46 protein-coding genes, 1 tRNA gene and 1 pseudogene (1 of these 48 running past the window's edge) are annotated in these 57,671 nt (G+C 66.4%); 29 read left to right on the top strand and 19 right to left on the bottom strand.

The genetic code is table 11. The features are described from left to right. Both astD and ACFE77_RS03975 read right to left on the bottom strand, forming a co-directional pair. Positions 1 to 803, bottom strand: the 5' portion of a protein-coding gene (gene astD / locus ACFE77_RS03980; protein ID WP_375420376.1) for a succinylglutamate-semialdehyde dehydrogenase. 622 nt of this gene lie to the left of the window's left edge; 803 of the gene's 1,425 nt are visible here — the first part of the coding sequence; its start codon is at positions 801 to 803; its stop codon lies beyond the left edge, outside the window. A 30-nt stretch (positions 804 to 833) separates the two neighbouring features. Further along, positions 834 to 2,192 carry a protein adenylyltransferase SelO family protein gene (locus ACFE77_RS03975; RefSeq protein ID WP_375420330.1) on the bottom strand — a complete coding sequence of 453 codons (1,359 nt, stop codon included), beginning with the start codon at positions 2,190 to 2,192 and terminating at the stop codon, positions 834 to 836. Between the two features lie 37 nt (positions 2,193 to 2,229). Between ACFE77_RS03975 and ACFE77_RS03970 the strand changes: the two genes are divergently transcribed. From ACFE77_RS03970 to ACFE77_RS03960, 3 genes are all read left to right on the top strand, one after another. Continuing rightward, positions 2,230 to 3,096, top strand: coding sequence for an alpha/beta fold hydrolase (locus ACFE77_RS03970; protein WP_375420329.1), 867 nt, complete (start codon positions 2,230 to 2,232; stop codon positions 3,094 to 3,096). Further along, entirely contained in the window at positions 3,093 to 4,226 is a 1,134-nt protein-coding gene (locus ACFE77_RS03965) for a glycosyltransferase (RefSeq protein ID WP_375420328.1), read from the top strand. Before ACFE77_RS03970 ends, ACFE77_RS03965 begins: the two co-directional genes overlap by 4 nt. Before the next feature lie 75 nt (positions 4,227 to 4,301). Further along, positions 4,302 to 5,705, top strand: coding sequence for an NAD(P)H-dependent flavin oxidoreductase (locus tag ACFE77_RS03960; protein ID WP_375420327.1), 1,404 nt, complete (start codon positions 4,302 to 4,304; stop codon positions 5,703 to 5,705). 342 nt (positions 5,706 to 6,047) lie between these two features. Here the strand turns inward: ACFE77_RS03960 and ACFE77_RS03955 are convergent, their stop codons facing one another. Then, positions 6,048 to 7,076 (bottom strand): 2-hydroxyacid dehydrogenase, encoded by a 1,029-nt coding sequence (locus ACFE77_RS03955; protein WP_375420326.1) that lies wholly within the window; start codon positions 7,074 to 7,076, stop codon positions 6,048 to 6,050. 96 nt (positions 7,077 to 7,172) lie between these two features. Between ACFE77_RS03955 and ACFE77_RS03950 the strand changes: the two genes are divergently transcribed. Next, entirely contained in the window at positions 7,173 to 7,658 is a 486-nt protein-coding gene (locus ACFE77_RS03950) for an SH3 domain-containing protein (RefSeq protein WP_375420325.1), read from the top strand. A 260-nt stretch (positions 7,659 to 7,918) separates the two neighbouring features. Here ACFE77_RS03950 and ACFE77_RS03945 read toward each other — a convergent pair whose 3' ends face one another. Continuing rightward, a complete protein-coding gene (locus tag ACFE77_RS03945; protein ID WP_375420324.1) occupies positions 7,919 to 9,106 on the bottom strand; it encodes a thiolase family protein in 1,188 nt (395 codons plus the stop codon). Positions 9,107 to 9,354: 248 nt separating this feature from the next. Here ACFE77_RS03945 and ACFE77_RS03940 point away from each other — a divergent pair, with 248 nt between their 5' ends. The 9 genes from ACFE77_RS03940 to ACFE77_RS03900 all read left to right on the top strand — a co-directional run bounded on the left by ACFE77_RS03940 (position 9,355) and on the right by ACFE77_RS03900 (position 24,802). Then, positions 9,355 to 10,110, top strand: coding sequence for a prepilin peptidase (locus tag ACFE77_RS03940; RefSeq protein ID WP_375420323.1), 756 nt, complete (start codon positions 9,355 to 9,357; stop codon positions 10,108 to 10,110). Between the two features lie 2 nt (positions 10,111 to 10,112). After that, complete coding sequence (locus tag ACFE77_RS03935) at positions 10,113 to 10,526, top strand: hypothetical protein (RefSeq protein ID WP_375420322.1); 414 nt, start codon at positions 10,113 to 10,115, stop codon at positions 10,524 to 10,526. Next, positions 10,523 to 11,941 carry a coniferyl aldehyde dehydrogenase gene (locus ACFE77_RS03930; protein WP_375420321.1) on the top strand — a complete coding sequence of 473 codons (1,419 nt, stop codon included), beginning with the start codon at positions 10,523 to 10,525 and terminating at the stop codon, positions 11,939 to 11,941. Before ACFE77_RS03935 ends, ACFE77_RS03930 begins: the two co-directional genes overlap by 4 nt. A 170-nt stretch (positions 11,942 to 12,111) precedes the next feature. Next, on the top strand, positions 12,112 to 14,304 hold the full coding sequence (locus ACFE77_RS03925) for a BamA/TamA family outer membrane protein (RefSeq protein WP_375420320.1): 2,193 nt from the start codon (positions 12,112 to 12,114) through the stop codon (positions 14,302 to 14,304). Further along, on the top strand, positions 14,304 to 18,548 hold the full coding sequence (locus ACFE77_RS03920; protein ID WP_375420319.1) for a translocation/assembly module TamB domain-containing protein: 4,245 nt from the start codon (positions 14,304 to 14,306) through the stop codon (positions 18,546 to 18,548). The genes ACFE77_RS03925 and ACFE77_RS03920 overlap by 1 nt, the downstream gene beginning before the upstream one ends. A gap of 106 nt (positions 18,549 to 18,654) precedes the next feature. Continuing rightward, positions 18,655 to 20,127 (top strand): flavin-containing monooxygenase, encoded by a 1,473-nt coding sequence (locus ACFE77_RS03915; protein ID WP_375420318.1) that lies wholly within the window; start codon positions 18,655 to 18,657, stop codon positions 20,125 to 20,127. Positions 20,128 to 20,554: 427 nt separating this feature from the next. Beyond that, a complete protein-coding gene (locus ACFE77_RS03910) occupies positions 20,555 to 21,880 on the top strand; it encodes an EAL domain-containing protein (RefSeq protein ID WP_375420317.1) in 1,326 nt (441 codons plus the stop codon). Between the two features lie 137 nt (positions 21,881 to 22,017). After that, a complete protein-coding gene (locus ACFE77_RS03905) occupies positions 22,018 to 24,351 on the top strand; it encodes an ATP-binding protein (protein ID WP_375420316.1) in 2,334 nt (777 codons plus the stop codon). Between the two features lie 61 nt (positions 24,352 to 24,412). Continuing rightward, positions 24,413 to 24,802, top strand: a complete 390-nt coding sequence (locus tag ACFE77_RS03900) for a response regulator (protein ID WP_375420315.1) — start codon at positions 24,413 to 24,415, stop codon at positions 24,800 to 24,802. A 45-nt stretch (positions 24,803 to 24,847) separates the two neighbouring features. Here ACFE77_RS03900 and ACFE77_RS03895 read toward each other — a convergent pair whose 3' ends face one another. Together ACFE77_RS03895 and ACFE77_RS03890 are read right to left on the bottom strand one after the other, a co-directional pair. Beyond that, positions 24,848 to 25,699, bottom strand: a complete 852-nt coding sequence (locus ACFE77_RS03895; RefSeq protein ID WP_375420314.1) for a DUF4394 domain-containing protein — start codon at positions 25,697 to 25,699, stop codon at positions 24,848 to 24,850. A gap of 203 nt (positions 25,700 to 25,902) precedes the next feature. Further along, positions 25,903 to 26,790, bottom strand: a complete 888-nt coding sequence (locus ACFE77_RS03890; protein WP_375420313.1) for a class I SAM-dependent methyltransferase — start codon at positions 26,788 to 26,790, stop codon at positions 25,903 to 25,905. A 3-nt stretch (positions 26,791 to 26,793) separates the two neighbouring features. On the opposite strand from ACFE77_RS03890, the gene ACFE77_RS03885 reads away from it, so the two are divergent. The 5 genes from ACFE77_RS03885 to ACFE77_RS03865 all read left to right on the top strand — a co-directional run bounded on the left by ACFE77_RS03885 (position 26,794) and on the right by ACFE77_RS03865 (position 29,447). Continuing rightward, positions 26,794 to 27,531, top strand: coding sequence for a double zinc ribbon domain-containing protein (locus tag ACFE77_RS03885; RefSeq protein ID WP_375420312.1), 738 nt, complete (start codon positions 26,794 to 26,796; stop codon positions 27,529 to 27,531). 31 nt (positions 27,532 to 27,562) lie between these two features. Beyond that, complete coding sequence (grxC, locus tag ACFE77_RS03880; protein WP_375420311.1) at positions 27,563 to 27,820, top strand: glutaredoxin 3; 258 nt, start codon at positions 27,563 to 27,565, stop codon at positions 27,818 to 27,820. Continuing rightward, positions 27,817 to 28,641, top strand: a complete 825-nt coding sequence (locus tag ACFE77_RS03875) for a carbon-nitrogen hydrolase family protein (protein ID WP_375420310.1) — start codon at positions 27,817 to 27,819, stop codon at positions 28,639 to 28,641. Before grxC ends, ACFE77_RS03875 begins: the two co-directional genes overlap by 4 nt. Continuing rightward, entirely contained in the window at positions 28,638 to 29,069 is a 432-nt protein-coding gene (locus ACFE77_RS03870) for a DUF1178 family protein (RefSeq protein WP_375420309.1), read from the top strand. The genes ACFE77_RS03875 and ACFE77_RS03870 overlap by 4 nt, the downstream gene beginning before the upstream one ends. 301 nt (positions 29,070 to 29,370) lie before the next feature. Continuing rightward, positions 29,371 to 29,447, top strand: a tRNA-Arg gene (locus ACFE77_RS03865). Between the two features lie 56 nt (positions 29,448 to 29,503). Here the strand turns inward: ACFE77_RS03865 and ACFE77_RS03860 are convergent. Beyond that, a pseudogene (locus ACFE77_RS03860) lies at positions 29,504 to 29,743 on the bottom strand (SWIB/MDM2 domain-containing protein); the annotation flags it as partial. Between the two features lie 182 nt (positions 29,744 to 29,925). Here ACFE77_RS03860 and ACFE77_RS03855 point away from each other — a divergent pair. Next, entirely contained in the window at positions 29,926 to 31,032 is a 1,107-nt protein-coding gene (locus ACFE77_RS03855; protein ID WP_375420308.1) for an S-(hydroxymethyl)glutathione dehydrogenase/class III alcohol dehydrogenase, read from the top strand. Continuing rightward, positions 31,032 to 31,862: an S-formylglutathione hydrolase gene (gene fghA, locus ACFE77_RS03850; RefSeq protein WP_375420307.1), complete on the top strand. Its 831-nt coding sequence runs from the start codon at positions 31,032 to 31,034 to the stop codon at positions 31,860 to 31,862. Before ACFE77_RS03855 ends, fghA begins: the two co-directional genes overlap by 1 nt. A 33-nt stretch (positions 31,863 to 31,895) precedes the next feature. On the opposite strand, the gene ACFE77_RS03845 is transcribed toward fghA, so the two are convergent. Continuing rightward, positions 31,896 to 34,949: a TonB-dependent receptor gene (locus tag ACFE77_RS03845; protein ID WP_375420306.1), complete on the bottom strand. Its 3,054-nt coding sequence runs from the start codon at positions 34,947 to 34,949 to the stop codon at positions 31,896 to 31,898. Between the two features lie 220 nt (positions 34,950 to 35,169). On the opposite strand from ACFE77_RS03845, the gene folE reads away from it, so the two are divergent. Genes folE through ACFE77_RS03830 form a run of 3 tightly spaced genes read left to right on the top strand, consistent with a single transcriptional unit; the run spans position 35,170 to position 36,882 of the window. After that, complete coding sequence (gene folE, locus ACFE77_RS03840; protein ID WP_375420305.1) at positions 35,170 to 35,796, top strand: GTP cyclohydrolase I FolE; 627 nt, start codon at positions 35,170 to 35,172, stop codon at positions 35,794 to 35,796. Next, a complete protein-coding gene (locus ACFE77_RS03835; protein WP_375420304.1) occupies positions 35,793 to 36,539 on the top strand; it encodes an SDR family NAD(P)-dependent oxidoreductase in 747 nt (248 codons plus the stop codon). The genes folE and ACFE77_RS03835 overlap by 4 nt, the downstream gene beginning before the upstream one ends. Then, positions 36,532 to 36,882, top strand: coding sequence for a dihydroneopterin aldolase (locus tag ACFE77_RS03830; RefSeq protein WP_375420303.1), 351 nt, complete (start codon positions 36,532 to 36,534; stop codon positions 36,880 to 36,882). Before ACFE77_RS03835 ends, ACFE77_RS03830 begins: the two co-directional genes overlap by 8 nt. 50 nt (positions 36,883 to 36,932) lie before the next feature. Here the strand turns inward: ACFE77_RS03830 and leuA are convergent, their stop codons facing one another. The 6 genes from leuA to miaA all read right to left on the bottom strand — a co-directional run bounded on the left by leuA (position 36,933) and on the right by miaA (position 44,085). Next, positions 36,933 to 38,591, bottom strand: coding sequence for a 2-isopropylmalate synthase (leuA, locus tag ACFE77_RS03825; protein WP_375420302.1), 1,659 nt, complete (start codon positions 38,589 to 38,591; stop codon positions 36,933 to 36,935). Between the two features lie 200 nt (positions 38,592 to 38,791). Continuing rightward, positions 38,792 to 39,421, bottom strand: a complete 630-nt coding sequence (locus ACFE77_RS03820; protein WP_375420301.1) for a YceI family protein — start codon at positions 39,419 to 39,421, stop codon at positions 38,792 to 38,794. Positions 39,422 to 39,666: 245 nt separating this feature from the next. Then, positions 39,667 to 40,686, bottom strand: a complete 1,020-nt coding sequence (ilvC, locus tag ACFE77_RS03815) for a ketol-acid reductoisomerase (protein ID WP_375420300.1) — start codon at positions 40,684 to 40,686, stop codon at positions 39,667 to 39,669. Positions 40,687 to 40,799: 113 nt separating this feature from the next. Further along, positions 40,800 to 41,315 (bottom strand): acetolactate synthase small subunit, encoded by a 516-nt coding sequence (gene ilvN / locus ACFE77_RS03810; protein ID WP_375420299.1) that lies wholly within the window; start codon positions 41,313 to 41,315, stop codon positions 40,800 to 40,802. Further along, complete coding sequence (locus tag ACFE77_RS03805) at positions 41,315 to 43,075, bottom strand: acetolactate synthase 3 large subunit (RefSeq protein WP_375420298.1); 1,761 nt, start codon at positions 43,073 to 43,075, stop codon at positions 41,315 to 41,317. The genes ilvN and ACFE77_RS03805 overlap by 1 nt, the downstream gene beginning before the upstream one ends. Before the next feature lie 71 nt (positions 43,076 to 43,146). Next, positions 43,147 to 44,085: a tRNA (adenosine(37)-N6)-dimethylallyltransferase MiaA gene (gene miaA, locus ACFE77_RS03800; protein ID WP_375420297.1), complete on the bottom strand. Its 939-nt coding sequence runs from the start codon at positions 44,083 to 44,085 to the stop codon at positions 43,147 to 43,149. Between miaA and serB the strand changes: the two genes are divergently transcribed. Next, on the top strand, positions 44,066 to 44,944 hold the full coding sequence (gene serB / locus ACFE77_RS03795) for a phosphoserine phosphatase SerB (RefSeq protein ID WP_375420296.1): 879 nt from the start codon (positions 44,066 to 44,068) through the stop codon (positions 44,942 to 44,944). The two genes, miaA and serB, sit on opposite strands and share 20 nt — an antisense overlap. Positions 44,945 to 45,198: 254 nt before the next feature. Here serB and ACFE77_RS03790 read toward each other — a convergent pair whose 3' ends face one another. Then, on the bottom strand, positions 45,199 to 46,437 hold the full coding sequence (locus ACFE77_RS03790) for a TetR/AcrR family transcriptional regulator (protein ID WP_375420295.1): 1,239 nt from the start codon (positions 46,435 to 46,437) through the stop codon (positions 45,199 to 45,201). A gap of 160 nt (positions 46,438 to 46,597) precedes the next feature. Here ACFE77_RS03790 and ACFE77_RS03785 point away from each other — a divergent pair, with 160 nt between their 5' ends. The 5 genes from ACFE77_RS03785 to ACFE77_RS03765 all read left to right on the top strand — a co-directional run bounded on the left by ACFE77_RS03785 (position 46,598) and on the right by ACFE77_RS03765 (position 52,034). After that, positions 46,598 to 47,881 carry an acyl-CoA dehydrogenase family protein gene (locus ACFE77_RS03785; RefSeq protein WP_375420294.1) on the top strand — a complete coding sequence of 428 codons (1,284 nt, stop codon included), beginning with the start codon at positions 46,598 to 46,600 and terminating at the stop codon, positions 47,879 to 47,881. A 145-nt stretch (positions 47,882 to 48,026) separates the two neighbouring features. Continuing rightward, on the top strand, positions 48,027 to 49,109 hold the full coding sequence (locus tag ACFE77_RS03780; protein WP_375420293.1) for a Zn-dependent alcohol dehydrogenase: 1,083 nt from the start codon (positions 48,027 to 48,029) through the stop codon (positions 49,107 to 49,109). Positions 49,110 to 49,146: 37 nt separating this feature from the next. Continuing rightward, positions 49,147 to 50,190, top strand: a complete 1,044-nt coding sequence (locus ACFE77_RS03775; RefSeq protein ID WP_375420375.1) for a phosphotransferase family protein — start codon at positions 49,147 to 49,149, stop codon at positions 50,188 to 50,190. A gap of 133 nt (positions 50,191 to 50,323) precedes the next feature. Further along, the gene (locus tag ACFE77_RS03770; RefSeq protein ID WP_375420292.1) at positions 50,324 to 51,088 is read left to right on the top strand and encodes an SDR family oxidoreductase; all 765 of its coding nucleotides are present in this window, start codon (positions 50,324 to 50,326) and stop codon (positions 51,086 to 51,088) included. Positions 51,089 to 51,236: 148 nt separating this feature from the next. Further along, entirely contained in the window at positions 51,237 to 52,034 is a 798-nt protein-coding gene (locus ACFE77_RS03765; protein WP_375420291.1) for an SDR family NAD(P)-dependent oxidoreductase, read from the top strand. A 327-nt stretch (positions 52,035 to 52,361) separates the two neighbouring features. On the opposite strand, the gene ACFE77_RS03760 is transcribed toward ACFE77_RS03765, so the two are convergent. From ACFE77_RS03760 to ACFE77_RS03745, 4 genes are all read right to left on the bottom strand, one after another. Beyond that, positions 52,362 to 53,267, bottom strand: coding sequence for an acyl-CoA thioesterase (locus tag ACFE77_RS03760; RefSeq protein ID WP_375420290.1), 906 nt, complete (start codon positions 53,265 to 53,267; stop codon positions 52,362 to 52,364). Then, on the bottom strand, positions 53,267 to 54,394 hold the full coding sequence (locus ACFE77_RS03755) for an acyl-CoA dehydrogenase family protein (protein ID WP_375420289.1): 1,128 nt from the start codon (positions 54,392 to 54,394) through the stop codon (positions 53,267 to 53,269). The genes ACFE77_RS03760 and ACFE77_RS03755 overlap by 1 nt, the downstream gene beginning before the upstream one ends. Before the next feature lie 102 nt (positions 54,395 to 54,496). Continuing rightward, on the bottom strand, positions 54,497 to 55,678 hold the full coding sequence (locus ACFE77_RS03750) for an acyl-CoA dehydrogenase family protein (protein ID WP_375420374.1): 1,182 nt from the start codon (positions 55,676 to 55,678) through the stop codon (positions 54,497 to 54,499). Between the two features lie 119 nt (positions 55,679 to 55,797). Continuing rightward, a partial coding sequence (locus tag ACFE77_RS03745) for a 3-hydroxyacyl-CoA dehydrogenase NAD-binding domain-containing protein (RefSeq protein ID WP_375420288.1) occupies positions 55,798 to 57,671 on the bottom strand: 1,874 nt, incomplete at its 5' end.

The raw sequence follows: 57,671 nt of genomic DNA, 5'->3' as shown, positions 1-57,671 counted from the left end.
GTGCAGCGCTGGCCCGCGGTGGTGAAGGCAGACTGGATCACCAGCACCGCGGCGGTGTGCAGATCGGGCGTGTCCCAGACGATGATCGGGTTGTTGCCGCCCATCTCCAGCGCCAAGATCTTTTCGGGCTTGGCGGCAAACGCGCGATTGAGGGCCAGCCCGGTGCGTGCCGAGCCGGTGAACAGCAGCCCGTCGATATCGTCGTGGTCGGCGAGCGCCTTGCCCTCCGCAGGTCCGCCGATCAGCAGCCGGATGCAGGTGTCGGGCACGCCCGCGGCGCGGTAGCAATCGACCATGAAGGCGCCGACCGCGGGGGTCTTCTCGGACGGCTTGAACACTACCGCATTCCCGGCGAGCAGCGCCGGCACGATATGGCCGTTCGGCAGATGCGCGGGAAAATTATACGGCCCCAGCACCGCGAGCACGCCGTGCGGCTTGTGACGCAGCGCCATGCGGCTGCCCATCGGCGCATCGAGCCGCCGCTGGCTGGTACGTTCGGCATAGGCGGCGACTGAGATGTCGACCTTGGCGATGACGCTTTCGACCTCGGTGCGGGCTTCCCACAGCGGCTTGCCGGTTTCGCGCGCGAGCAGGTCCGCGAATGCATCCGCGCGTTGGCGGACGACGTTGCCGAACCGCCGCAGCGTCTCGATCCGGACCGTCAGCGGCAGCGCCGCCCAACTCGCCCATCCCGACCGCGCCGCCGCGACCTCGGCATCCGCATCGCCAACGTCGCCGCTCCACAGCAGGGTGCCCGTCGCGGGTTCGTAGGAATGGAGCTGGTCAGCCATGCGCGCCTCTATCCACGCTCGATCGGTCCGCCGCAAGGCGGGTCACGCGAGCGCGTCGCCCATCGCGCGGATCGCCGCCACCTTTGCATCGAGCGCGGACCAATCGTCGTCCTGGTCGATGCGCGCCCAGATCGCCTCGACCTCGTCGATCAGCATCGAGCAAGGGGCGCCGGACCAATAGGGATGAACCCGCTCACCCCGCGCGGTGCGGCCGGCCAGCGCGTCGCGAACCTCGGTCCAGCCGGTGCCGTAAGCATCGGGCAGTCGGCCGCCGAACGCGTCGAAGAAGAAGCGGTCGATCGGCACTTCGGTGTCGCGCAGCGCGCGTTCGACGGCTTGGACGAGCGACCGATCGGCATCGGGATCACCCGGCATCACGCCAAGCCGCCAGAGGATCGCCTGCGTCACCGCCTCGCCGTACAGCGGCGCGAAGCGATCGAGCGCGGCGATCAGCGGCTCGGTATCCACCAGCAGCCGCAGCGATACCGCAAGCTGCATGACATCCCAGTGGATCGCCTCTGGCTGGCGGCCGAACGCGTAGAGACCCTGATAGTCGAAATAGGCGGCGGTGAATGCGGGATCCCAGGTCGGCGCGAACCGCCATGGGCCATAATCGAAGCTTTCGCCGGTCACGTTGATGTTGTCGGAGTTGAGCACGCCGTGGACGAACCCCGCCGCCATGTACCGCGCCGCCAACGTCGCGGTGCGTGCGACCACGAGGTCGAGCAGGCGGATCGGATCGTCGCCGTCCTCGCCATAGAGGTTGTGCAGGACATAGCCGATCAGCCGCCGCATCGCGGACTCGTCCTGTTCGTAGGCGAGGCGCTGGAAGGTGCCGATCCGCACATGGCTATGGCTGAGCCGCACCAGCACCGCGGAGCGGGTGGGGGAGGGCTCGTCGCCGCGCGCCAGCGCCTCGCCGGACTCGATCAGCGACAGCGTACGCGAGGTCGGAACGTTGAGCGCCTGGAGCATCTCGGTCGCGAGGATCTCGCGCACGCCGCCCTTCAGCGTCAGCCGGCCGTCGCCCGACCGGCTGTACGGCGTCGTGCCCGATCCCTTGGTGCCGAGGTCCATCAGCCGCCCGCTCGCGTCGTGCAGCTGCGCAAAGGTGAAGCCGCGACCGTCGCCGATGTCGGGATTGTACGACCTGAACTGATGACCGTGATAGCGCAGCGCCAGCGGGGCCGGCAGCGTATCGGGCAGCGGATCGAACCGGCCGAAATGGCGGATCCACTCCTCGTCCGTCAGCGGATCGACGCCGATCTCGGCAGCGGCGCGCTGGTTGCGGAAGCGGAGATGCGTTTCCGGGAAATCGGCGGGCGCGACGGGGTCGAAGAAGCCCTCGCCGAGCGTCAGGAGGGCGGTGGCGGGCCGATAAGCTTGCGGGTCGGTAGGCATCCGGCGATATGAGGGTCGCCAACCCGAGGACGCAACCATGCCCGCGTATGAAAATCGCTACTGGTGGTCCAAGGATGGGCTGCGGCTCCACTATCGCGACTATGCCGGCCCCGCCGATCGCCCGCCGATCCTGTGCCTGCCCGGCCTGACCCGCAACGCGCGCGACTTCGAAGGGCTGGCGGCGCGACTTGCCGGGCAGTGGCGCGTGATCGCGGTAGATTTCCGCGGTCGGGGCGAGAGCGCCTATGCCAAGGACCCGATGTCCTACGTCCCGCTGACCTATGTGCAGGATATCGAGGCGTTGCTCGGCGAACTCGCGATCGATCGCTACGTCGCGGTCGGGACCTCGCTCGGCGGGATCGTGACGATGCTGCTGGCGGGGACCGCGCGGGCGCGGCTGGCGGCGGCGCTGCTCAACGACATCGGGCCGGACATCGACCCGCGCGGGCTGTCGCGGATCCGCGGCTATGTCGGCAAAGCCGGTTCCTTCCCGACCTGGATGCATGCGGCGCGTGCGGTCGCGGAGGTCAATGCCGCGACCCATTCGGATTGCGCGATCGAGGACTGGCTGGCGATGGCCAAGCGGCTCTACCGGCTGAACAGCGCGGGGCGCATCGTGCTCGATTACGACATGAAGATCGCCGAGCCGTTCCGCGTGCCCGGCAACGAAGCGGGACCCGACATGTGGCGGGCATTGTCCAGCCTGAACGATGTCCCGACACTCGTCGTGCGCGGCGAGCGATCCGACGTGCTGACCGCGGCGACCGCGGATCGCATGGTCGCCGCGCTCGACGACGCCACGCTCGTCACCGTGCCGGGGGTTGGGCACGCGCCGCTGCTGACCGAGCCGGCGCTGGGCGAACCGATCGACGCGCTGCTCGCGCGGGCGATGACGGTCGCATGAACCCCGTCAACATCCTGCACCTGCATTCGAGCTTCGATCTCGGCGGCAAGGAAGCGCGCGCGGTGCGGCTGATGAACGCGTTCGGCGACAAGGCGCGGCACACGATCGTCTCGGGCGTGCCCGACGCGCTGTCGGCGCGGCAATCGATCGCCAAGGGCATCAAATACGAGATCGCGCAGGATCCGCCGCCGCTGACGGGTCGTCCATCGGTGGCGCGGTACGAAGCGATCGCACGTTTCATGCGCCGCTTCGATCTGGTGCTCACCTATAATTGGGGCGCGATCGACGGGGTGATGGCGAAGCGGGTGTTCCCCAAGGGCGCACCGCCGCTGGTTCACCACGAGGACGGCTTCAACGCCGACGAAGCCGCCGGGCTGAAGATCGAGCGCAACGTCTATCGCCGCATCGCGCTCGGCGCCGCACACGCGCTGGTGGTGCCGTCCGAACTGCTCGAATGGATCGCGCGCAATCGCTGGAAGCAGCCTTCGACGCGCATCCACCGCATCGCCAACGGCATCGACACCGCGCGCTACGCCGCCAGGCCCGATCCCCGCGCGATCCCCGGCTTCGTTCGCAACGAGAAGGAGGTGGTGATCGGCGCACTCGCGGGCTTGCGCGAGGTGAAGGACCTGCCGATGCTGGTCCGTGCGGCGGGCGGGCTCGCGGGTCGGTTCAGGCTGGTGATTGTCGGCGAGGGGTCGGAGCGCGAGGCGATATTGCGCGCGGCATCGGCGATGGGGATCTCCGACCGGGTGGCGATGCCGGGCTTTCTGACGCGACCCGACCGGTTCGTCGGCCTGTTCGACATCGTCGCGCTGTCGTCGAAGAGCGAGCAATTCCCGATCTGCGTGGTCGAGGCGATGGCCGCTGGCCTGCCGATCGCGAGCATGCCGGTCGGCGACGTGGCCAAGATGGTCGCGTCCGAAAACGCGCCGTACATCGCGGCGCATCAGGGCGAGATCTGGCTGCGCGATGCCATCCAGCCGTTGCTGGCGAATGCCGAACTGCGCCGCACGGTCGGCGCCGCCAACCAGGCCCGCGCCCGCGCGGCGTTCGACGAGGCGACGATGATCACCAGCTATCGTATGGTGTACGAGACCGCGATGTCGCGACCCGGCACCTTGACCTAAGATGGTATTTCGCTCGCAACCCGGCATCCAGGCGCTATAGCAAAGCGTGTTTTCGCCAAAGGGGTATGCGACGCCGTGTTCAAGGGCCTGAAGCCGATCCTGTACAATGGCCACGAGGTCTGGCCGCTCGTCGAAGGCGGCAAGGGCGTCGCTGCGACCAACCATGCGTCCGCGGGCGCCTGGGCGGCGGCGGGGGGCATCGGCACCGTGTCCGCGGTCAACGCCGACAGCTACGATCCCGAAGGCAAGATCATCCCGCAGGTATATCGTGCGCTCACCCGTCGCGAACGCCACGAGGAACTGGTCGAATATGCGATCGAGGGCGCGGTCCAGCAGGTCAAGCGTGCGTTCGACATCTCGGGTGGCCGCGGCGCGATCAACATCAACGTATTGTGGGAAATGGGCGGAGCGCAGCGCGTGCTGCACGGCGTGCTCGAACGCACCCGCGGGATGGTCGCGGGGGTCACCTGCGGCGCCGGCATGCCGTACAAGCTGAGCGAGATCGCGGCGTCGTACAACGTCCATTACCTGCCGATCATCAGCTCGGGCCGCGCGTTTCGCGCGCTGTGGAAGCGCGCCTATTCGAAGGCCGCGGAATGGCTGGCGGCGGTGGTCTATGAGGACCCCTGGCTCGCGGGCGGGCACAACGGCCTGTCCAATGCCGAGGACCCGTTGAAGCCGCAGGACCCGTATCCGCGCGTGAAGGAACTGCGCGAGGTGATGCGCGAGGGCGGCATCTCCGACGACGTGCCGATCGTGATGGCGGGCGGCGTCTGGTATCTGCGCGACTGGAACGACTGGATCGACAATCCCGAACTCGGGTCGATCATGTTCCAGTACGGCACCCGCCCGCTGCTGACGCGCGAAAGCCCGATCCCCGACGCGTTGAAGAACAAGCTGACTCACATCGAGGAAGGCGAGGTGTTGCTTCACCGCTTCTCACCCACCGGCTTCTATTCGAGCGCGGTGCGCAATCCGTTCCTGCGCAGCCTCGAGGCCCGCTCGATCCGCCAGATCGCGTTCTCGACGCAAGAGGCGGGGGATCATGTCTTCCAGCTCGACGTCGGGGTGAAGGGCAAGAACTTCTGGGTGACCCGCAACGACCTGCTGCTGGCGCGGCAATGGTTCGGCGAGGGACACACCGACGCACTCAAGACGCCCGACAACACGCTGGTGTTCGTCAGCCCGCAGGAAAAGGGCATGATCCGAAAGGATCAGGCCGACTGCATGGGCTGCCTGTCGCAATGCTCCTTCTCGAGCTGGGCGGATACCGAGACCAACTCGACCGGACGGCTCGCCGACCCGCGGTCCTTCTGCATCCAGAAGACGCTGCAGGACATCGCGCATGGCGGCGACATCGACCAGAACCTGATGTTCGCGGGGCACGCGGCGTACAACTTCAAGCGCGATCCGTTTTATTCCAATGGGTTCGTGCCGACTGTGAAGCAGCTGGTGGATCGGATCCTGACGGGGGATTGATCGCGTCGGCAAGGTGATCGAACGCGCGGAAGGAAGCGTGCGCGAACGATCAGGATCGACACCGCTGTCTCGGTGCGGACGTAAGGGTTTGGGCGCAAGTGTCGACCGTTCGCCGAGGAGCCGTGATCGCGAGAGCGGATGGCTTCGCCTCGACCCATTCCGTCATCCCCGCGCAGGCGGGGATCCAGACCGGCAACCGTCGCGGCTTGAACACTGAAGCTAGCCAGTATGGATCCCCGCCTGCGCGGGGATGACGGGGGAGGAGCCCGCAGCCGAAGCCCAAGGCGAACTCTCCCTGTTGGCCTCTCTGCGTGAACGCACCTTTTCGCGCGCCTGACGAAACTAAACCCACCCCTCCAACACCTGATCCGGGGGGCGGTGGCCGTCGGCCCACATGCGGATGTTGAGGATCACCTTCTCGCCCGATGCCACGCGGCCCTCATAGGTGGCGGAGCCCATGTGCGGGGTCATCACCACGTTGGGCAACGCGAGCAGGCGGGGGTCGATCTGCGGCTCATGCGTCCAGACGTCGAGCCCGGCGCCGGCCAGCCGTCCGGCTTCGAGCGCGTCGACCAGCGCCTCCTCGTCGACGATCCCGCCACGGCTGGCGTTGATCAGGTAGACATGGGGTCGCAGCAGCGCGATGCGGCGGCGATCGATCAGGTTCTCGCTGTCGGCGTTGCGCGGTGTGTGGATGGTCAGGATATCGACGGCCGCCAGCATCTCGTCGAGCGACGGGTGCCACGTCGCCGCGAGCTGCGCCTCGAGCACCGCGGGCAGCCGGTTGCGATTGTGGTAGTGGATCGACAGCCCGAACGCGCGCGCGCGAAGCGCCACCGCCTGGCCGATCCGCCCCATGCCGACGATGCCGAGCGCCTTGCCGCCGATGCGGTGGCCCAGCATCCCGCCGGGGCTCCAGCCCTTCCACTGCCCCGACCGAACCAGCTGCTCGCCCGCCGCCAATCGCCGCGGCACCGAAACGATCAGCGCCATCGTCATGTCCGCGGTATCTTCGGTGAGGACGCCGGGCGTGTTGGTGACGATGATGCCGCGGGCCCGTGCGGCGCGCAGATCGATATGGTTCACGCCCGCGCCGAAATTCGCGATGAGCTTCAACCGCGGCCCGGCGCCTTCGAGCAGCGCGGCGTCGATCGTATCGGTCACGGTCGGCACCAGCACGTCGCAGTCCGCGACCGCCGCAACGAGCTGGTCGCGGGTCATCGCCTCGTCGGTGCGGTTGGTGACGCTGTCGAACAGCGTGTCGAAGCGATCCATGACGATATCGGGCAGCTCGCGAGTCACGATCACGCGCGGCTCGGGCACCCGCGGATGGGGTGCTCTGGTCGTGGCGGAGCGGCTGGCGTCGGACATCGCACATTGGATTGGCGAAGCGCGTCAGGCGCGTCAACGGTGGTTGATGCGCGTCGCTGCTTCGCTACAGGTGCGCTATCGTAAAGGACCGGAACCATGCGCCACTTCGCCATCATGCTCGCCGGCGTCGCGACGCTCGCGCCTGATGTGGCGGCGGCGGCCGATGCGAAGAAGACCGTCCCCTATTACGCGTCGATTTCGGCCGGACGCGCACGGATGCGCACCGGGCCCGCGCGGACCTATCCCGCAAGCTGGCTTTATCAGCGCGCCGATCTGCCGGTGAAAGTGATCGCGATCTTCAAGGAATGGCGCCGGGTCGAGGACCCCGATGGCACGCAAGGATGGATGCAGGCGAACCTGCTGAGCGAGAACCGCACCGCGATCGTCCGCGGACCGCAACCCCTCGAAATGCGTGAAAAGCCCGAAACAGGCGCGCGACTGCAGTGGCGCGCGGCGCCTGGCGTCGTCGGGCGCCTCAGCCGCTGCGCCGCCGGGTGGTGCCGGTTCGACGTAAAGGGGCAGGCGGGCTTCGTCGAGATTGCCGGCCTGTGGGGCGTCGATGGTGGCGAGACGCTGCCCTAAGCTGGGTGCGTGTGACCGAGTTTTGCAGGGAAAGCCAACCCAGGTCTACTCAGATCAAACAGCTTGCCTTGAGGCATAGGCGCGCTGAATTGGACCAACTGCGGGTGTTAAAACGCCAACCAACCTCACTCCACCACCCCGGCGAAGGCCGGGGCCCAGTTGGGAGACGTTCATGGCGACAGAGGCGCTCCGTTATTAAACCCTTTCGACCTGGGCCCCGGCCGTCGCCGGGGTGGTCGGTCAGGGATTGCGGCGAAGCCTCAGTTCATCAGCTCCACCGCCATCGCGGTCGCCTCGCCGCCGCCGATGCAGAGCGATGCTAGGCCGCGGCGTTGGCCGTTGGTCTCCAAGGCCGACAGCAAGGTCGCCAGGATCCGCGCGCCGCTGGCGCCGATCGGGTGGCCCAGTGCGCAGGCGCCGCCGTTGACGTTGACCCGCGCATGATCGAGCGCGAGATCGCGCATCGCGATCATCGCCACCGCCGCGAAGGCTTCGTTGACTTCGAACAGGTCGACATCGTCCTTGCTCCAGCCGGCGCGCTCCAGGGCCTTCTTCATCGCGAACACCGGCGCGGTGGTGAACAACGCGGGCGCGTGGGCGTGGGCGGCGTGGCTGATGATGCGCGCGATCGGCGTCAGCCCGAGGCGCTCGGCGACGCTGGCGCGGGTCAGCACCAGCGCCGCGGCGCCGTCCGATATCGACGAGGCGTTCGCCGCGGTGATCGTGCCTTCCTTTGAGAAAGCGGGCTTCAGCGTCGGGATCTTGGCGATGTCGCCCTTGGCGGGCTGTTCGTCGAGCGCGATGGTGTCGGTGCCCTTGCGGGTCTTCACCTCGACCGCGACGATCTCGCGATCAAACGCGCCCGACCTTTGCGCGCGCTGGGCGCGGGTGAGCGATTCGATCGCGTAGTCGTCCATCGCCTGGCGGGTAAACTGATAATCGAGCGCGGTATCCTCCGCGAAATTGCCCATCAGCCGGCCGGGTTCATAGGCGTCTTCCAACCCGTCGAGATACATGTGGTCGTACATCGTGTCGTGACCGATCCGCGCGCCACCGCGGTGCTTGCGCGACAGATAGGGCGCGTTGGTCATGCTTTCCATGCCGCCTGCGACCAGCAGGTCGATCGATCCCGCCGCGAGCGCGTCGGCGCCGAGGATCGCAGCCTGCATCCCCGATCCGCACATCTTGTTGACCGTGGTCGCCTCGACATGATCGCCGAGCCCCGCGCCGATCGCGGCCTGCCGCGCGGGCGCCTGGCCAAGGCCCGCGGACAGGACGCAGCCCATGTAGATCCGCTCGACATCGGCGGCCGACACCCCCGCACGCTCGACCGCGCCACGCACCGCCGCCGCGCCCAGCTCGGTCGCGCCGGCGCCCGCGAGGCTGCCCTGGAACGATCCCATCGGGGTGCGCGCATAGGACAGGATGACGATCGGATCGGTGGTCATGGAATGCTCCGGGGGTGACGATGCAGTCGATTTGGGGTGTTCCGGGTTGGATTGCAAAGGCTCCTATTGTCTCCACCCCGGCGGAGGCCGGGGCCCAGTATGGAAGGTAGCGGTAATGAAGCGATGTTCGTCGTCACGGACGTCTCCCAACTGGGCCCCGGCCTTCGCCGGGGTGGTACAAGGGCGCGGTGGTGTTTCGCTTGTTTCCATCTTCACCACCGCTAGTCGTGCGACATGCAGGTGAGATCATGACAGCGGCAATCGCCTGGCCGATCGCCCTCGGCGTGCTCGGCGCGATCGTCGGCAGCTTCATCGCGGCACTGGTGATCCGGTGGCCGCAGGATCGGTCGGTGGCGCGCGGCCGTTCCGCGTGCGACGCCTGCGGGCGAACGTTGGCCGCGGGCGATCTGGTGCCGCTCCTCAGCGCGCTGGTGCTGCGGGGTCGGTGCAGGACGTGTCGCGCGCCGATCGATCCGCTGCATTGGCGGATTGAAGCGACCGCCGCGCTGGTCGGGGTGCTTGCCGGGGTCGCGACGGCCTCCTCGCTCGCGGTGGTCGGCGCGGTCTTCGGGTGGCTGTTGCTGGCGCTCGCGGCGCTGGATGCGACCGTGCTCTGGCTGCCCGACCGGCTGACGATCACGCTGGCGATTGCGGGAGTCGGGACGGGGCTGAGCGGCGCCTTCCCACCGATTGGCGACCGGCTGATCGGGGGCGGCGTCGGCTTCCTCGCGCTCTGGGGAATCGCTGCGGGGTATAAGCGGCTGCGCGAGCGCGACGGGATGGGCGGCGGCGATCCCAAGCTGTTCGGCGCGATCGGACTGTGGCTCGGTTGGCGGATGCTGCCCGCTGTGCTGCTACTGGCGAGTTTGATCGGGCTTGCGCTGGTGCTGGTCGCGGCGGTGCGCGGCCGGCCGATGGCGCGCGACACCGCGCTGCCGTTCGGCGCGCTGCTCGCGGCGGCGGCTTACCCGGCATGGATCGCCATGATAGTGTCCGCATCGTGATCATGACCCTGCTTCTAGCCGCGCAGGCGGCGAGCGCCGCTCCGGCTCCCGTGCTGTCGCTCGGCGCGATCGGGCAGCAGAAGATGCCCGACAAGGGCTGCGCCGCGTTCGTGTGGAGCATCGCCGACCGCAAGCTGGTGGCGATGGCGACCGCGGATCCGGCGCAGATCCGGCTGTCGATCGACGGCCGCACGATCGATCTCGCGCGGGTCGCCGAACAAGGCGAGGGTGGGCTGGGGTTCGGTGCCAGCACCGATTACGCAGGGGGAGACGTGACCGTGAACTTTGAGATGAAGATCGTCGCGAGGCGCGACCTCACCAAGGGTGCGCAGGTGACCGACGCGGTGTTGCGGGTCGAGCGCCGGGGCGGGGACGCCCTGGTGGTGCCGGTCGCCGGCCTGATCGGTTGCGCATGACCGCGTTGCGCGACACGCTCGCGGTACAGCGCTCGGCGTTCACCGCCGAACTGCCGGTGCCGATCGCGACCCGCAAGGACCGGCTGAAGCGCGCCGCCGCGATGATCCGCGACCATGCCGACCGGTTCTGCGACGCCCTGTCCGAGGATTTCGGACACCGCAGCCGCGACCAGTCGATGCTGACCGATATCGGCGGATCGATCGCGCCGATCGCGCATGCGCTGAAGCAGGTCGATCGCTGGGCGAAGCGAGAGAAGCGCGCGGTGCAGTTTCCGCTCGGGCTGCTCGGCGCGCGGGCCTGGGTCGAATATCAGCCCAAGGGCGTGGTCGGGGTGATCGCGCCGTGGAACTTCCCGGTCAATCTGGTGATGTCGCCGCTCGCCGGGATCTTCGCGGCGGGCAACCGCGCGATGGTCAAGACCAGCGAGTTCACGCCGGTGACCGCGGCGTTGTTCGAGGAAGTCTGCGGGCGTTATTTCGACGCGGCCGAACTTGCCTTCGTGGGCGGCGGGCCGGAGGTCGGGAAGGCGTTCGCCGAGCTGCCGTTCGATCATCTGATCTTCACCGGGGCGACCGGGATCGGGCGGCACATCCTGCATGCGGCGGCGGACAATCTGACCCCAGTGACGCTCGAACTCGGCGGCAAATCGCCGGTGATCGTCGGCAAGGGCGCCGACATCGCCCGCACCACCGAGCGGATCGCGATCGGCAAGATGCTCAACGCAGGGCAGATCTGCCTCGCCCCCGATTACCTGCTGGTCGAGGCCGCGGACGAGGCGCGGGTGGTTGACGGGCTGAAGACCGTCGCCAGCGCGATGTACCCGACGCTGCTCGCCAACCCGGATTACACCTCGATCATCAACGACCGGCATCACCAGCGGCTCGCCGACTGGCTCGACGATGCGCGCGCGAAGGGCGCGACGGTCGAGACAGTCAACCCGGCGGGCGAGGAATTCGCGGCGTCGAACAGCCGCAAGATGCCGCTGCACATCGTCCGCGACGTCACCGACGACATGACCCTGATGCAGGAGGAGATCTTCGGCCCGATCCTGCCGATCGTGCGCTATGCCGGGATCGACGACGCGATCGCGCAGGTCAATCGGCGCGACCGGCCGCTGGGGCTCTATTACTTCGGCCCGGACGAGGGCGAGCGCCGGCGGGTGCTCGACCGGACGATATCGGGCGGAGTGACGATCGACGACGTGGTGATGCACGTGTCGATGGAGGACCTGCCGTTCGGCGGGATCGGCCCGTCGGGCATGGGATCGTATCACGGGCATGACGGCTTCAAGACCTTCAGCCACGCCAAGGCGGTGCTGAAGCAGGCACGGATCGACGTCGCCAAGCTCGCGGGGCTGAAGCCGCCCTATGGCAAGGCGCTGCGGCGATCGGTGGCGCAGCAGATGAAGATGTGATTGTGGCACCACCCCGGCCTCCGCCGGGGTGGTAAAAGAGCCGCAACCATCGAACGATCGCGCCATTACAAACCCAGTTTACCCACGAAACCAATTGGAAAACGGCGCGTTGCGGGTAAGGAGGGGGTGGGTCGAAAACGATCGTCCCGCTGAAAGGGAATTGTTTTCGCGTGGCAGCCTCGACCGGTCGACACTATTGGCTTGCCGTCGCGCTCGTCGCCGCATCTCCAGCTTTCGGCCAGCTCAACAAGCCGGGCACCGCGCCGGCCCGCGGCCCCGACGCGCCCAAGGCGGAGGCTGAAAAGCCGCCGATCGACACCAGCGAGACCGACCTGCAGGGCAATGCGCCGATCGTGCCCGAAAGCGAGTTCAACGCCGCGCTACCGCCGCTCTCGGGTAATATCAACGCGCCGCTGGAGCCAATGCCCGGTGTCGGTTCGACGCCCGCGCAGCCGACCAATTCGGCGGAGGCAGCCGCCGCCGCGCCGATCGGGGACACACTGCCGCCGCCCGCGGCCGAGGATCCGCAACTCGCGCAGCCGCTGGCGCCGCTCGGCAGCTTCGACACCGCGCCGCTGGTGACCGCCGCCGACATCAAGGACAAAGACGCGCCGGAGATCCGGTACGAGACGGTGCTGCGCGGGCTCGAGAAGCTGGAACTGAACGACGAGTTCGAGGCGCTCTCCGCCCTTGAAAAGGGCGACGGCAAGGCCGCGAACGCGACCCAGGTCTCGGCGCGCGGCAAGGAAGACGAAGCGCTCGCGGTGCGGCTTGCCCGGTCGATCGGTTATTACGACGCGACCGCGATCTCGACGATCGAGACGCCCGCCGCGGAACCCGGAACCAACAAGCCCGCCCGTTTGCGCGCGATCGTCAGCGTGTCGCCCGGTCGGCTGTACAAGCTGTCGTCGGTGACGGTGAACGCCGCGGCGGTGACCCCGCCGGACCTGATCACCCGCAACCTGCCGCTAAAGGTCGGCGATCCGATCGAGGCGGCGCGGATCCAGGGCGCGGAGGCCAACGTCAGCCTGGTGCTGCCGCAGCAAGGCTATCCGTTCGTTGCGGTGGGGGATCGCGACATCCTGCTCGACGATCAGGCCGCGGAGGCGACCGGTGCCTATACGCTGCCGGTCGATCCGGGTCCGCGCTCGAGCTTCGGGCAACTCACCACCACCGGCGATCCGGTGTTCGATCTCGATCATCTCAACGTCTTCCCGCGTTTTCGCCAGGGCGAACTCTACGATCAGCGCAAGCGCGACGATCTGCGCGATGCGCTCGTCGCCACCGGGCTGTTCTCGACCGCGTCGGTGGAGCCGGTGCGCACCGGCCGCCCCGGCCCCGACGGCACCGAGCAGGTCGACCTGCTGATCCGCCAGACCGCGGGCCCGGCGCGATCGCTCGCTGGCAATCTCGGCTATTCGACGGGGCAGGGGTTCCGCGCCGAGGGATCCTGGACTCACCGCAACCTGTTCCCGCCCGAAGGCGCGCTGATCGCTTCGGCGATCGCGGGCACGCAGGAACAGGCGCTGTCGGGCACGTTCCGGCGTGCGAACGCGGGCAAGCGCGACCGGACCTTCGCCGTGCTCGCGGCGGCGGCGCATTCCAATTACGACGCCTTCGACGCGTTCACCGGCACGTTGTCGGCCAGGTGGAGCTACGATTCGACGCCGATCTGGCAGAAGCGGATCACCTACTACTACGGCGGCGAGCTCGTCGGCACCAACGAGTCGGTCTATGACTTCGCGGCCGGAGAGCGCCGCCGCCGGACCTACGGCATCGCGGCGTTGCCGGGGCAGGTGCAGTGGGACGCGTCCGACGATCTGCTCAACCCGACCCGCGGCTACCGCGTCCGCCTCACGGTGAGCCCCGAGACGTCGGTTAGCGGCGGCATCCGCCCCTATGTCCGGACGATGGTCGAGGGCACCTTCTATTACCCCGCCAGCCAGAGCCTGGTAGTCGCCGGGCGTGCGCGCGCCGGGTCGATCCAGGGCATCGCGCGCGACGATCTCGCGCCGTCGCGCCGCTATTATGGCGGCGGCGGCGGATCGGTGCGCGGCTATGGCTATCAGCGGCTGGGGCCGTTCGACCCCAATGGCGATCCCGTCGGCGGTCGCAGCGTCAACGAATTCTCGATCGAGGCGCGCTATCGGTTCGGCGATTTCGGGATCGTGCCGTTCGTCGATGCGGGCAACAGCTACGCAAGCAGCCTGCCGAAGGCCAGCGACCTGCGCTTCGGTGCGGGCATCGGCGGGCGTTTCTACACCAATTTTGGCCCCATGCGGATCGATGTCGCGACGCCGCTGAACCGGCGGCCGGGTGACGGCCGCATCGCGCTCTACATCTCGATCGGGCAGGCATATTGATGGCCGACGAGCTGCCACAGGAAGACCGCGCGGCGGATCATGACGCGGTCGCCGCCAAGCGGCCGTTGTGGCAGCGGATCCTGAAATGGATCGCGCTGACGCTGCTCGGGCTGGTGGTGCTCGTCGGCGTCGTGCTGCTCGGGATCAACACCGATCCCGGGCGGCGGTTCGTGGCCGATCAGATCGGCGGCTATTCGACGGCGTCGGGGCTGAACATCAAGGTCGGCCGGATCGACGGGTCGCTTTACGGCAAGATGGTGCTGAGCGACGTCCGCGTCGCCGATCCCAAGGGCGTGTTTCTGACCAGCCCGCGGCTCGCGGTCGACTGGCGGCCGTTCGCCTTCGCCAACAACCATGTCGACGTGCGCTCGCTGTCGACCGATCTGGTGACGCTGGCGCGCCGGCCCGAACTCAAGCCGACGCCGAGCGACCCCAACGCGCCGCTACTGCCCGATCTGGATATCGACATCGCCCGGCTGCACATCGGTCGGCTGGTGCTCGCCAAGCCGATCACGGGGCAGGCGCACGCGATCCGGATCGACGGCAAGGTGCATGTCGCCGATCGTCGCGCGCAGATCGTCACCAATGCCGCCGCCCTGCGCGGACCCGGCTTCGCGGGTGGCGACACGCTGGCGCTGCGGCTGGACGCGGTCCCCGACGAGAATAAGCTCGACGTCGATGCCCGCGTCTTCGCGCCGGTCGGGGGCGTGGTCGGCACGATGGGCGCGCTGAAGGCGCCGCTTACCGCCACCGTCGGCGGCAAGGGCAGCTGGGCATCGTGGCAGGGCCGCGCCCGCGCGACGCTCGGCACCGGCCAACTCGCCGATCTCGCGCTCACCGCCAAGTCGGGGCATATCGAGGTTCGCGGCTTCGCCAAGCCCGGCCTGTACCTCGAAGGTCCGGTCGAACGGCTGACCGCGCCGCAGCTCGACATCGCGATCGACACCACGCTCGCCGAACGTCGCGCCGATACCCGCATGAAGCTGCGGTCCGATGCGCTGACGGTCGACGCGGGCGGCATTCTCGATCTTGCCAACAGCCGCTTCGGCAACTTCGCGGTCGACGCCAAGCTGCTCACCCCCGGTGCGATCGCGCCCAATCTGCGCGGCCGCGACGTGCTCGCGCGCGTGGTGCTCGACGGCGCGTTCGCGACGCCGACGGTCGACTACAAGATCCGCGCCGCGTCGATCGGGTTCGGCACGACCAACGTCGAGAATGTCTACGCCGAAGGGCTCGCGCGGGTGAACGCCGACCGCATCTTGGTGCCGATTAAGGCGAAGGCGCGCCGCGTGACCGGGCTCAACGCCGCAGTAGGCGGGCTCGCCAACAACGTATCGATCGATGGCGATTTCGCGATCTCGATGCCGAACATCCTGTCCGACAATCTGCGGATCCGATCCGACAACATCGATGCCACCGCGATCGTCGTCGCGAACACCGCGACCGGGCGCTACACCGGCGCGCTGAAGGGCCGCATCGACAATTACCGCGTCGAGAGCATCGGCATCATCAATCTGCAGACCGACGCCAAGCTGGTGCCCGGCGCGAATGGTGGCTTCGGTATCACCGGGCGTGTCGTCGCGCAGACCAAGCAGCTGTTCAACGACGGCGCCCGCAGCTTCCTCGGCGGCAACGCGGTCGTCCGTGCCGATGTCGGCTATAGCGCGGAGGGCATCGCGACCTTCCGCAACCTGCGCCTCAACGCGCCGCTGTTCCGCGTCACCCGCGGCGAGGGTCGCTTCGACCCCGCCACCGGCAGCGTGCTGGTCAACGCCGATGCCGTATCGTCGCAATATGGGCCGCTTTCCGCCCGAGTGACCGGCAGCGCGACCGCGCCCGTGGTGGTGCTCCGCGCCGCACGGCCCGGGGTGGGGATCGGGCTCGTCAACCTCAACGCCCGGGTCGTCGGCCGTGGCGGCGCCTATGCGGTTAACGCGACCGGTGGCACCAACTACGGACCGTTCACCGCAGACGTGCTGGTCAGGCCCGGCGCGCAGCTGACCGTCGATGTCCGCCGCGTGCTCTTCGCCGGCATCACCACGACCGGGCGTGTCGTACAGACCGCCGCGGGCCCGTTCGCCGGCGCGCTCCGTTTCGCCGGCCGCGGTATCGCCGGCGGCGTCCAGCTTGCCAATCAGGGCGGCAACCAGCGCGCCGACGTCAAGGCGCGCGCCTACAACGCCACCGTCCCCGGCACCGCCGACTTCACGATCGGCCGTGCGATCCTCGACGCGAGCGTGGTGATGCTGCCGCGCGCGCCGCAGGTCATCGCCGACGTCCAGATCGCGGACATGCGCTACAATGCGGTGGTGATCCAGGCGGCACGCGCCAAGGTGAATTATGTCGGCGGCCGCGGCACCGCGCAGGCGCTGCTGACCGGATCGAGCGGCGTGCCGTTCCGCGTCGCGCTCAACGCCAAGCTGTCGCCGAACGACTATCTCGTCGCGCTACAGGGTGTCGCCAACAACATCGCGTTCCGCACCGCCAACCCGGCGCGGATCACCGCGGCGCGCGGATCGTATCGCCTGCTGCCGACGCGGGTCGATTTCGGTGGCGCGACCGGCGGATCGGCGCGGCTCGCCGGGTCGTTCGGCGGGGGCGTCACAGCGGCACAGGCGCGGCTCGACCGGCTCGACCTGTCGGTGCTGTCGGCGTTCATGCCGAGCCTCGGGATCTCGGGGCAAGCGACCGGTAGTCTTGATTATCGGCAAGCAGGGTCCGCGATCCCGCAGGCCGATATGCGTCTCAACATCGTCAACTTTCAGCGCACCGGCCTCGCCGCGGTGTCCGACCCCGTCGACCTGCAGATGGTCGGCCGATTGGTCGCGAACGGCGGCGAAGCGCGGGCGATCGTCAAGCGCGGGCCGACCACCGTGGGTCGCCTGGTCGCGACGCTGCGACCGTTGCCGCCCGGCGCCGGTTCGTGGACGACGAGGCTGATGCAGGCACCGCTGTCCGGCGGGATACGCTATAACGGGCCGTCCGCGGTGCTGTTCAGCCTCGCGGCGCTGCCAAACCAGCAACTGTCCGGGCCGATCGCGGTCGCGGCGGACTTCTCCGGTCGGGTATCCGCGCCGCGACTGACCGGGCTGATCCGCGGCGACAGCCTGACCTATGACAACGAGACCTATGGCACGCGGCTGTCGCAGATGCGGATCGCGGCACGCTTCAACAACGATCGCCTCGATCTCACGACGCTGACCGCGAAGGCCGGCGACGGTACGGTGCAGGCGCAAGGATCGGTCGGGCTCGCCGCCGACAGCGGCTTCCCGATCGATCTGCGCGCGACCTTGAACGAAGCGCAGCTCGCGAAGAGCGATGCCTTGTCGGCGACCACCACAGGCACGATCCACCTCACCAACGGTCGAAACGGCGGGCTGATCGAGGGCGACTTGCGAATTCCGTCGGCGCGCTACGAAATCATCCGCCAAGGTCAGGCAGAGGTGCCCGAACTCACCGGCGTCCGCCGCAAGAGCGAGATCACCGTCGCTCGGCCGACCGACCGGCCCAAGCCCGCGCCGATCGGCCTGTTCAAGCTCGCGCTGCGGGTGCGCGCGCAGAACCAGTTGTTCGTGTCCGGGATGGGGCTCGATTCGGAATGGTCGATGGACCTGCGGATCGGCGGCACCTCGGCGGCGCCGGTGATCACCGGCGGGCTCGACGTGGTGAAGGGCGCCTATTCCTTCGCGAGCAAGCGGTTCGAGATCTCGCGCGGCACGATCCGCTTCCGCGGCGGCGCGCTGACCGATCCGGACATCAACATCCTGGCGACGACCACTACCAACGGCATCACCGCGAACATCGCGATCACCGGGACGGGCACTCGCCCGCAGATCGCCTTCACCTCGACCCCGACGCTGCCGCAGGACGAGGTGCTGAGCCGGTTGCTGTTCGGCACGAGCCCGGCGAACCTGTCGGCGATCGAGGGCATCCAGCTCGCCGCTGCGCTCAATTCGCTGCGCGGGTCGGGCGGGGGCGGGCTCAACCCGCTCGGCAAGCTGCGCTCCGCGACCGGGTTCGATCGCCTGCGGGTGGTCGGCGCGGACGAGGCGACCGGGCGGGGCACCTCGCTGTCGGCGGGCAAGTATCTGACCAGCAACATCTACATCGAGATCATCACCGATGCCCGTGGTATGACCGCGACCCAGCTGGAGATCGCGCTTACCAAGTCGCTGAGCCTATTGTCCTCGGCCGGATCGTTCGGCGGCACCAATGCCAGTCTCAGATACTCGCGCGATTATTGACGGTCCGTGGCGGCGGTACGGCGTCGCCACGAAATCGGAAGACTATCGCCACGCGGTGCGATAGGTTCCTCTTAGCAACCGATCATAACGGTTGAGGAGGATGACTGTGGTTGAACATCTCGATGTCGTCATCGTGGGTGCGGGTATTTCCGGCATTGGGCAGGGCTACCATCTCCAGACCCGCTGTCCCGATCGCAGCTACGTGATCCTCGAAGGCCGCGAGGCGATCGGCGGCACCTGGGACCTGTTCCGCTACCCCGGCATCCGGTCCGATTCGGACATGCACACGCTGGGCTTCTCCTTCCACCCTTGGACCGACGCCAAGTCGATCGCCGACGGACCCTCGATCCGCGCCTATGTCGAGGAGACCGCAAAGGCGTACGGCATCGACCGGCACATCCGCTTCGGCCACCACGTCAAATCCGCCGCCTGGTCTACCGAGGAAGCGCGCTGGCATGTCGAGGGGACGGGCGCGGACGGCGCGCCGGTCGCTTTCACGTGCAACTTCCTGTGCATGTGCTCGGGCTATTACAATTACGCCAAGGGACATTCGCCCGACTTCACCGGCAGCGACACCTTCGCCGGCACGATCGTGCACCCGCAATTCTGGCCCGCGGACCTTGACTATGCGGACAAGCGCGTCGTCGTGATCGGCAGCGGCGCGACCGCGGTGACGCTGGTGCCCGAGATGGCCAAGCAGGCGGCGCACGTGACGATGCTCCAGCGATCGCCGACCTACGTCGTCTCGCGGCCTGGCGAGGATAAGATCGCCAACTGGCTACGCACCAAGCTGCCGAGCAAGGCGGCCTACGGCGTCACGCGGTGGAAGAACGTGCTGTTCGGGATGTTCTTCTACCGCACCGCGCGACGCAAACCTGAACAAACCAAGCAGCGGCTGCTGGGCATGGTGCGCGAGCATCTCGGCCCCGACTACGACATCGCGACCCACTTCACCCCGCGCTACAATCCGTGGGACCAGCGGATGTGCCTGGTGCCTGACGCGGACCTGTTCCAAGCAATCAAGACCAAGCGCGCCGGTGTCGCGACCGGCACGATCGAGCGCTTCACGCCGTGCGGCATCCTGCTGACGTCCGGCGAGGAGATCGCGGCTGACGTGATCGTCACCGCCACCGGGCTGGAGATGCAGTTGATGAGCGACGTCCGCTTCAGCATCGACGGCGCGCCGGTCGATCTGTCCAAGGCGCTGCAATATAAGGGCATGATGTATTCGGACGTACCGAACCTCGCCTACACCTTCGGCTACACCAATGCGTCATGGACGTTGAAAGCGGATCTCGTCGCCAAATATGTCGCGCGATTGCTCAACACGATGAAGAAGCGCGGTATGCGGCAGGTCACGCCGAGGATCGGCGACGCCGCCATGGAGCCGGAGCCGTTCGTCGACTTCAGTTCGGGCTACATCCAGCGCGCGGCGCACATCCTGCCCAAGCAGGGATCGCGAAAGCCGTGGAAGCTCAACCAGAATTACGCGCTCGATGTGGTGTCGCTGAAGTTCGGCTCGGTCGACGACGACATGGTGTTCAGCAGCCCGGCTCCCCGCGGCAGCATGGCTGCATGATTCAATTCGTTAGGGCAGGGAACCTACCCGGTCGTCGTGCGTCTTCGGTTTACGATCAAGTTGGAGTGGGTAGATCCTCGAGAGGATCATCTGCGGATCGCACCGGAGCGGATCGACGCATCCCCCGGATCGCTGGGTCATGAAGTATCGGCTCGGGAGCCGACCGATATCCGCCTAGGCAGATGTCGGTGTAGATCCCGAGCCGATCGAACGGCTTACCAGGGACGAATGTCGGTCCCGTAGATCAGCGCCAAAATCAACTTCAGCATGGTTTCACTCCCTTATTTGGCATCTCGAGGATGCCGGACCTGCTTAACGCAAAGTTAACGTGGTCACAATGGGCTTACGTGTTTCATGCGTGCCGATGAGGGCCGGTAAAAACCAAGCTTAAGGATATCTTTAGCGATGCAACCTAGTCGTTCGCATCATGATCGAGGCTGCCCGCATCGCCAGTCGGACCGGAGGCACCGGGCAAGACGACAAAGTCTTCCCGGAGCGGAAGTTGATTCAGGACAGCCGGGCTTTCCTATTTCACCTGCTTATCGAGATCGCCAATTTCACGGCGCTGCGACGCCATATCGGTTTGCCGCGTGCAGAAATGCTCCCGTTAGACCTTGCGCAGCGAGCAACGGCCGCATTGCCCGGCGTCGATATAGCGCCAGTCGGTAGGGCTTCCCTCGGCCTTTGGTTCTACGGCAGTGAGCGACGCGACCTCGAGCGCGTTGAACGATCAGTGCGCGCCCTGTTCGCGGCCCCGATCGACTTGGACGGCGAACAGCATCGCGTCGAGTTGATCGTCGGTGGCGCCTTCGCGTCGTCTCACGGGGCCGATGAGGTGCGGATCGCGGAAGATGCCGAAGCCGCGTTGTCCAACGCACGCGATGCGCATAACGGCGCTGCGGCGGGCGTGAGATCATGCGAGGCAACCGATGCTCGCGCGTTGGCTCGTGAGCTGGATCGGGCGATCGGCAATGACGAATTGCTGCTGATGTATCAGCCAAAGATCCATGTCCGTCGTCAAGAAATCGGCAGCGCCGAAGGGCTGATGCGGTGGCGGCATCCAACCCGTGGACTAATTCTGCCTGGCGACTTCATCCCGGTCGCCGAAGAGTCGCAGCTTATCGGGCGAATGACCCTATGGGCGATCCGTCGCGCGATTGCGGACCAGCGCACATTGGCGGCTCGCTCGCACGATCTGCGGCTGTTCATCAACATCTCGGGTCAATTGCTCGCGGACACGGCGTTCGTGCGCGAAGCTTGCGACCTCGTTGCTAACAGCGACACAAAGCTTGGCTTCGAGATCACGGAAACTTCGGTGATCCGTGATCCCGAGAGCGCCATCGCCAATCTACAGATATTCGCCGACTACGGCATCATCATCGCGATCGACGATTACGGTGCAGGGTTGTCCTCGCTGGCCTATTTGAAACAGCTGCCGGCGCGCGAACTGAAGATCGACAAGCTGTTCATCACCAAGTTGACGAGTTCCAACCGAGACCCGTTGATCGTGCGATCGACGATCGATCTTGCCCACGCGTTGGAAATGGAGGTTGTGGCAGAGGGTGTCGAGACTCATGCGGCGCTGGCCCTGCTGACGGTGATGGGCTGCGACATGGTACAAGGTTTTCTGATCAGCCGACCGATCGCGCTAGATGCGTTGATCTCCTATCTCGATGAAGGTCGGCACCAGGCGGCGCCGATCGATGCGCGACCGTCGCTGACGGAACTTGCGCGCAACTGGAAGCGTGGCTGACCGTGCAGCGCGCGTCGCGGGCTGGTGGCTTTTGCGTGCTGCTCGCGATAGCCTCGCCTTTGCTCGCAGTGGCGCCAATCACCCAAACCGCGGCCGCCGAACGCGTCGATGATCTGATCGCAACAGCAACCGCTGCAATGCTCCCAGATCCGGGGGCGGCGGTCGATCGGGCGCTCGAGGCGGAGCGGCTTGCGCAGACGCTGCCACGATCGAACAAGCGCGACGTCTTGGAGGCGACCGCGCAGTGGTTGCGCGGCGAAGCGAACATCCGTCTCGATCGGCTCGCGGCAGCACGGCCGGTGATCACGCGCGCGCTCGCGACCGCAGCACGCATCGCGCCCCGCACGAGACTTCATGCCGACTTGCTGTTGTCGAGCGGCGGCATCAACACTGTTTCGGGCGATGTCGGCCAGGCCTTGGCGGATTATCAAGCCGCTCACAGCATCTACGTGCAATTGGGTGAAGTGCGCAGTCAGTCCAAGGCACTGCAATTCATCGGCTCGTTGTATGGCAGCGGCAACGACTATGCCAACGCGCTGAAATATTATGATCAGGCGCTCGCGGCCTATCGCGGCGATCCGAACCTGCTCCTGTCGCTCTACAACAACCGTGGCAATGCTTATAAGGAACTGGGGCGGTTTGATGCGGCGGAAGCCCAGTATCGCGAAGCGTTGCTGCTCGCGCAGCGCATGGACAGCCCGTTGCTCCGGATGCTCATACTGAGCAACATCGCCGAGGGCTGGCTCGGTGCCAAGCGTCTTGATCTCGCGGCACGCGCGATCTTGCAAGCTGGGTCCATCGCCGCTGTGGGGTCGGACATGGCAGGCCTTCGGATGAAGCTCATGGCGCTATCGGCACAGCTCGCCTTGCAGCGACACGATTACGCCCGTGCAACGTCCCTGATCGACAGGCGATTTGCGCAGCAAAATTTGGCGAAAACGACGCTGACCGATCGCGAAGCTCATCGCACGGCATACCAAGTCTATTCTTCCACCGATCGCAGCGATCTCGCTCTGCCGCATCTGGCCGCGCTGAAACGTATCGACGACGAAGCGACAAAACTGGCGCGGTCGACCAATGCGGCATTGATGGGGGCGCGGTTCGATTTCGCCAACCAGGAGCTGAAGATCGCCAAGCTGCGGCAGGACGAGTTGCAGCGGAACGTCGCGTTCGAGCGTGCCAGCGCGCAAACGCAGCGGTACATGTTCCTCGGTGCTGCGATCGCGACGATGATCGTCATCGCGATGCTGATCTTCGCGCTTTTCACCAGCCGTCGTAGCCGCGCCACTGTGCAGGCGGCGAACGCCGATCTTGCGGTGACCAACGATGCTCTGGGCAAGGCGCTTGCCGCTAAGACGGAATTCCTGGCGACGACCAGCCACGAGATCCGCACGCCGCTGAACGGCATATTGGGGATGACCCAGGTGATGCTCGCGGACGCGACCTTGCCCGCGCCTACGCGCGACCGGATCAGCGTCGTGCATGGCGCTGGTGTGACGATGCGCGCGCTGGTGGACGACATCCTCGACGTGGCGAAGATGGAAACGGGTAACCTGACGATCGAGACGGCACCGTTCGATCTCCGCGCGACCGTCGCGGAGTCGACGCGGTTGTGGGACGATCAGGCTGCCGCCAAGGGGCTCGCCTTCGTGCGCCGGCTCGACGACTGCCCGACGATGATCGAGGGCGATTCGGCGCGGCTGCGGCAGATCGTCTTCAACCTGCTGTCGAACGCACTGAAGTTCACCGCCGCGGGCGAGGTGTCGCTGACGATCGCGCCGCATGGTGTCGACCGCTACCGCATCCTGGTCGCGGACAGCGGGATCGGGATCCCGGCGGAAAAGTGCGAGGAGATCTTCGAGTCGTTTCGTCAGGCCGATGCCGGCACCACACGGCAGTTCGGCGGAACCGGGCTCGGTCTGTCGATCTGCCGCAATCTGGGGCGGGCAATGGGCGGCGACGTCACGGTCGACAGCGTCGCGGACGTGGGGACGACCTTCATCGTCGATCTCCCGCTGGTCCATGCCGTGGCGGGAATCGGCAGCGTGGCTAGCGATGACGACTCGCCCAGCGTGTTGATCGTCGATCGCAACCCGATCACGCGTGCGATGCTGAAGACCTTGCTGATGCCCCGCGGGGGAAAGATCGAGCTGGCGGGCACGGCCGAGGAAGCGCTCGCCGCGCTCGGGCGCACGGTCATCGCGCAGATCCTGATCGACGACGGCGTGGTTCGTGGCAGCGGCGATCACCTGGTCGATTTGCGAAGGATCAGCGAAGCGGCTGCGGTGCAAGGCGCGACGGTGTCGCTGCTATGGCCGGTGACCGCCGCGAGTGAACGAACCGAATTGCTTGCGACGGGTGTTGCGCAGGTGATCGCCAAGCCGATCAAGGGCGCCGCGCTCGTTCAGGCAATGTTCTGCAAATCGCCCGATCCTTTGGTCGATGTGCTACTTGTGCCACAGGCAGCATGAAGCGTAGACGATCGTCTATGCGACCCCATCCTCCACATCCGTGCCTGCTGCGATCCCGGGCATGAACGTCCTCTTCATCGAAGACGATCGGATGAACCGCCGCGTCGTCAAGGACATGCTCGACGTTGCTGGCGCAACCATGGAAGAGGCGGAGAACGCCGAAGAGGGCCTTAAAGCGCTCGATTCGCACGATTATGATATGCTCTTGGTAGATCTGCGGATGCCCGGCATGGACGGGATCACCGCGATCCAGCACATCCGCGCGCGGGGCGACGCGAAGGCGTCGGTGCCGATCATCGTGATCACCGCCGATACCGCGGTCGACCTGCGCGAGCGCTGCCTGGCTGCCGGCGCCGACGAGGTGTTGTTCAAGCCGGTCGCGATGGACGCGCTGTTCGACGCGATGGGCCGGATCCTCGCGCGTGACGATGACGGCCTGATCATCGGCTAGACGAAAGCCTCGGCGACACCGATCGGTGCCGCCGAGGCTTTCGCGTCAGGCGTAGACGACTCGCGTCGCGCGGCGGCGATACCGCGTGGCGGCGGCAATCATGCCGAAACCGGCGAGCATCATCGCCCAGGTCGTGGGTTCCGGCACCGCGCTGATCGCGATCCCGAACAATGCGCGATCGGTGTTGCCGATCGCGGTGAGCGCGCCGGTGTCGAGGTTGACGCCATACAGGGTGCTGCCGTTGAACGCGAAGGCGTTGCCGCCCGCGATATCGAAGCTGGTCCGCGAACCCAGGTTCACACCCGTCGCACCGACAGTGGTGAGGGTCCCCGCACTGTTCGCCTGCCGCGTGAGCACGTCCGCCGCGGTGTCGATCGCGTATAGCTGCGTCGTTCCTGCGGCCTGCCCGAAGCGTGAGCTGGTATATGCGTCTGCCGTTATATCGGCGTTCTTGCCGCCGTTGGCATCGCCGGGAGCGTAGGCCACCGGGGTGGTGGGCGCCGCAAGCATGTTGGTTTCCGGATTATAGACGTAGTTCTCGTTCGAGTCGCTCACGATGCGCAGACGATCGATAGTCGGATTGAAATCGAAACCGAACGCGGTGCCGTTGATCATCAATGGTCCGCTCACCGCGGTGGCGACACCCGTCATCGTGTTGATCGTGTAGACGATCCGGTCGGTACCGAGGCCGTACAGGACGTTGTTGCGCGGGCGGAAGTCGAGCGCCTGCAAGCTGTTGGATAGCCCCGTGATCCCGATCTCAGAAACGACTGTGCCGGGCGCGGAACTGTCGAAGGAAATGAGATTGTTAATCTCGTCTACGCCGAAGACGGTCGCCGCATTGGCATTCGTCGACAGCAACAAGGCGGACATACCGCCCAACAGCAGCTTGTTCATGGATCATTCTCCCGATGTTGTGATGTGCGGGGTCGAACGCAACGCCAGCCATCGGGCTGCAAATAGGGTTAACCGGAGGCAATTTGTCAACACAAAGTCAGCGTGAGTCCCTGTTTGTCACACGACGATGCGACAATATATTTATACTTCGCGCTGCATCTTTATTGTCGACTACCCGTAAGACTTACTTGCGTACGATTAGTCTACGATCGGGAGTCGCGCGCTCCTCCGAGCGCCTGCGCCAGCGACGATGTCGCGCTGCCGCGTTTCGCCGGCTGGGGCTGTGACGCGTCGGGCGCCCAGCCGGTCAGGAATACGATGTCGATCCGTTCGTGGGTACGGCCGTCGACATCCGCTGCCGCGGCGAAGCTGGCAGCGGCGGCGCCCAGCGTGCCGCGGGTCAATGGAGAGCGGGCCCGGAGCAGGTTCGTCGCCGCCATACCGCGGAGATCGTCGAGCATCGTGCCGAGGCTGCCATAGTCGACTTCGATGGTCTCGACATCCGCGACCGGCAACGCGAACCCGGCGCGCACGAGCAGGTCACCCGCCGACCGGACATCGATCTGCGGATGCAGGCGCGCGGCGGGGCGCTCGCCTTCTACTGCACGGAACGCGGCGCGCAGTGTGGGCAGACTCCCGCCGCCGACTAAGGCACCGAGGAAAAGGCCGTCGGGGCGGAGGACCCGGCGCGCCAGCGTCAGCGCGCCCGGAAGATCGTTGACCTGGTCGAGCACGCCCGCACTAATAACGCAGTCGAAGCTCGCGTCGGCGAACGGAAGGCGATCCTCGTCGGCCTGGACGCCGCCGGCGGCGCGCGCGAACGCTAACCCCGCATCTACCCGGGCGACTCGTGCGCCGGCGGGCGCGAAGCTCGTGTCGAAGCAGCCGAGATCGAGCATGTCGGTAAAGTCGCGTTTCACGGTGTCCAGCCGCTCCGCGATACCGTCGAGCATCGCCGCTCTGATGAAGTCGAAGCCAGCATAGTCGGGCTGGGCGCGGTCGCGGCGACGGCGGCGGGCGACACGATCGAAGATGTCGGAGATTTCAGGCACCTCGCCCTTGTGCCGCGCGCAGCCGACAGCGACAAGCATGCGATGAGCGATCGCGCGATCTCGGCGGCAAATTGGGTGCGCCGCGCCGTGTCGCTTGCGTTGCCGCCGCGCTGCCCGGGATGTGGCGTGTCGGTTGGCGACGATCATCAATTCTGTGCAGCCTGTTGGCAGGGGCTGCGATTTCTTGGACCGCCTTGGTGTGCGGGCTGCAATCTGCCGTTCGCCTATGATCGCGGCGCAGCGCGGTGCGCGTCGTGCCTCGCGGAGCCCCCGGGCCACGCAGGCGTGCGGGCGGCGGTCGCTTACGGCGATGTCGCGCGCCGGCTGGCGTTACGGCTGAAATACGCCGGCAAGACCAGTGGTGCGGAGACGATGGCGCGGCTGATACAGCGCGTCGTGCCCGCCGGGATCGCCACGCTGGTGCCGGTACCGCTCAACCGCTGGCGGCTGTGGTCGCGCGGGTACAATCAGGCGACGCTGATCGCGACAGCACTGGGTGCGCGGACCGCGATCCCGGTCGAACGCGATGCCCTGGTGCGTCACCGCCGGACGCCAGTCCTGCGCGGGTTGAGCGGCAGTCAGCGCAGTCGGGCGGTGCGCGGTGCCTTCCAGGTTACCGATCGCGCGCTGATCGCGGGGCGTACTATCGGGCTTGTCGACGATATCTATACCAGCGGCGCGACTGCCGCTGCGTGTACCCGCACGCTGCTGGCGGCGGGTGCAGCGTCGGTGACGATCCTGTGCTGGGCGCGGGTGCTGCCGGAGACCGGCGGCGATTGACAATCGCGCGACCAGTCCACACTTCAAACTGATGGCTAAAGTTGAAATCTATACCAAAGCGTTCTGCCCCTATTGCTCGCGAGCGATGAAGCTGCTCGCCTCCAAGGGCGTGGAGCCCGAAGAATATGACATCACCATGGGCGGCGACAAACGCCGCGAGATGATCGAGCGTGCGGGTGGTCGATCCACCGTGCCGCAGGTGTTCGTCGACGGGAAGCATATCGGCGGCTCCGACGATCTCGCGGCGCTCGACGCGCGCGGGGGGCTGGATCCTTTGCTGGCGGCATGAAGCTCGCGCTGCTGCAGATGACGAGCGGGATCGATCCCGCTCGTAATGCGGCGACGCTGGTGGACGCGGTGCGGTCGGCGAAGCGCGACGGTGCGAGCATGCTGTTCACGCCCGAGATGTCCGGACTGATCGATCGCGACCGGGAGCGTGGCGGCCGCTTGATCGTCGCCGAGGAGGCGGATCCGGTGCTTGCCGCAGTGCGCGCGGCGGCGGCCGCCGAGCAACTTTGGGTGCATATCGGCTCGCTGGCGATCCGGCGCGAGGACGGGAAGTTCGCGAACCGTGGCTTCGTGATCGACCATCGCGGCGCAATCCGGGCGCGGTATGACAAGCTGCATCTGTTCGACGTCGACCTGCCGACGGGGGAACGCTGGCGCGAGAGTGCGGCCTACACGGCAGGGGAGCGCACGGTCGTCGCGACGACGCCGGTGGGGCGTCTGGGACTGTCGATCTGTTACGACCTTCGGTTCGCCGGTCTATACGCGGCGCTCAGCGGCGCGGGCGCGACCGTGATGGCGATCCCCGCGGCGTTCACCCGGCCGACGGGCGACGCGCATTGGCACGTGTTGTTGCGCGCGCGGGCGATCGAGAGCGGCGCCTTCGTCGTCGCAGCGGCGCAGACCGGGGTGCACGAGGACGGCCGCACGACCTATGGCCACTCGCTGGTCGTCGACCCGTGGGGCGACGTGTTGCTAGACATGGGCGAAACGCCCGGCCTCGGCTATGTGGACGTTGGTTTCGCGCGGATCGCCGATGTGCGGGGTCGGATTCCGGTGATCGACCACCGGCGCCCGATCCCACCGGTCGAGCAGGCGCCGTGATCGTCTTCGACCTGCGGTGCGGCAACGGCCATGTGTTCGAGGCGTGGTTCGGATCGAGCGACGCCTATGCCGATCAACGTGCAGCGGGGCATGTCGCCTGTCCCCTGTGTAGCACGACCGAGGTGGACAAGGCGCTGATGGCCCCGAGCATTCCCACCAAGGGCAACCGCCGCCCGGACGCGCCGACGCCCGCGGCGGTGAAAGCGGTACTCGCCAAGCTCGCCAGCGATCAGGCGAAGGCGCTGGAAAGCTCGGAGTGGGTCGGCGGCACCTTCGCTAAGCGGGCGCGGGCGATGCATCACGGCGACGAACCCGACGCGCCGATCCACGGCCAGGCCACGGTCGCGGAAGCGAAAGCGCTGGTCGAGGAGGGCGTGCCGATCGCCCCGCTGCCGCTACCGGTGGTGCCGCCGGAGACGGCGAATTGAAGGGGCCGGTAGCTCGTACCGCCGCCAGCTCAGCGTCCTTGGGACCTTGCTAATCTTACTGTTCTCCCGCGCAGGCGGGAGTCCAGGGTTACGATCAACGTCGATTGTTGTCTTGCTTGGTCCTGGGTCCCCGCCTGCGCGGGGACACGAAAAGGCATTTGCTGGTCGGGTCGCGGTTCGCAGAAGTCCCGCTTAGTTGGGTGTCACGGATACCGGGACGCTAAGTGATGCTGCCATGACGGTCTAGCCCAGACCTGCCTTGTTGACCCTCGCCCGGCCGCCGCGTAATCGCTCGAACGGCGCCCCCGTAGCTCAGCAGGATAGAGCGACGGTTTCCTAAACCGCAGGTCGGAGGTTCGAGTCCTCTCGGGGGCACCAGCGCCTGTGCGCGGGCCCCCGATGGACGTCCGTCGTGATGCCTTTACGTGCTGCGAGATGTACTTGTTCATCTCGAACATCGTGCACTTGTCGCGACCGAAAACCTTCTTCAGCTTCTCGTCGGCGAGGATCTCGCGCTTGTTCTCCGGATTCTGAAGCTTGTTCGACTTGATATAGTCCCAAACCTTGCTGATCACCTGGCTGCGCGGCAGCTTCTCGTTGCCGACGATCGCGCCGAGCTCCGGAGAGGGCTGGACCGGGGCATGAATCCCGCCGGTCTTGATAGTGGTAGCCATCGCATTCCTTCCTGTTCGCGTCCGATCCTGTGCCGGACGTTCCAAGTCACGCTGGTTGTGAGCGCGCCAGCCTTGTGCGCTGCGTTTCACCACTTGTCACTCTCTACGATAGGAGGGGCGAAGGGCCGGTTGCAAGGGCATGTGCGGGCTGGGTACAGGGGACGCGACCGAGGAGACCTGCCATGAAGACCCGCGCTGCCGTTGCGTTCGAAGCCAAGCGCCCGCTCGAGATCGTCGAACTGGATCTGGAGGGGCCCAAAGCGGGCGAGGTGCTGGTCGAGATCATGGCGACGGGCATCTGCCATACCGACGCTTATACGCTCGACGGGCTCGACAGCGAAGGCCTGTTCCCGAGCGTGCTGGGGCATGAGGGGGCCGGGATCGTCCGCGAGGTCGGCGCCGGCGTGACCTCGGTCAGCGCCGGCGATCACGTGATCCCGCTCTACACTCCCGAATGTCGGCAATGTAAGTCGTGCCTCAGCCAGAAGACCAATCTGTGCACCGCGATCCGCGCGACGCAGGGCAAGGGGTTGATGCCCGACGGAACGTCGCGGTTCAGCTACAAGGGGGAGACGATCTTCCACTATATGGGCTGTTCGACCTTCTCGAACTTCACCGTGCTACCGGAGATCGCGGTAGCGAAGATCCGCATCGACGCGCCGTTCGACACCAGCTGCTATATCGGCTGCGGGGTCACCACCGGGGTAGGCGCGGTGGTCAACACCGCCAAGGTCGAAGTCGGCGCGACGGTGATCGTGTTCGGGCTTGGCGGGATCGGGCTCAACGTCATCCAGGGTGCGCGGCTTGCCGGTGCGGCGCGGATCGTCGGGGTCGACATCAACCCCGATCGCGAGGAGTGGGGCCGGCGCTTCGGGATGACCGACTTCGTCAACCCGAAGGATGTCGGCGACGTCGTCGCGCACCTCGTCGCGCTTACCGATGGCGGCGGCGACTACACCTTCGATTGTACGGGCAACACCACCGTGATGCGCCAGGCGCTGGAGGCATGCCACCGCGGCTGGGGTGAGAGCATCGTGATCGGCGTTGCCGAGGCGGGCAAGGAGATCAGCACGCGCCCGTTCCAGCTGGTCACCGGGCGAGTATGGAAGGGCACCGCGTTCGGCGGCGCGCGCGGGCGGACCGACGTACCCACGATCGTCGACTGGTACATGAATGGTCGGATCGAGATCGACCCGATGATCACCCACCGGTTGACGCTGGAGGAGATCAACAAGGGCTTCGACCTGATGCACGCGGGCGAGAGCATCCGCAGCGTGGTGATCTTCTGATGGAGACGGTGAGCACCACGAAGGCGCATGGCGGCGTGCAGGGGGTCTACCGGCACGACTCCGTCGCGACGGGTACGCCGATGACCTTCTCGGTGTTCGTGCCCGCCCACACGCCCGGCGCGCGGCTGCCGGTGCTCTGGTATCTGTCGGGGCTGACCTGCACCCATGCCAACGTCACCGACAAGGGAGAGTATCGCGCCGCCTGTGCCGAGCGGGGAATCGTCTTCGTCGCGCCCGATACCAGCCCGCGAGGCGAGGGCGTGCCGGACGACAATGCATGGGATTTCGGGCAGGGCGCGGGCTTCTACGTCGACGCCACCGAGGAGCCGTGGCGCGCGAACTTTCGGATGCGGTCCTATGTCGAGGACGAGCTGCCACAGCTGATCGCGGCTGGGTTCCCGGTAGACATGGCGCGGCAGGGGATCACCGGCCATTCGATGGGCGGGCATGGCGCGCTGACGGTAGCCCTGCGCGACCCTCCGCGGTTCAAGAGTGTATCGGCGTTCGCACCGATTGTGTCGCCGCTACGCTGCCCGTGGGGCGACAAGGCGCTCGGCGGCTATCTGGGCGCCGACCGGGCGGCGTGGCGCGCGTATGACGCGTGTGCGCTGATCGAGGACGGCGCGCGCGTAGGGGAGCTGCTGGTCGACCAGGGGGACGCCGATCCTTTCCTGGCGGAGCAGCTCAAGCCCGAACTGCTGGCCGATGCGTGCGCGTCGGCGGGCATCCCGCTGACGCTGCGGATGCAGCCGGGGTACGATCACGGCTATTCGTTCGTGTCGACCTTCCTCGCCAATCATGTCGCGTGGCATGCCGACCGGCTGGGGTAGCAACGGGCTCTCCCGGAGGAGAGCCCGTGCGGATCAGAACTTGAAACCCGCCGCGAGGCCGTAGCGGCGCGGTTCGATGGTGAAGACGTTGGTGAACAGGCCCGACGACTGGTCGGTCACGTATTGCCCCGTGATCGCATCGTTGCTGGTCAGGTTTGACACGAACGCGCGTGCATAGAAGCGCTCGTCGGGACCGTTGATCTGGAGCTGAGCGTTGACGATCTCATAGCCCTGTACCCGGTCGATCGTGTCGTTGAAGATCGATGCGGTGAAGCCGCCGGTGTAGTTGAGGTCGGCGCGCGGGACGATCGTCCAGCCGCTCGCGCCGACATCGACGGTATATTGCGCACCGACCGACGCCTTGTAGGTCGGCGCCTGCGGGAGGCGATTGTTGCGGATGTTCACTTCGACGCCCGACCCGAGCACGGAGATGCCGCCAAAGGCCGCGCCGACCGCGGTCGCCTGCGCGGCGAGGGCGGAGCAGATGCCGAATGCGCCGGTGGTGTTGGTGCCGGCGACCGGAGTCGGTGCACGTAAGCCGACTGCGCCATTGATCGCGCCGACGAAGGCGTTGGCGCCCGCCGCATTGCCCGCCGTGGTCGGCACGACGGCGCAGTTCGATGCGTTGGTGATGTCCTTGATGATGACGGTGTCCGAGCGGCCGCCTGAGGGGTCGCGCGGGTTGGCGAGGAACTTGTCCGCCGACACCTTGGTCTTGAGGTAGCTCGCGTTCATGTTGACGACGAAAGCTGGGATCGGGCTGATGATCGATTCCAGTTCGACGCCGTAGATGTTGGCATTGACGTTGTCGTTGACCGCGGTCCGGGCGACGATCCGGCTGAGCTGGAGGCCCTGATACTTATAGTAGAAGCCGGTGACGTTGAGGCGGAAGGTGCCGTTGCCGAACGTGTTCTTCGAGCCGATTTCGAAGGAGTCGACCTTCTCGGGCGAGAAGGTGGTCGGAACCGAGAACACCGACGACAGCGGCGGGTTGATGCCACCCGATTTATAGCCTCGCGAGTAGGACGCGTAGAGCAGCTTGTTCGACGATATTTTGAAGTCGAGCACCGCGCGCCCGGTGATCCGGTCGAAGCCGACCGAACCTTCGGCGAATTCCTGATTGCCCGAGGTATTGGCGTCGTAGTCGAGCCCGGAATAGCCGATCGCCTGATTGATGTTGGTCGAGCCATAGGGAACGACGGTGGCGAGGCCGTTCGCATCCTGCAGGTAGGTGGTGCGGGCGCGGACGAACTTCTTGTCGTTGTTGTAGCGGATGCCTGCGGTGAACTTCATCCGATCGTTGACGTCGAAATAGGTCTCGCCGAACGCGCCGTAGGACTTCAGCCGGTAGAAATCGGTATTGTTGCGATAGAAGGGCGAGCCGCGGAAGGTGTTGGGATAGGTCGTGGCCCCCGCCGCACGGGCGCCGATCGTCTGCGCCGCGCCGAGCAGCCCCGCCGCATAATCCAGCCCGAAGGCATTGACGTAGTAGCTGTTGTTGTAGGTCCGCTTGTCGACATAGATGCCGCCGATCAGGAAGTTGAACGGGCCATCGAAGCTGCTGTCGATGTGGCCCTCGAGCGCATATTGCTTGTTGGTCTCGCTCGATTCATCGAAGTCGAGGCTGGTCGGGAAGCAGCCGATGGTGTTGCCGCCATACACGCCGACATTGTTCGGATCGGTGTCTGACTGGCAGATGCCGCCGGCGGGGCCATTGGGGATCAGAGTATTGCGGACCGCGGCGATCGGGCCGGGTATCAGCGGACCGATCGGGCCGAACGTGGCGGCGGCCTGACCCGGGGTGAGGTTGGCGACGGTGTTGAGGAACACCAAGCCGGGGTTGTTGGCATAGCTGTTCTCGACCGCGAGATTATAGTCGGAGCGGGACGTGACGACGTTGCGCGTATAGCCGCCGGTCAGGTTGAGCGACACCGGGCCGAAATCGTGGAAGAGCTTGCTCATATATTGCTCTTCTTCGGCGAAGTAGGTCGGGCGGAAGTCGACGTTTACGGTGCGGTTGTCGGCCGGGTTGACGACGCCGGTATAGGTGTCTGCGCCGTAGACGCTTTGCAGGCCGAAATTCCGAAAGACCGGCCCCAGCGCGCCGAGTGCGATGCCCAGGAACTCACGCGACGACTGCACGCCCGCGAGTGTCGAATTGCCGTTGGTATGTTCATAGTCGAGCCGGTCGGGCGAACAGCCGAGCACGCCCGTCGCGTCGCGGTTGCACAGCTGCTTCTGGATACGGCTGCGGTTGTCGTCCTCGTGGAAGTAATAGGCCATTAGATCGAGCCGCGTATCGCTGGTCGGCTCGTACGACACGGTGCCGCGGATCGCGTACAGATCGCGATCGTCGATGCGCGAATTGTCAAACAGGTTCTTCGTGAACCCGTCACGCTTCAGATAAGTCCCCGCAACTCGCACCCCGAACTTGTCGGTGATCGGCAGGTTAAACATGGCGCGCACGCGCTTCGAGTCGTAATTGCCGTATTCGAACTCGCCGGCGGCATGGATGCCCGACAGATCCGGCTTGGCGGTGATGAAGTTGACTACCCCCGACGTCGCGTTACGACCGAACAAGGTGCCCTGGGGCCCGCGAAGCACCTCGATCCGTTCGAGATCGAAGAACTCGGTCTCGAACAGGCGCGTCGTCAGTAGCGGCATGTCGTTGACGTGGATGCCGGTCGCCTGATCGCAGGTCACGCCAACGCACAGATCGCCGATGCCGCGGATGGTGAAGCTGGACGAGGTAAAGTTGGTCTTGGTGAAGGTGACGTTCGGCAATGTCTGCTGAAGCGCAACCGGGTTGACGATCTGCTGCTTCTCCAGGTTTTCGGCGGTGAAGGCGGACACGGCGATCGGCACATCCTGCAGTCGCTGCGACTGGCGTTGTGCGGTGATGACGATATCGCCGACTCCGGACTGCGCGATCTCCTGCCCCTGCGCCTGACCGGTCACGGCTTCCTGGCCGGGTCCGTTCGTCGGCGCTGTATTTTCGGCCGAGGTCGTGGCACCAGTCTGTGCACTGGCGGGTAGGGCCACGATCATGACGAGTGCGGATGCGGCAAGCAGTTCGAATTTCTTCATGGGCGTCGTCCTCTCCTGACCACGTCGGTCTTTTGCCGATCTGCGGTTGTTCAAACTTCCGGTATGCAGGCTAGGGTCGACAAAATGCCGCCGTCAATTGAATTTTTGTAGGATATCCGCCGGTTTCGGCACATTGCGAGGATAGACCAGTTGCATAATCGAACTTATGTTTTGCTGAGTGGCGGTTGCCGTAACGTCAATGTCTTGGATGGCCGTCGCCATGACTGAGGTTGTCGGCTCACCGAGCGACGGTGACTTGATCGAAGCGTCGCCGGTGGGCGAGGTGCCCACGGATGTCGCCGAGGCGATCCGCACCCTGATCCGCTGGGCCGGCGACGACCCGGCGCGCGAAGGGTTGGTGGATACCCCACGTCGTGTCGCCAAGGCCTGGAAGGAGTATTGCGCGGGCTATGGTGACGACCCCGCCAAGCATCTGGAGAGGGTGTTCGAAGAAGTCGGCGGCTACGACGAAATCGTGCTGCTGCGCGATATTCCGTTCCAGTCGCATTGCGAACATCACATGGCGCCGATCATCGGCAAGGCGCACATCGCCTATCTACCGAGCAATTGGGTGGTCGGGATCTCGAAACTGGCCCGCGTGCTCCACGCCTATGCGCGGCGGCTTCAGGTGCAGGAACGGCTGACCGCCGAGGTAGCGAACTGCATCTGGGACAATCTCAAGCCGCTCGGCGTGGCGGTGGTGATCGAGGCGAACCATGCGTGCATGAGCGCACGAGGTGTGCGCACCCCCGGCGTGTCGATGGTGACGAGCCGGATGATGGGCGTGTTCCGGGACGACGAGCGCAGCCGCAAGGAAGTGCTTGCGCTGATGGGGATGAAGGGGTGAGACGAACCGTTCTGGTTACCGGAGGTGGCAAGCGGTTGGGCGCGGCGATCGTGCGGCGGCTGGCGCGCGACGGGCACCGCATGGTGATCCACCAGCATCGGCAGCATGGCGGTGCCGAGCACATCGCTGCGGAGATCGGCGCGGCGACGGTGGTGGGCGATCTTGCCGATCTTGGGGCGATCGGCGCGCTGTTCACCGCGGCGCGCGACGCGGCGGGTGGGCCGATCGATGGCCTCGTCAACAGCGCGTCGGCGTTCGTGTTCGATGAGCCGGCGGCAATCGATCCGGATCTTTATGCTCGGTTGGGCGCGATCAACGGCGGTGCGCCCGCTTTGCTCGCGGGTGCGCTGGCGGCGCAGGATGACATCGAGCATGGGTCGGTCGTGAACATCCTCGACCAGAAGGTCGCCAATCCGAACCCGGACTTCTTCTCGTACAGTTGCGCGAAGATGGCGTTGGCGGGTGCGACGGGGATGTTGGCGCAGGCGTTCGCACCCCGCGTTTCGGTCAACGCCGTATCGCCGGGACTGACGCTGCCGAGCGGCGACCAGACCGAGGAGGAGTTTGCGGCGGTGGCATCGATCAACCTGTTGCGACGGCCCGTTGGCGCGGATGCGGTGAGTGATGCGGTCGCGTACCTGATCGGTTCGCGCGGGGTGAGCGGGCAGAACCTGTTCGTGGATTGCGGACAGCGTTTTCTACCACGTGCTCGCGACGTGATGTTCGAGCGTTCGCATGGTTGAGTTCACCACGATCCTCGACGGGCTCGAGGTAGCGATGCGGATCGGGATTTACTCGCACGAGGTGGAGCCGCAGCGGGTGCGGCTGTCGGTCTGGCTGACGGTCGACTATCCCGAACCGGTCCGCGACGATCGCATCGAAAGCGTGCTGGACTACGACTTCGTGCGCACCGGGATCCTGGCGCTCGCCGACGGGCGGCATTTCGCGTTGCAGGAGACTTTGTGCGAGGCGGTGGCGTCGCTTTGCCTGAGTGATCCGCGGGTTCGCGAGGTGCGGGTGCGGTCGATGAAGGTCGACGTCTATCCGGATGCCGCGATCGGGTGCGAGATCGTGCGGGGGCGGTAGTACCGTGTGCTCCCGCCTTCGCGGGAGCACACGAGGCGAGTGCGCTTTCGTCAGGCGCGGTTGGCGGCGCTGAGTACAGCGCGAACCGAGGCGGTTGCGATGTCGGTGTCGAGCCCTACGCCGAAGATCGTTCGCCCCTCCGCGGTCCGGCATTCGACATAGGCGGCAGCCTGCGCGTCGGCGCCGTGGCCGATCGCGTGTTCGCTGTAGTCGACAACGTCTAACGTCGGGCCGGTGCTGTCGCTGAGTGCGGCGACGACGCCCGAGATCAGGCCGTTGCCACGGCCCGAGATCGACCGCTCCTCACCATCGACCGCCACGCGACCGACGAACAGCCGCTGGCCGGCGCTGCCGCTTTCCTCGTAATCGCGCAGCACGAAGCGGTCGTCGGCACGCGGGAGATAGGTCGCCTCGAACCGCTGCCAGATGTCGGCGGCGTTGAGCTCGCGGCTGGTCTCGTCGGCCATCGCCTGGACGTGGCGGCTGAAATCGGCCTGGAGGCGCTTGGGCAGTTTCAGGCCCTTGTCCTGTTCGATCACCCAGGCGACGCCGCCCTTGCCCGACTGCGAATTAACGCGGATCACCGCCTCATAGCTGCGGCCGAGATCGGCGGGATCAATCGGCAGGTAGGGTACCTCCCAAAATTCGTCGTTGCGCGCGTCCTGCGCGGCGAAGCCCTTCTTGATCGCGTCCTGGTGCGAGCCGGAGAAGGCAGTGAAGACGAGGTCGCCTGCGTATGGCGTGCGCGGGTGGACCGGGAGATTAGTGCAGTAGTTCACGGTCTGCACGACCTCGTCGATGTCCGACAGGTCGAGCCGCGGATCGACGCCTTGCGTGTACATGTTGAGCGCGACGGTCACGAGGTCGCAATTGCCGGTGCGCTCGCCATTGCCGAGCAGGCAGCCCTCGACGCGATCGGCGCCCGCCATCAGCCCGAGTTCGGCGGCGGCGACGCCGGTGCCGCGATCGTTATGGGTGTGCAGCGAGATGACGCAGGCGTCGCGGTTGCGGATGTGGCGGCCGAACCATTCGATCTGGTCGGCATAGACGTTGGGCGTCGCGCACTCGACGGTAGCGGGCAGGTTGAAGATGATCGGTCGGTCGGGCGTGGGCTGGAGCACGTCCATCACCGCCTCGCAGACTTCGACCGAGAAATCGAGTTCGGCGGTGGAGAAGGTCTCCGGGCTGTATTCGAACTGCCAATTCGTGTCCGGGCGCTTGGCGGCTTCGTCGCGGAGGATCTTGGCGCCATCGACCGCGATCTGCTTCACCTCAGCGCGGGACATGCCGAAGACGATCTTGCGCCAGGCGGGCGAGACCGCGTTGTAGAGGTGGACGATCGCGCCGGCGGCACCATCGAGCGAGGCGAAGCTCGTCTCGATCAGGTCGCGGCGGGCCTGGGTGAGCACCTGGATCGCGACGTCATCGGGGATGTTGCCGCCACGGACGAGCCCGGCGATGAAGTCGAAATCGGTCGCGCCAGCGCTGGGGAAGCCGACCTCGATCTCCTTCAGGCCGACCTTCACCAACAGATCGAACAGCCGGGTCTTCTTCTCGGCATCCATCGGATCGATCAGCGCCTGGTTGCCGTCGCGCAGATCGGTGGAAAGCCAGCGCGGCGGTTGCGTGATGGTGCGCGACGGCCATTGGCGATCGGGCAGGTCGATAGGGGGAAAGGGTCGGTATTTGGTCGACGGATCGCGCAGCATGGCCTGTCTTCTCGAAACGGAGCGAGGGAAGCGGGTCAGCCCTTAGGCGCGGGCGGCATGCGGCGCATGCCAACGAAGTCGCGCCTAAGGGCGCGTAAGTCGAAGCAGCGAGAGGCGCAGTGCCGAAATCATCGAGGTCGACCTACCGCGACACCGGCGTGCTTGTCCAGCACGATGCGGTGCCGCGGTAGGCGCGACGGTTACTTCTGGAAGGCGGCCGCGATGTCGAGCTTCACCGCATCGCCGATCATCGGCAGGCCGAAGCCGAGACCGAACTGGCTGCGCATGATCGTGCCGACCGCGTGGAAGCCGACATTCTCCTTGCCACCCATCCCCGCCGGCATCTTGCCCGCCCCGTAAAAGTGGACGTCGAGGGTCACGGGCTTGGTGACGCCGTTGAGCGTGAGGTTGCCGGTGAGCTTCGCGGTCTGGCCGCTGGCGACGACCGAGGTCGAGACGAAGCGCGCGTCGGCCGCGGCGGCGCCGAAGAAGTCGGGCTTGCCGCCGTCCTTGCCCGCGCGCGTCAGATGCGCGGTCAGGCCGCTGCTGGCAGTCGTTACCTTCGACACCGGGATTGTCATGTCGACCTTGGTGGCGTTCGGGTTCTTCGGGTCGAGCGTCAGCGTGCCGGTGACGTCGCCGAAGATGCCCGTGTAGGGCGTGAAGCCGAGGTGGTCGAGCGTCCAGGTGACCAGCGTGTGGCCGGGATCGGCGGTGTAGGTGCCGCCGGTGATCGCGGCGGTGTTCTTCGATCCCGGCGCGGCGGTGGGCGCCTGAGCGAGCACCGCGGTGGAGGCGAGGGCGAGGGCGGCGAAGATGGCGAGGCGCATGCGGGACACTCCAGATGATTATTTCGGAGGTTTAACCACGCTTGCGCAAGGTGCGGAAGTGGCAAAGGCGAAACGGAGTGTTGGGGTGAAGTGCTGACCTTCTACTTCGTCATCCCGGCGAACGCCGGGACCCATAGGTAGCGGTGAGGCTGGCCGTGGCGCGCCGACGCTTGTTCACCGTGACCATCGGTCCCGGCGTGCGCCGGGATGACGATTGGGGGGAGGGGTGATCCTCGCCCGCCCGATCAATTCTTCGCTTTGTCGACCAGCTTGTTCGCGCCGATCCACGGCATCATCGCGCGGAGTTCGGCGCCGACCTGTTCGATCGGGTGCGCCGCGGCGGCCTTGCGGGCGGCCTTCAGTTCGGGCTGGCCAGCGCGGTTATCGAGGACGAAGTTCTTCACGAAGCGACCGCCCTGGATGTCGGCGAGCACGCGCTTCATCTCGGCCTTGGTCTCGCTGGTGATAATCCGCGGGCCGGTGGTGATGTCGCCATATTCGGCGGTGTTCGAGATTGAATAGCGCATGTTCGCGATCCCGCCCTCGTACATCAGGTCGACGATCAGCTTCACCTCGTGGAGGCACTCGAAATACGCCATCTCGGGGGCGTAGCCGGCCTCGGTCAGGGTCTCGAACCCGGCCTGGATCAAGTGGGTGAGACCGCCGCAGAGCACCGCCTGCTCGCCGAACAGGTCGGTCTCGCATTCCTCGCGGAAGTTGGTTTCGATGATCCCCGACCGCCCGCCGCCGACGCCGCTGGCATAGGCGAGACCGATGTCGTGAGCGTTGCCGCTCTTGTCCTGATGGACCGCGATCAGGCAGGGGACGCCGCCGCCGCGGACATATTCGCTGCGCACGGTGTGGCCGGGGCCTTTGGGCGCGATCATGATGACGTCGAGGTCCTCGCGCGGCTCGATCAGGCCGAAATGGACGTTGAGCCCGTGCGCGAAGGCGAGGGTCGCGCCCTGCTTCATGTGCTCGTGATAATCGTCGGCGTAGATCGCGGCCTGATGTTCGTCGGGCGCGAGGATCATGACGATGTCCGCCCAGGCGGCGGCTTCGGCGTTCGACTTAACCGCGAAGCCGGCGTCGATCACCTTGCGCGCCGTCGACGAACCTTCGCGTAGCGCGATCGCGACATCCTTTACGCCGCTGTCGCGCAGGTTCTGCGCGTGCGCGTGACCCTGCGAGCCATAGCCGACGATCGCGATCTTCTTGTCGGTGATCAGGTTCAGATCGGCATCGCGATCGTAATAGACACGCATTCTTCGTTTTCCCTTTTGCTACGTGCTCCCACGAAGGCGGGAGCCTAGAGCCACGAGCGAAACCATGTGAGGCCCTGGGCTCCCGCCTTCGCGGGAGCACGATCATTGATCTACTAAGCGGCCTCGCGGCCTCGCGAGATCGCGACGATGCCGGTGCGGGCGACCTCGATCAGGCCGACTTCGCCCATCAGTTCGACGAACTTGTCGATCTTCTCGCGTCCGCCGGTCACCTCGAACACGAAGCTCGACGTGGTCGCGTCGACCACGCGAGCGCGGTAGACGTCGCCCAGGCGGAGCGCCTCGATGCGGTGATCGCCGGTGCCGCGCACCTTCACCAGCGCCAGTTCGCGTTCGACATGCGCGCCCTGTGCGGTGAGATCGGTGACGGTGTGGACCGGCACCAGCCGATCGAGCTGCGCGACGATCTGTTCGAGCGTGGCGGGGCTGGCGGAGGTGACGATGGTGATCCGGCTGACGGTCTTGTCGGCGGTGATCTCCGACACCGTCAGGCTCTCGATGTTATAGCCGCGCGCGGTGAACAGCCCCGCGATCCGCGCGAGAATGCCCGGTTCGTTGTCGACCACCACCGCGAGCGTATGCCGCTCGGACGTCTCCTGCGTCATCCGCATCAGACGAGCGCCTTGGCTTCGTCGTCCATCGTGCCGGAGACCTCGTTGGCCTGGAGGATCATATCGGTATGGGCGGCGCCGGAGGGGATCATGGGGAAGCAGTTGGCGAGCTTCGCGACACGGCAGTCGACGATCACCGGCCCGTCATAGTCGAGCATCGCGGCGATGCCGTCGTCGAGCTGGTCGGGGCGTTCGATCAGGATGCCCTTCCAGCCATAGGCCTCGCCTAGCTTGACGAAGTCGGGCAGGCTTTCCGAATAGCTCTCCGCATAGCGGCTGGAATAGGTCAGTTCCTGCCACTGGCGGACCATGCCCATATACTGGTTGTTGAGGATGAAGATCTTGACCGGCAGCCGGTACTGGGTGGCGGTCGCCAGCTCCTGGATGTTCATCTGGATCGACGCTTCGCCGGCGATGTCGATCACCAGCGCGTTCGGATTGCCTAGCTGCGCGCCGATCGCCGCGGGCAGGCCGTAGCCCATCGTGCCGAGACCGCCGCTGGTCAGCCACTTGTTGGGCGATTCGAAGCCGAAATGCTGCGCGGCCCACATCTGGTGCTGGCCCACCTCGGTGGTGATGATCGGATTACGGGCGCGGGTCGCCTCCCACAGCGCGCGCACCGCACGCTGGGGCATGATCTCGCCGTTGTTGCCATTCGGTGCGTCCTCGGGGAAGTCGAGGCACTTCTTCGCGCGCCAGCCCGCGATCCGGTGCTGCCAGTCGGTGGTGTCTGGCTTCGGATGCTGGCGCGACCTCCAGATCCGGACCATGTCCTCGAGCGCGTGACCGGCGTCCGCGATGATCGCGAGATCGACGCGGACGTTCTTGTTCACGCTCGACCGGTCGATATCGATATGAACCTTGCGGCTGTTCGGGCTGAACGCATCGAGGCGACCGGTGACGCGGTCGTCGAAGCGGCTGCCGATGGCGACCACCAGATCGGCCTCGTTCATCGCCATGTTGGCCTCGTAGGTGCCGTGCATGCCGAGCATGCCGAGCCATTGCGGCCCGGATGCGGGATAGGCGCCGAGGCCCATCAGCGTCGACGTGACCGGCGCGCCGGTGATCCGCACCAGCTCGCGCAGGATCTGGCTCGCGGCCGGGCCGGCGTTGATGATGCCGCCGCCAGTGTAGAGGATTGGCCGCTCCGCCGCGGCGAGCATGTCGACGAGTTCCTCGATCTGGCTGCGATCGGCCTTCAGCGCGGGGCGATAGGTCTTGTGCTGGATCGGCCCCGGCTTGGCGTAGCGCGCGGTGGCAACCTGCACGTCCTTGGGGATGTCCACGACGACCGGGCCGGGCCGGCCGCTGGTGGCGATATGGAACGCCTCGTGGATCACCGCGCCGAGCTTGGCGGGGTCCTTAACGAGGTAGTTGTGCTTGGTGCAGTGGCGCGTGATGCCGATCGTGTCGGCCTCCTGGAACGCGTCGGTGCCGATCAGCGCGGTCGGCACCTGACCGGTGATCACCACCATCGGGATCGAGTCCATCAGCGCGTCGGTGATCCCGGTGACCGCGTTCGTGGCGCCGGGGCCGGAAGTGACTAGCACCACGCCGGGCTTGCCGGTCGAGCGCGCATAGCCCTCCGCCGCATGGGTCGCCGCCTGTTCGTGGCGGACCAGCACGTGCTTGATCCGCTTCGATCGGAACATCGCGTCGTAGATCGGCAGCACCGCGCCGCCGGGATAGCCGAAGACGATCTCGACACCGAGATCGCACAGTGCCTCGACGAGGATGTCGGCTCCACTTTGCTCGCTCATGTCGATCACCTTGGCCTTCGTTGGAATTGTGCAGCGCGGCTAGCCGTCCAAACCTCCCACGTCAACCCGCGTCAGAACAATAATGTTTCTATAGCAGCCATCGCCACATTAGAATCTGTCGTCCGATGCCAGCTTTGTGGAGGTTGATTGCGGAACCAGGTATATTGCCTCTTGGCGTATCGACGCGTGTCGAGCTGCAGGCGTGACAGTACCGAAGCAGCGTCTGACCGGCCAGCTAGTAGCTCTACTAGGGGCGCAACCCCTATCGCGCGGCGCACCGGCGCGTCGGCGGGGATGTCGTCACGGGCGATCAGCGCTGCGACCTCATCGGCGGCGCCCGCTTCGATCATCTCCACGCAGCGACCGTCGATCCGCGCCATCAAAACGTCGCGCGACGGCAGGAGGATAGCGGCGGCCAAATCTACACGGTCGCCGATGCCGCCGACCCGTTCCAGCTGCCATGCCGCGAGTGGGCGACCGGTCGCACGAACGACCTCCAGTGCGCGCGCGACGCGGGTCGTGTCGGCAGGTGCGAGGCGCGCAGCCGCCGCGGGATCCTCGACGGCCAGCAGCGCATGCGCCTCCGCCACCGGCAGCGCGCGCACCGCCTCTCGTACCGCCGCATCGATCGCCGGTACCGGCGCGATGCCGTCGATCAGGGTGCGCAGGTACAGGCCGGTGCCGCCGACGAGCACGGGCAGCAGCCCGGCCGCATGCGCGGCGTCGATCTCCCGGCGGGCCTCCGCTGCCCAGCGTGCGGCGGAATAGCCGGTGTCGGCGCCGTCGACGTGACCGAACAGGCGGTGCGGTACGCGCGCCTCTTCGGCCGGCGATGGTCGTGCGCTGAGGATGCGCAGGTCGGTATAGACCTGGCTGGCATCGGCGTTGATGACAGCGCCGCGGTGACGATCGGCGATTTCGATCGCGAGCGCCGACTTGCCGCTGGCGGTCGGCCCTGCGATGAGCGCCACCTTCGGCTTGGAGTTTGCGATGTTCACGGCGACACTCATAGCAGCGCAAAGCATGGCTGCGGGGGAGATTTCCGCGGCGGCCGATCGGCTGGCGGTCGCGGGTTGCGCACCGGCGACCTCGGGCTGGATCGACGAGGGCAAGGCCGCGGACCTGTGGTTCGGGATGGATTCCGCTGCCGCACGAGAAGCGCTCGAGGGCCGGTTCGATGGAGTGGATATCGTCGTCCAGCCGGCGGAGGGGCGCGGCAAGGCGCTGCTCGTCGCGGACATGGATTCGACGATGATCACGGTCGAATGCATCGACGAACTCGCCGACTATGCGGGTATCAAGGCGGAGGTTGCTGCGGTCACCGAACGGGCGATGCGCGGCGAGCTGGACTTCGAGGCTGCGCTGGACGCCCGGGTGGCGTTGCTGGCGGGGCTCGACGAGGCGGTGATCGAGCGGTGTCTCGCAGAACGCGTCACGATCATGCCGGGTGCTAAGGCGCTGGTGCGGACGATGCGCGCGCGCGGCGCGCTGACGGTGCTGGTGTCGGGCGGCTTCACGCGGTTCGCGGAGCCGGTTGCGGCGGAGATCGGGTTCGATCGGGCGATCGCCAACCGGCTGGAGATCGCGGATGGCCAGCTGACGGGGACGGTGGCGAAGCCGATCGTGGGCGCGGAGACCAAGCGTTCGACACTGCTCGCGGCGGTCGAGGAGCGGGGCCTCGCGTCGCGGGCGACTCTGGCGGTGGGTGACGGCGCCAACGATCTGGCGATGATCGAGGTAGCCGGGCTGGGGGTCGCCTATCGCGCCAAGCCGATCGTCGCGACGGCGGCCGGGGCGCGGATCGAGCATGGGGATCTGACGGCCTTGCTCTATGCGCAGGGCATCGGGCGTGCGGAGTGGGTGGCGTGAGGCAGCGATCCGCGTGGCGGCGCTATCTTGGCCTTAGTGGTTAGGTTCGCCGCTTAACTCACAGCCCTGATCTGATCGATAGTCTACCCTTTAAAGATGTAGGCGAAGAGTAACGACTCCTCCCCGCCCCGCTGGTGCTCCCGCGAAGGCGGGAGCCCAGTACTGGGTCCCCGCCTTCGCGGGGACACAAGCCGGCACGTGTGCGAACGAAAGCAGAAGCGTTCAGTGGCCCAAGGACGAATGCTGCGCCGGGATCACGCCAGCGCGCGGTCGTCGAACAGGCCGTAGAGCAGGGTCGAGGCGTAGATCGCGATCGCGCGGTCGCGGGGCATGGTGCTGGCCCATTTGCGCATGTCGAACGCGGCGTTCTGAAGCGCCATCAGCGTCTGCGCGGCGATCAGTGAGTCCACCGGGCGGATCGACCCCTCGGCGATGCCGTCCATCATCGTGCCCGCGAAGCGACGAGCGATGCGGTTGGAGCGATCCACCATCGCGGTGCGCACATTGGCAGGCAGACCGCTCAGCGCGGTGGTGCGGAGCAGGGGCGCGCGTTCGGCGAATTGGATGTCGAGCAGCGTCGCGATCGTGCTCGACAGGCGCTGCCAATGGGTGCCGCCGAGATCGTCGGCATGCTGCTGCGCGTCGGTTATGGTGTCGAAGCTGCGCTTGTAGCAGGCGATCACCAGATCGTCCTTGGCATCGAGATGGTGATAGAAGCTGCCCTTGGTGACGTTCAGCTCCGACGCGATGCGCTGGACCGAGGCGCCGCGATAGCCCAGTTCGTTGATCAGCCGCGTCGCCGCCAGCAGGAATGCCGCACGTCCGAGCTCGGCCTCCTGATGATCGAGCACCAGCGTGGTCGGGTTCCAGGCGGCGGCCTTGCCGGCGATACCGTGTTCGAACACGTCCATCATCTTGGCCTCGCACCGGCCATATTGATCGGGCTCGTAGCGGGTCAGCCAGACCGGCAGCCAGAAGGTGTTTTCGAGCAGGACGTGCGCGCGGGCGCCGTAGAGGTCGGTCTGCGCGCGGTTGCTGCTGTTGCCCCATAGGCGCCGGGTGCGACGGAACACCTCGCGCCAGCCGTTCATCAGCCGGGTGCGGTTGGGATCCTCGGTCGCGCGGAGATCCGATAGGATCGCCATGGGCCGTTCCTGCCCGAGCCGGACACGATCGAGCCGCGCCATGTTGAGCGACATGTAGCGGCGGACGCGTTCCTGCGGGGTCTTCGCCTCCATCGCCGCATCGAGCATCACCAGGAGGTAATCCAGCGTGTGTTCGAACGCCGCGGCGGCGAGGTCTTCCTTGCGCTTGAAATAATAGGTGACGCTGGTGGTGTTGAGGCCGACGCGGCGCGCAACGTCCGCGAAGGTCATGCCCTTCGCGCTCTGTTCGTTGATCGCTTCTGCCGCAGCGGCCAGGATCGCGTCGCGTTTCGCCCGAAAGCGCTTCGTGCCCGATACTTCGTTGCCGGCCGTGTTTTCCCCGCCCATCGAGCCACAGTATCAGCTTCGTTTCGAAGAGACAGTGTTATTTCGGCGCAATCGCGTAGGTGGCAAAAACGCGTTTGCGGGGCGTGCGCGGCGCTTTACCGAATACGCGGTACGGTCTAGACCGCCGCCAACCGACGAGACGACATAGCGGAGAGGCTGCATGGATTTCACGCTCAGCGAACGCGAGACCTATTTCCGGGATCGCGTGAAAAGCTTCATCGATCAGCAGATCAGGCCGCGCCAGGCGGAACATGACGAGCAGCATCACGAGGGCGAGCGCTGGAAGATCATCCCGGTGATCGAAGAGGTGAAAGAGATCGCCAAGGCGCAGGGCCTGTGGAATTTCTTCATGCCGCCGCATTCGGGCCAGACCCATGTCGACGACAGTTTCGCGTTCGAAGGCACGCAGCTGTCGAACCTCGAATATGCGCTGTGCGCCGAGGAGATGGGCCGGGTCGGCTGGGCGTCCGAATGCTTCAATTGCTCGGCACCCGACACCGGCAACATGGAGGTTCTTCATCGCTACGGTACGCTGGAGCACAAGGAGCGCTGGCTGAAGCCGCTGATGGAAGGCACGATCCGATCGGCGTTCCTGATGACCGAGCCTGCGGTCGCGTCGTCGGATGCGACCAACATCGAGACGCAGATGGTGCGGGACGGCGACCATTATGTGATCAACGGCCGCAAATGGTGGTCGTCGGGCGTCGGCGACCCGCGCTGCGCGATCGCGATCGTGATGGGCAAGACCAATCCCGACGCCAAGCGACATGGCCAGCAGAGCCAAATCCTGGTGCCGATGGACACGCCGGGCGTGACGATCGAGCGGATGCTGTCGGTCTATGGCTATGACCATGCGCCGCACGGCCACGGCCAGGTGCTGCTGGAGAATGTCCGCGTGCCGGTCGAGAACGTGCTGCTCGGCGAGGGGCGCGGGTTCGAGATCGCGCAGGGGCGGCTCGGGCCGGGGCGGATCCATCACTGCATGCGCACGATCGGCGTTGCCGAGGTCGCCATCGAGGCGATGGCGAAACGTTTGCAGAGCCGCGTCGCGTTCGGGCGGCGGATTTCGGAGTTCTCGGTCTGGGAGGAGCGGATCGCGCGGGCGCGGATCGACATCGAGATGACGCGGCTGCTCTGCCTGAAGGCGGCGGACATGATGGACCGCGCCGGCAACAAATCGGCGCAGCAGGAGATCGCGATGATCAAGGTCCAGGCGCCGACGATGGCGCTGAAGATCCTTGACGACGCGATCCAGGCGCATGGCGGCGGCGGGGTCAGCCAGGACACCGGCCTCGCGCATGCCTGGGCGGCGATGCGGACGCTGCGCTTCGCGGACGGGCCGGACGAGGTCCACAACCGCGCGATCGCACGCAACGAGTTTGGGAAGTACGGCGATTATCGCGCGGAGGCGGTGTCGAGCGGGGATGTCGGCGTTTCTCGGTAGGCCGTTCAAACAAACACCCGTTCGTGGTGAGTAGGGACTGAGCCAGGCGAAGGCCCGTATCGAACCATCTCTTCGATACGCGTCTTCGACTTCGCTCAGCCGCTACTCAGGGCGAACGGTGCATTATCAGCATTCGGAGTACCTCATGAAAGCCGCCGTCCTGTTCGAAGCCAAGGCACCCCTCAGCATCGAGGAGGTGACGGTCAGCAAGCCCGGCTCGCGCGAGGTGCTGATCCGTACCGTTGCGGTGGGGGTGTGCCGGTCGGACCTGCACTTCGTCGACGGCGCCTATCCGCATGCGATGCCGACCATCCCGGGGCATGAGGCCGCGGGCGTCGTCGAGGCGATCGGGGACGATGTCGCGACGGTGAAGGTCGGCGATCATGTCGTGACCTGCCTGTCGGCGTTCTGCGGGCATTGCGAGTTCTGCGTCACAGGACACATGTCGCTATGTCTCGGCGCCGACACCAAGCGCAAGAAGGGCGCGCCGCCGCGGCTGATGCTGGGGGATACGCCGGTCGCGCAGATGCTCAACCTGTCGGCCTATGCGGAAATGATGCTGGTGCACGAACATGCCTGCGTGGCGATCGACCGCGACATGCCGATGGATCGCGCGGCGCTGATCGGCTGCGCGGTGACGACGGGCGCGGGCGCGGTGTTCAACACCACCGACGTGACCCCGGGCGAGACGGTGTGCGTCGTCGGTTGCGGCGGGATCGGGCTGGCGGCGGTGAACGCGGCGAAGATCGCGGGCGCGGCGAAGATCATCGCGCTCGATCCGGTGGCGGAGAAGCGTGCCGTCGCCGAGAAGCTCGGGGCGACGCATGTGATCGACGCGATGAGCGAGACCGCGGCGGAGCAGGTCGTCGAGATCTCGCGCGGCGGGGTCCATCACGCGATCGAGGCGGTGGGCCGCCCGCAATCGGCGGCGACCGCGGTGAAGGTGCTGCGGCGCGGCGGCACCGCGACGATCCTGGGGATGATGCCGCTTGCCGAGAAGGTCGGGCTGTCGGCGCTCGATCTGCTGGCGGGCAAGAAGCTGCAGGGCGGGCTGATGGGGTCGAACCGCTTCCCGGTCGATATCCCGCGGCTCGTCGACTTCTACATGCGCGGCGAACTCGATCTCGACACGATCATCGCCGACCGGCTGCCGCTGGAGCGGATCAACGACGCGTTCGACGAGCTGCGCAAGGGCGATGCCACCCGCAGCGTCATCACCTTCGCGTGAGGAGAGGATCGTGACCGAGACCAGCGCCACGGCGACGATGACGGGCACGATCGCGGCGGAGGGGCGCGACCGGCTCGACGTTCCGAAGCTGACCGACTGGATGACCGCGAACGTTGCCGGGTTCGAAGGCCCGCTGACCTATGCGAAGTTCGCCGGTGGGCAGTCGAACCCGACTTATCGGATCGACAGTCCGTCCGGCGCCTATGTGTTGCGCCGCAAGCCGTTCGGGCCGTTGCTGCCGTCGGCGCATGCGGTGGACCGCGAGTATCGGCTTATCGACGGGCTGTATCCGACCGGCTTTCCGGTCGCCAAGCCGTACGGCCTGTGCACCGACGAGGGCGTGATCGGGGCGATGTTCTACGTCATGGGGTTGGCGGACGGGCGCAATCTGTGGGACGGGACGCTACCCGACTATGCGCCCGCCGAGCGGACCGGGATCTACGATGCGATGTGCGACACGCTCGCGGATCTGCACAAGGTCGATCACGTCGCGGCGGGGCTGGGCGACTATGGCAAGCCGGGCAATTACTTCGAGCGGCAGGTCGCGCGCTGGACCAAGCAGTATCGCGCGAGCGAGACCGAGACGATGCCCGAGGTCGAGCGGCTGATCGAATGGCTGCCGCGGACGCTGCCGACGCAGGACCGTACCTCGATCGTGCATGGCGACTACCGGATCGACAACATGATCTTCGCGAACGACGAGCCGCGGGTTATCGCGGTGCTCGACTGGGAGCTGTCGACGCTGGGCGATCCGCTGGCGGATTTTTCCTATTTTCTGATGAGCTGGGTGACCGAGCCGGAAGGGCGCTCGGGCGTGCTCGGCAAGGCGGGGGGCGACAGCGGCATCCCGACGATCGAGGCGATGGTCGAGCGGTATTGCGCGGCGACCGGGCGCGACGGGGTGCCGGACCTCAATTGGTATTTCTCGTACAATCTTTTTCGGCTGACCGGGATCGTCCAGGGGATCAAGAAGCGCATCGTCGAAGGCACCGCGTCGAGCGCGCAGGCGGAGCGGTCCGCGGCCGGCGTGTACCGGCTGGCGAAGGCGAGTTGGGGATTTGCGGAGAAGGCAGGGGCGTGAAGGTCGCGCTTAGCTAGCTTGTGCTCCCGCGAAGGCGGGAGCCCAGGGCCGAGCAGAACCATAAGCCATTGTCTTGCTTGATCCTGGATTCCCGCCTGCGCGGGAAAACGAAATAGAAGGAGGAAGGACCAGCATGTCGCAATTCGATCTGGCCGGGAAGGTCGCCGTGATCACCGGATCGTCGCGCGGGATCGGGCATGCCTCGGCGATCGAGCTGGCGGCGCACGGTGCGAAGGTGGTGATCTCCAGCCGCAAGCAGGATGCGTGTGACGCGGTGGTCGCGGAAATCGATGCGCGGTTCGGCGAGGGCACTGCGATCGCGGTGGCGGCGAACATCTCCGACAAGGCGGGGTTGCAGAACTTGGTCGACCGGACGCGGGCGGCATTCGGGCGGATCGATGTGCTGGTCTGCAACGCGGCGTCGAACCCCTATTACGGACCGCAGGAGGGGATCGCGGACGATCAGTTCCGCAAGATCCTCGACAACAACATCGTCTCCAACCACTGGCTGATCTCGATGGTCGCGCCGGAGATGCGCGAGCGTGGTGACGGGTCGATCATCATCATCTCGTCGATCGGCGGGCTGCGCGGATCGCCGGTGATCGGCGCCTATTGCATCAGCAAGGCCGCCGACATGCAGCTCGCACGCAATCTCGCGGTCGAATACGGGCCGCACAACGTTCGCGTGAACTGCATCGCGCCGGGGCTGATCAAGACCGACTTCGCGCGCGCGCTGTGGGAGGATGAGGCGGCCGCCGCGAAGCGCAACCAGACCACCCCGCTGCGTCGGATCGGCGAGCCGCACGAGATCGCGGGCGCGGTGGTGTTCCTGGCGGCACCGGCGAGCAGCTTCATGACCGGCCAGACGATCGTGATCGACGGCGGGGTGACGATCTAGGTGGCTGGTCCCCGCGAAACTCCCGTTCGTCTCGAGTAGCCAGCGAGCTCGTCGAGTGCTCGTATCGAGAGACCTGTGTGTCTCGAGACGAGCCCTCGACAAGCTCGGTCTCTACTCGACACGAACGGCTTAATTGGGAGCGATTGCAATGCGGTTCACCGACAAGTCGATCATCGTTACCGGCGCCGGCTCGGGGATCGGTCGCGCCGCGGCGCTGCTGTTCGCCGCGGAGGGCGGCAGCGTGGTATGCGCCGACCGTACCGAAGGCGCGGACGAGACGGCGCGGCTGATCGGCGAGGCTGGTAATAAGGCGGTCGCGATCCGGGTCGATGCAGGGCTGGAGGAGGACGTGGTTCGCACCGTCGCACTCGCGTGCGAGCGGTTCGGCGGGCTCGACGTGATGTTCGCCAATGCGGGCATCTCGGGCGGAATGGCGAACATCTTCGACACCGACGTCGCGCTGATTACCGAGGTGTTGCGGGTCAACCTGATCGGACCGTACCTCGCGATCAAGCATGCCGCGCCGCGGATCGCCGAGCGCGGGCAGGGGGCGATCGTGCTCACCGCCAGCGTCGCGGGCATCCGATCGGGCGCGGGGTCGCCCGCCTATTCGGCGTCGAAGGCGGGGGTGATCAACCTCGCCCAGGTGTCGGCACAGCAACTCGCGGGATCGAACGTGCGGGTCAACGCGATCTGCCCGGGTCTAACTGAGACCGGGATGACCAAGCCGACCTTCGACTATGCGCGGGGTGCGGACAAAATGGACAAGCTCGGGCGGCTCAACCCGCTACGGCGCGGCGCGCAGCCGGAGGAACTGGCGAAGGTCGCGCTGTTCCTGGCGTCGGACGATGCGAGCTACGTCAACGGGCAGGCGATCGCGGTGGATGGCGGACTGTCGTCGAGCCACCCAGTGACGCGGCAGGAATATGGGAAGACGGCGGTTTAGGGGGGAGCCTCTCCACCCGTTTGCCTCGAGTAGCCGTCGAGCCTGTCGAGACGGCGTATCGAGAGGTCCTCTCTTGGGGCGATGCCTCTCGATACGGGCTCTTGACGAGCTCGATCCCTACTCGAAACGAACGGGTGTGGGGAACACGATTGGTTCACGCGAAGGCGCGAAGGCGCGAAGGCGCGAAGAAGTAGGGAGGGGGTTCGCGCGGAGGCGCGGAGACGCAGAGGAAGAGAAAGTTGGAGCCTGCGGCGCAGCCTCTTACCTCCGCGCCTCCGCGTGGAACCCGTCTGCTTCGCGCCTTTGCGCCTTAGCGTGAACAAACCCTCAACGCGGCTCGCGTTTGCGGATCAGCCCCTCTTGCGCGACACTCGCCACCAGACGACCGTCGCGCGAGAAGATGCTGCCGCGGTTCATGCCGCGGGCGTGGCCGGCCCAGGGGCTGTCGGTGGCGTAGAGCAGCCATTCGTCGGCACGCACCGGCTCGTGGATCCATAGCGCATGATCGAGGCTCGCGCTTTGCATGCCGGGGGTCATCCAGTTAACGCCGTGGGGCATCATCGATGTCGCCATCAGCGCCATGTCACTGGCATAGGCGAGCACCGCGCGGTGCATCGCGGGATCGTCGCCGATCGGCGCGACGGCGCGGAACCAGCTATAGTTGCGCGGCTCCCGCGTGACGGGTTCGAACCAGCTACGCGGGTGGAGCGGGCGGATGTCGATCGGGCTCGTGCGGCGGCGGAAGAACTCGCGGTAGCGCTCGGGCATCTTGTCGGCGGCGGCACGGCGCAGCTCGCTTTCGGACTGGAGGTCTTCCGGCGGGGGCACGTCCGGCATCGCGTCCTGATGCGCCAGCCCGTCTTCGGGAACCTGGAAAGACGCCGCCATGTTGAGGATCGGCTGCCCCTTCTGCAGCGCGATGACGCGCCGGGTCGAGAAGCTCTTGCCTTCGAAATCGCGGACCACGCGGAAGATGATCGGGTGTTCTTCGTCGCCCGCGCGCATGAAATAGGCGTGGAGCGAGTGCGCCGCCTTGCCCTCCACCGAGCGTTGCGCGGCTTGCAGCGCCTGGCCGATCACCTGCCCGCCGAACACCCGGCCGCGACCGCCGGGCTGGCGCGCCCCGCGATAGAGATCGGTGTCGATCTCCTCGACGTCGAGCAGCGATACCAGGCCGGCCGCCAACACTTCCGGCAGCGGGGGCGTCCAGGCCTCGGGGTCGGGCTCCGTCATCAATAGCCTGCTGCGCGGGCGAGCCGATCGGCGTGGAAGTTGGCGTCGCCGAACATCTCGGCGAGCGCGCGCGCGCGCTTCATGTAGAAGCCGATGTCGTATTCGTCGGTCATGCCGATGCCGCCGTGCATCTGGATGCCTTCCTGAACGCTGAGCGTGGTCGCGAGCGCGGTCATCGCCTTGGCGACCGACACCGCGGTATCGGCATCGGCGTGCCCGGCGTCGAGTTGCTGCTGCGCCTTCAGGACGGCGGCGCGGGCGATCTCCATTTCCGAATAGAGGTGCGCGGCGCGGTGCTGGAGCGCCTGGAAACTGCCGATCAGCGTGCCGAACTGCTTGCGCTGCTTGAGATAGCCGACGGTCATGTCCATCGCGCCGCCGCCGACGCCGAGCAGTTCCGCGGAGGCCCCGGTGCGGCCGGCGCGGAGCAGGCGATCGAGCGGCGCGCGGCCGGCGTCGACCTCGCCAATTACCGCGTCGGCATCGACCTCGAGACCGTCGAAGGTCATGCGCGCGGCGAGGCTGGAATCGGCGAGGCGCTCGGCTTCGGCGGTCAGGCCGGCGGCGTCCTTGTCGACCGCGAACAGGGTCACGCCCTCGTCGTCACCCGCGGCGCCGGCGGTGCGGGCGGCGACGATCAGCAGGTCGGCGACATGGCCGTGGGTGACGAACTGCTTGGCGCCGGTGAGCTTGAAGCCATTGCCCGATCGCTCGGCCCTCATCGCGATGTGATCGCGGTGCTTGGCGCCTTCGTCGATCGCGAGCGCTGCGACGGTGTCGCCGGCGACGATGCCGGGAAACCAGCGGTCGGCCTGCGCGGTGCCCTGCAATGCCGCAACCGCGGCGACCGCGGTGGAGAGGAAGGGCGAGGGGGTCAGGTTGCGGCCGATCTCTTCGAGCACGACGCCGGCCTCGACATGGCCCATGCCGAGCCCGCCCTGGTCTTCGCCCATCATCATGCCGGTGAACCCCATCTCGGCGAACTGCTTCCACAGATCGCGGCTGAATCCGGTCGGGTCGTCGGCGTCGCGGAGCGCGCGGAGGTGCGAGACCGGCGCCTCGGTGGCGACGAAGTCGCGGATCGTGTCCTGAAGGGCGGTCTGGTCGTCGTCGAGGTAGAGCGGCATGGGATCTTATTTTCCGTGTTCCGGCGGACGCCGGAACCCAGGGTTCCAGCCGTCCAGCCCTGTGGCTCTGGGCTCCTGCGTCCGCAGGAGCAAGGCGGTCGCTTAGGCGGGCAGTTCGAGGATCCGCTTGGCGATGATGTTGAGCTGGACTTCGCTGGTGCCGCCCTCGATCGAGTTCGCCTTGGTCCGCAGCCACGCGCGCGGGGTGCCGCCGCCGTTGGAGCGATCGCTCTCCCATTCGAGCGCGTCCGAACCGCCCGCGGCCATCATCAGCTCGTAGCGGCTCTTGTTCAGCTCGGTGCCGACATATTTCATCATGCTCGGCTGGGCGGGATGCGCGCGACCGGCCTTCAGTTCGTCGATAAAGCGTTCGGACATCGCCCCGAACGCCTTGGCCCGAACCTCGAACATCGCGATCTGCGAGCGCAGCAGCGGATCGGCGAGGCGACCGTCGTGATCGAGGCCGACCGTGGCGATCGCGCCCTCGATCAGCGGATTGCGACCGCCGCCGGCGAGACCCATCCCGGAGATCATCTCGCGTTCGTGGCCGAGCAGGTATTTGGCGACGTCCCAGCCCTTGTTCTCGTCATGGACGCGATTGGCCTTCGGCACCTTCACATTGTCCATGAAGGTCTCGCAGAACGGCGAATAGCCGCTGATCAGCAGGATCGGCTTGGTCGAGACGCCCGGCGTCTTCATGTCGAACAGCACGAAGCTGATCCCGCCCTGCTTCGATTCCTTGCTGGTGCGGACCAGGCAGAAAATCCAGTCGGCCTTGTCGGCATAGCTGGTCCAGACCTTCTGGCCGTTGACGATGTAATGGTCGCCCGCGTCCTCCGCCGAGGCGGCGAGGCCGGCGAGATCGGAGCCGGCATTGGGTTCGCTATAGCCCTGGCACCAGCGGATCTCGCCACGCGCGATCTTGGGTAGGTGGTCGAGCTTCTGTTCCTCAGTGCCGTATTTCAGCAGCGCCGGCCCGAGCATCGAGATGCCGAAGCTGTTGAGCGGATTGCGCGCGCGGATCGCGGCCATTTCCTCGCGGAGGATTTTGGTCTCGGCAGGCGAGAGGCCGCCGCCGCCATATTGCGTCGGCCAATCGGGCACGGTCCAGCCGCGCGCGCCCATCGTGTCCATCCACTGCTTCTGCGCAGGGGTGAGCATGCTCTGGTCGCGACCGCCCCAGACCGCATCCTTTTCGGTGCGCACCGGCTCGCGCATTTCGGGCGGGCAGTTCTCCTCGAGCCATGCCCTGGTCTCGCGGCGGAAGGTGTCGAGGTCGGTCATCTGCATCTTCTCCTGTTCCTTACCGGTGGGGGAGGGGGACCCTCGGGAGCGGAGCTTGTGGGGCTCGCCCCCTCCACCATGCTTCGCATGGTTCTCTTCCCCATGCCGGGGAGGGTTGGTTACTTGATCGTGCCTGCCTTCAGGCTTTGCGCCACGGGGAAGCCGTGCTTTTCCAGGCCCTTCACGACCTTGTCATAGCCTTCGGTCTGCGCCCAGAACATCGGGCCGCCGCGATAGACCGGCCAGCCATAGCCGTAGATCCATACCACATCGATGTCGGACGCGCGCTGCGCCTTGCCTTCTTCGAGGATCAGCGCGCCTTCGTTGACCATCGTGTAGAGGGTACGTTCGACGATTTCCTCGTCGGTGATCTCGCGCTTCTTCATGTTCGACTTGGAGCGGAAATCCTCGATGATCTCGGCGACGCGGGGCGAGGGCGTGGGGTTCCGCTTCTCGTCGTAATCGTAGAAGCCGGCCTGCTTCTTCTGGCCCCAGCGACCTTCCGCGGCGAGTGCGTCGCGGATGTTCTCGATCCGGGTCGGATCGCGGTGCCAGCCGATGTCGACACCGGCGAGATCGCTCATCTGGAACGGCCCCATCGGCATGCCGAATTCGACATGGACGCGGTCGATCTGTTCGGGCGTGGCGCCCTCCATCAACAGCTTGTTGGCCTCGACCTGACGCGGCATCAGCATGCGGTTGCCGATGAAGCCGTGGCAGACGCCCGCAACCACCGCGACCTTCCTGATCTTCTTGGCGAGCGCCATGACGGTGGCGAGCACGTCGCCCGCCGTCTTTTCGCCGCGCACGACTTCGAGCAGCTTCATGACGTTGGCGGGCGAGAAGAAGTGCATGCCGACGACGTCTTCGGGACGCTTGGTGCAGGCGGCGATCTCGTCGATGTCGAGGTAGGAGGTGTTCGAGGCGAGGATCGCGCCTGGCTTGCAGAGCGCGTCGAGCTTCGTGAAGATCTCCTTCTTCACGTCCATGTTCTCGTACACCGCCTCGATGATCAGGTCGCAATCGGCGAGCGCATCGAAGTCGAGCGTGGGGTTGAGCGCGCCCATCGCCTGTTCGACCTGTTCGGGCTTGATACGGCCCTTGGCGGCGGACGCCTCGTAGTTCTTGCGGACGACGCCGGTGCCGCGGTCGAGCGCGTCCTGCTGCATCTCGACGATCGTGACCGGGATCCCTGCGGACAGGAAGTTCATCGAGATGCCGCCGCCCATCGTGCCGGCGCCGATCACGCCGACGCGCTTGATCTCGCGCAATTGGATGTCGGCGGGGATGCCGTCGATCTTCGCGGCCTGACGCTCGGCGAAGAAGATGTGGCGCTGCGCGGCGGACTGGGTGCCCATCATCAGCTTCATGAACTCGGCGCGCTCGTTGGCGATGCCGTCGGCGAAGGTGGAGCCGTTCGACGCCGCCTCGACGCACTTGATGTTGGCTTCGGGCGCTTCGAAGCCGCGGAAGCGCTTGGCGTTGGCCTTGCGGAACGCGGCGACTGCGTCGGGATCGGGTGTCGCGGTCTTCTCGCTGGCGCGGGGCAGGGGACGGGCGCTCGCAATCTCGCGGGCGAAGGCGATCGCGTCGGCCTCCAGGCTGTCCTCGCCGACGAGCTTGTCGACCAGGCCGGCGTCGAGCGCCTGCTTCGCCGAGATCGGATCGCCCTTGGCGGTCATCTCGAGCGCGAGAGGCACGCCGGCGATGCGGGGGATGCGCTGGGTGCCGCCGGCGCCGGGTAGCAGGCCGAGCTTCACCTCGGGCGTGCCGATCTTCGCCGAGGGCACGGCGACGCGGTAGTGGCAGCCGAGCGCGACTTCGCAGCCGCCGCCGAGGGCAGTGCCGTGGATCGCGGCGACGACCGGCTTGTCGGCGGATTCGATCATGTCGATCACCGTCGGCAGGCCGGGCTCCTGCATCGGCTTGCCGAATTCTGTGATGTCGGCGCCGGCGAAGAAGGTGCGGCCGTCGCAGCGGATCACCACCGCCT

Origin of the sequence: uncultured Sphingomonas sp., assembly GCF_964243315.1 — a bacterium.
GTDB lineage: Bacteria > Pseudomonadota > Alphaproteobacteria > Sphingomonadales > Sphingomonadaceae > Sphingomonas.
The sequence above is the reverse complement of the archived record's forward strand: the minus strand, read 5'-3'. Positions and strand labels throughout refer to the sequence as shown.

Bases quoted from the DNA above. Each gene is read 5' to 3' on its own strand.
- ACFE77_RS03775 (WP_375420375.1), top strand. From the start codon at position 49,147: ATGACGGGCACGATCGCGGCGGAGGGGCGCGACCGGCTCGACGTTCCG.
- miaA (WP_375420297.1), bottom strand. From the start codon at position 44,085: ATGAGTGTCGCCGTGAACATCGCAAACTCCAAGCCGAAGGTGGCGCTC.
- ACFE77_RS03975 (WP_375420330.1), bottom strand. From the start codon at position 2,192: ATGCCTACCGACCCGCAAGCTTATCGGCCCGCCACCGCCCTCCTGACG.
- ACFE77_RS03755 (WP_375420289.1), bottom strand. From the start codon at position 54,394: ATGCCGCTCTACCTCGACGACGACCAGACCGCCCTTCAGGACACGATC.
- ACFE77_RS03905 (WP_375420316.1), top strand. From the start codon at position 22,018: ATGCTCCCAGATCCGGGGGCGGCGGTCGATCGGGCGCTCGAGGCGGAG.
- folE (WP_375420305.1), top strand. From the start codon at position 35,170: ATGACTGAGGTTGTCGGCTCACCGAGCGACGGTGACTTGATCGAAGCG.
- ACFE77_RS03930 (WP_375420321.1), top strand. From the start codon at position 10,523: ATGACCGCGTTGCGCGACACGCTCGCGGTACAGCGCTCGGCGTTCACC.
- ilvC (WP_375420300.1), bottom strand. From the start codon at position 40,686: ATGCGTGTCTATTACGATCGCGATGCCGATCTGAACCTGATCACCGAC.
- ACFE77_RS03820 (WP_375420301.1), bottom strand. From the start codon at position 39,421: ATGCGCCTCGCCATCTTCGCCGCCCTCGCCCTCGCCTCCACCGCGGTG.
- ACFE77_RS03785 (WP_375420294.1), top strand. From the start codon at position 46,598: ATGGATTTCACGCTCAGCGAACGCGAGACCTATTTCCGGGATCGCGTG.
- ilvN (WP_375420299.1), bottom strand. From the start codon at position 41,315: ATGCGGATGACGCAGGAGACGTCCGAGCGGCATACGCTCGCGGTGGTG.
- ACFE77_RS03970 (WP_375420329.1), top strand. From the start codon at position 2,230: ATGCCCGCGTATGAAAATCGCTACTGGTGGTCCAAGGATGGGCTGCGG.
- ACFE77_RS03965 (WP_375420328.1), top strand. From the start codon at position 3,093: ATGAACCCCGTCAACATCCTGCACCTGCATTCGAGCTTCGATCTCGGC.
- ACFE77_RS03805 (WP_375420298.1), bottom strand. From the start codon at position 43,075: ATGAGCGAGCAAAGTGGAGCCGACATCCTCGTCGAGGCACTGTGCGAT.
- ACFE77_RS03900 (WP_375420315.1), top strand. From the start codon at position 24,413: ATGAACGTCCTCTTCATCGAAGACGATCGGATGAACCGCCGCGTCGTC.
- ACFE77_RS03955 (WP_375420326.1), bottom strand. From the start codon at position 7,076: ATGTCCGACGCCAGCCGCTCCGCCACGACCAGAGCACCCCATCCGCGG.
- ACFE77_RS03895 (WP_375420314.1), bottom strand. From the start codon at position 25,699: ATGAACAAGCTGCTGTTGGGCGGTATGTCCGCCTTGTTGCTGTCGACG.
- ACFE77_RS03940 (WP_375420323.1), top strand. From the start codon at position 9,355: ATGACAGCGGCAATCGCCTGGCCGATCGCCCTCGGCGTGCTCGGCGCG.
- grxC (WP_375420311.1), top strand. From the start codon at position 27,563: ATGGCTAAAGTTGAAATCTATACCAAAGCGTTCTGCCCCTATTGCTCG.
- fghA (WP_375420307.1), top strand. From the start codon at position 31,032: ATGGAGACGGTGAGCACCACGAAGGCGCATGGCGGCGTGCAGGGGGTC.
- ACFE77_RS03750 (WP_375420374.1), bottom strand. From the start codon at position 55,678: ATGACCGACCTCGACACCTTCCGCCGCGAGACCAGGGCATGGCTCGAG.
- leuA (WP_375420302.1), bottom strand. From the start codon at position 38,591: ATGCTGCGCGATCCGTCGACCAAATACCGACCCTTTCCCCCTATCGAC.
- ACFE77_RS03890 (WP_375420313.1), bottom strand. From the start codon at position 26,790: ATGCTTGTCGCTGTCGGCTGCGCGCGGCACAAGGGCGAGGTGCCTGAA.
- ACFE77_RS03935 (WP_375420322.1), top strand. From the start codon at position 10,113: ATGACCCTGCTTCTAGCCGCGCAGGCGGCGAGCGCCGCTCCGGCTCCC.
- ACFE77_RS03855 (WP_375420308.1), top strand. From the start codon at position 29,926: ATGAAGACCCGCGCTGCCGTTGCGTTCGAAGCCAAGCGCCCGCTCGAG.
- ACFE77_RS03790 (WP_375420295.1), bottom strand. From the start codon at position 46,437: ATGGGCGGGGAAAACACGGCCGGCAACGAAGTATCGGGCACGAAGCGC.
- ACFE77_RS03770 (WP_375420292.1), top strand. From the start codon at position 50,324: ATGTCGCAATTCGATCTGGCCGGGAAGGTCGCCGTGATCACCGGATCG.
- ACFE77_RS03830 (WP_375420303.1), top strand. From the start codon at position 36,532: ATGGTTGAGTTCACCACGATCCTCGACGGGCTCGAGGTAGCGATGCGG.
- ACFE77_RS03780 (WP_375420293.1), top strand. From the start codon at position 48,027: ATGAAAGCCGCCGTCCTGTTCGAAGCCAAGGCACCCCTCAGCATCGAG.
- ACFE77_RS03765 (WP_375420291.1), top strand. From the start codon at position 51,237: ATGCGGTTCACCGACAAGTCGATCATCGTTACCGGCGCCGGCTCGGGG.
- serB (WP_375420296.1), top strand. From the start codon at position 44,066: ATGTTCACGGCGACACTCATAGCAGCGCAAAGCATGGCTGCGGGGGAG.
- ACFE77_RS03760 (WP_375420290.1), bottom strand. From the start codon at position 53,267: ATGACGGAGCCCGACCCCGAGGCCTGGACGCCCCCGCTGCCGGAAGTG.
- ACFE77_RS03885 (WP_375420312.1), top strand. From the start codon at position 26,794: ATGAGCGATCGCGCGATCTCGGCGGCAAATTGGGTGCGCCGCGCCGTG.
- ACFE77_RS03945 (WP_375420324.1), bottom strand. From the start codon at position 9,106: ATGACCACCGATCCGATCGTCATCCTGTCCTATGCGCGCACCCCGATG.
- ACFE77_RS03950 (WP_375420325.1), top strand. From the start codon at position 7,173: ATGCGCCACTTCGCCATCATGCTCGCCGGCGTCGCGACGCTCGCGCCT.
- ACFE77_RS03875 (WP_375420310.1), top strand. From the start codon at position 27,817: ATGAAGCTCGCGCTGCTGCAGATGACGAGCGGGATCGATCCCGCTCGT.
- ACFE77_RS03920 (WP_375420319.1), top strand. From the start codon at position 14,304: ATGGCCGACGAGCTGCCACAGGAAGACCGCGCGGCGGATCATGACGCG.
- ACFE77_RS03845 (WP_375420306.1), bottom strand. From the start codon at position 34,949: ATGAAGAAATTCGAACTGCTTGCCGCATCCGCACTCGTCATGATCGTG.
- ACFE77_RS03910 (WP_375420317.1), top strand. From the start codon at position 20,555: ATGATCGAGGCTGCCCGCATCGCCAGTCGGACCGGAGGCACCGGGCAA.